Origin of the sequence: Breoghania corrubedonensis (genome assembly GCF_003053845.1) — a bacterium.
In the GTDB taxonomy this organism is placed as follows: Bacteria; Pseudomonadota; Alphaproteobacteria; order Rhizobiales; family Stappiaceae; genus Breoghania; species Breoghania corrubedonensis.
In genome coordinates this window covers 173015-230685 of record NZ_QAYG01000007.1, presented here as the reverse complement: position 1 = coordinate 230685, position 57671 = coordinate 173015, and the positions used below count along the sequence as shown (strand labels likewise).

Sequence of the window (57671 nt, the reverse complement as noted above, 5' to 3'; positions counted from 1 at the left end):
TGCCCCGGCCAGCAGTGCTGCGAAAAAGGCCGCCCCGCCCGTCGGCAGCAAACGGACCGCGACCGTGAGCCCCGGCCGTGTGACAAGCGCATCCTCGCCGCCATCCGCGCGCACCGGCTCTGACAGCGGTTCAGGAGAACGATTCGCACGGAAGATCGAGACGACACGATAGCGCGAACGCACGAGTCGCGTCGCCGGATGCGGGTCGAAGCGGAGCGTCATCAGGGCATCCGGCGCGACCCGGCCGAGCGCGTCGGGCGGCAGCGCGGTTGAATCGGCGGCATGATAGGCCTGTGACCACGCCCGTTCCAGCCGTGCCACATCGCCAAGCCAGGGGTAATGGTCAAGCGGGGGAAAAGCGTCGAGAAAGTCGGGAAACCCGTCGCCATAGTCCAGCAGAACCGGCGAGCGCGGAGGATGGGCGCGCACGAATTCGCCGACCAGCGCGCGGAAATACGCCTCCCCCAAAAGCCGCAGAATGGCCGGAAAGGCGACCATGAGCACCTCGACAAGCGAAACGACGACATTGTTGCGATGAACGCGAAAGCGCCGTGTCGCATCGCCGCCGTCGGCGGTGAAGAGCCCGCCGGGCGCCCTGTCCGCCTGTTCCGGATCTGTCGTCAGCAGCGCCGCGGCGAAAGCGGCCTCCGCGTCGTCGTCAACCGGCCACGGCACGGCAAACCTCCGCATGCCGGGCGAGAATCGCATCGGCCTTTTCCGCCTCTGCCAGCAAGACCGGCCATTCCGGCACCTCGTTGTCCCACTCGATCAGGGTGGGCAGCGGCCCCGCTCGTTCGATCACCTGCGCGTACAGCACCCACACCACGTCGGCCACCGCGCGGTCGTGAGCATCGATCAGCAAGGTCTGCCCGGTTCCGTTCCCCTTCCCGTCGTCGTCGCACACATGACCGGCCAGATGGATCTCCCCCGCCCGCTCCAGTGGAAAGCGGTCCAGATAATCGCGCGCCGACCAGCCGTGATTGATCGCCGATATGTAGACGTTGTTGATGTCGAGCAGCAGCCCGCAGCCGGAACGCGCCGAAACCTCGGTGAGGAAATCCAGTTCGTCCATGGTGCTGCGCGCCAGCGAGACGTAGGTGGACGGGTTTTCCAGGAACATCTGACGGCCGAGCACCTCCTGCACCTCATCGATATGCGCCACCACGCGATCAAGCGTCGGCTGATCATAGGCTACGGGCAGGAGGTCGTTGAAATAAGTCCCCTCATGGCTCGACCAGGCGAGATGTTCGGAAAAGAGCGCCGGCCGGTAACGCTCATCAAGTGCCTTCAGCCGCGCCAGATGGGCGCGGTCGAGCGGCGCCTCCCCGCCAATGGAAAGCCCCACTCCATGCAGCGACAGCGCATAGCGCTCGCGAATCGCATGAAGCTGGGCGTGCGGCGGCCCGCCTGCCCCCATGTAGTTCTCGGCATGAACCTCGAAGAAGCCGATATCGGGCATCTGCGACAGGATATCGGCCACATGGGCAGCTTTCAGCCCCGCTCCTGCGCGCCTCGGCATGGGCGCGCAGGAGAAAGGATGCGACACCTCGGTGCGATGAACCTTGTCGGGCATCACTGCCTCCAGCTTCGTCGTTTTTTTTCGGGGGCCGGACGATCCACGCCGCAACACACGATCAGGCGCGCAAGCGACCGGCACGGCGGATCATCAGCCCTCGGGCACGTCCCGCTCCAGCGCGACCAGCGATCCTTCGCGCCCGTCGGGCAGTTCCACCTGGCGGCAGGTCCCCTTCGGCACCAGCTTCCAGGCATTGCCCTGATAGTCGACCCTCGACGTTCCCGCACAGGTCGTGCCCGGCCCAGCCTTGCAGTCGTTCTGACCGGCAGGGGCGATGCCGTAGCATTTTTCCTGCTCCTGGGCGGAGGCAGGGACGACCAGCGTCCCCATTGCCGCGGCGACTGCGGCCGCGAGTGCAGCCGTGGAGACGGCGCGCGCCGCCCCGGTTGCGTTTTCATTCTTCATGACCCGTTTTCCTCGATATCCACCAAGCGGCGGCGGCGGGTTCGGTGCCTTGCGCAGACTTCTGCGACCCGTTGCCCTCCTGCCGTAACGGCCCAAATGTGCGAAGACAGCCGTTCAATGGGAAATCAAAGCACCGTGACGCTGGCGCGAGGCAGCGAATTGCCGCATCGCTCCAACCCTGGGGTGTGGCCCTAGACTTGCGATTCTCCCCGAAGGGAAGCCAGCCGACCGGGCGATGAGAGGCGACGGACACTGTTTCGGCAACAAAATTGCTTAGCGAGGGGCAAAGTTATTTTTTGCTGACGATTGCGTCCTTCGAGAGGAAACAAACATAATGCTCCGGTCCGTAAAGCTGCTTGCCGAACCAGCTGAAATCTGGCATGTTGCACCCTCGAATAGGACAGGAGTGCTGTCCAATTATTCGCTCCTTCCGGTAACTTTTCATCCGGGCCACATGGCGCGCGACGAAGGCGACTGGAGGGGGATGTCGAAGGATGGCCGCCCGGCGTCTGCGGATGACCACCCGGTGCGGAACCGTTCTGGCGCGACGACCGCCCATGGGATATTCGGGACCGGTCACGCGGCAAGTGAGGTCGTTGTTTCCGTGATATCATCGGAGACGACAGTTTCCTCCGGGGCGGTGCGCCCGTCGCGTTCGACCCGGGACGGTTCAGCCGTCGCATTTGGCAATGGGGCGCAAACCCCGCTCAAAACAGAACGGCCCGAGCATGGACGGCCGTTCACACTCGACAGAGCCGCGGCATTGGCCGGTCTCGTCGCTCGAGCCGTACCCCGATGTGGTATGACCCGAGAGAGGAAGGCTGACCCGATGTCGGGCCGACGCGCGTAAGGCGTAATGCCTGACGCCCGATACGCGCCCTGGCGGATCGGGTCTCACGAAAGGGAGAACGGCCACTCCGCACGCGCGGCAGCGGCCGAATATGGGGCAAGGAACGGTATGAGCAGATTGAATATCGCAGACTGGGAACGGCAGGAACTTTCCGTCGAGGTGGAGGGGCGCACGACCGCTGCCGCCAATACGGCCGCCAAACGTCCCACGACGCGACAAACGTCTGCCAAAAAACGAGCCTATGGCCTGCCCGACGCGCGCGGTCTTTATGACCCGCGCAACGAGCGTGACGCCTGCGGCGTCGGCTTCATCGCCCACATGAAGGGCGTCAAGTCGCATCAGACCGTCAAGGACGGCCTGCGCATGCTGGTCAACCTCACCCATCGCGGCGCCGTCGGTGCCGATCCCCTGATGGGCGACGGCGCGGGCCTTCTGCTGCAGATCCCAGACAAGCTCTTCCGCCGCGAGGCGCCCGCCCTCGGCTTCGAACTGCCGAAGGCCGGCCATTATGCCATCGGCCAGATCTTCATGCCGCGCGAGGACGACGTTCGCGAGGATTGCGAGAACACGGTGCGCAGTGCCGCCGAAGAGAACGGTCTCACCGTTCTCGGCTGGCGCACCGTGCCGACCGACAATTCGTCGCTGTCGAAGGACCCCGAGATCGCGGCCACCGAGCCCGTTCACCGGCAGGTTTTCTTCGCCCGGCCCGAAGGGCTCGACGACGACACCTACGAGCGCAAGCTCTATCTGGTGCGCAAGATCATCTCCAACGCAATCTTCGCCCAGACCGAGGGCCGCGACAACGGCTTCTACATCGTCTCCATGTCGAGCCGGACCATCGTCTACAAGGGCATGTTCCTGGCCGAACAGGTCGGCGCCTACTACAAGGACCTGGTCGACCCCGACTTCGAGACCGCGCTCGCCCTCGTTCACCAGCGCTTCTCGACAAACACCTTCCCCTCGTGGAAGCTGGCGCACCCTTACCGGATGGTGGCGCATAACGGCGAGATCAACACATTGCGCGGCAACGTCAACTGGATGGCCGCGCGCCAGGCCTCCGTCGCCTCGCCGCTGTTCGGCGATGACATCTCCAAGCTCTGGCCGATCTCCTATGAGGGCCAGTCCGACACGGCCTGCTTCGACAACGCGCTCGAATTCCTCGTCATGGGCGGGTATTCGATGGCGCACGCCGCGATGATGCTGATCCCGGAAGCCTGGGCCGGCAATCCGCTGATGAGCGAAGAGCGCGCCGCCTTCTACGAATATCACGCGGCCCTGATGGAGCCGTGGGACGGCCCCGCCGCCGTGGCGTTCACCGACGGCCGCCAGATCGGCGCGACGCTGGACCGCAACGGCCTCAGGCCAGCCCGCTACATCGTCACCGACGACGATTACGTGATCATGTCGTCGGAAGTCGGCGTGCTGCCGGTGCCGGAGGAGAAGATCGTCAGGAAGTGGCGCCTGCAGCCGGGCCTGATGCTGCTGATCGACCTGGAAGAAGGCCGCATCATCGCCGATGAGGAGGTCAAGCATCAGCTCGCCTCCGCCAACCCCTATGGCGAATGGCTCAAGCGCAGCCAGATCGTGCTGGAGGACATGCCCCCGGTTTCCGGCCGCACGCCGGTTTCCTCCGAGAGCCTTCTCGATCTCCAGCAGGCCTTCGGCTACACCCAGGAAGACATCAAGCTGCTGATGTCGCCGATGGCGACAGTCGGTCAGGAAGCCATCGGCTCAATGGGCACGGACACCCCGATTTCCGCGCTCTCCGACAAGCCGAAGCTGCTCTACACCTACTTCAAGCAGAACTTCGCCCAGGTCACCAATCCGCCGATCGATCCGATCCGCGAGGAACTGGTGATGAGCCTGGTCTCCTTCATCGGCCCGCGCCCGAACCTGTTCGACCTTGAAGGCCTGTCCGACAGCAAGCGGCTGGAAGTGCGCCAGCCGATCCTGAGCAACGCAGACCTGGAGAAGATCCGCGCGATCGGCGACATCGCCGACAACCAGTTCCACACCACCACGCTCGACACCACCTACGCGGTGGAAAAGGGCGCGAACGGCATGGTGGATGCGCTCGACGCCTTGTGCGCACGGGCGGAAAAGGCCGTTCACAACGGCTACAACATCATCATCCTGTCCGATCGGCTGGTTTCGCGCTCGCGCATTCCGATCCCCGCGCTTCTGGCGACCGCGGCCGTTCACCATCACCTGATCCGCAAGGGACTTCGCACCTCCGTCGGGCTGGTGGTGGAAACCGGCGAGCCGCGCGAAGTGCATCACTTCTGCGTGCTGGCCGGCTATGGCGCGGAGGCGATCAACCCCTATCTCGCCTTCGAGACCCTGATGCAGATGCACGAGCGCCTCGACTTCCCCGAGGAAGTCGACGCCTACGAGGTCGTCAAGCGCTACATCAAGTCGATCGACAAGGGCATCCTCAAGGTCATGTCCAAGATGGGCATCTCGACCTACCAGTCCTATTGCGGCGCCCAGATCTTCGATGCGATCGGCCTTGCCTCATCGTTCGTCGATGAGTTCTTCTTCGGCACGGCGACCAAGATCGAAGGCATCGGTCTGGCCGAGGTCGCCGAGGAGACCGTGCGCCGTCATGCCGCCGCCTTCTCCGACATGCCCGTGCTGCGCACCTCGCTCGATGTCGGCGGCGAATACGCCTTCCGCACGCGCGGCGAGAACCACATGTGGACGCCTGACGCGATCGCCAGCCTGCAGCATGCCGTGCGCGGCCAGTTGCCCGAGCAGTACCGCGAATTCTCCCGCGTGATGAACCAGGAGAACGGCCGCTTCACCATCCGCGGCCACTTCCGCATCAAGGACGCGGCGGAATTCGGCAACACGCCCGTGCCGCTCGACGAGGTGGAAACGGCCACCGATATCGTCCGGCGGTTCTCCACCGGCGCCATGTCTTTCGGCTCGATCTCCCGCGAGGCGCACACCACGCTGGCGGTTGCGATGAACCGTATCGGCGGCAAGTCGAACACCGGTGAAGGCGGAGAGGAGCCCGAACGCTTCCATCCCCTGCCCGACGGCTCGGCCAATCCCGAGCGCTCAGCGATCAAGCAGGTCGCCTCGGGACGCTTCGGCGTGACGACGGAATACCTCGTCAATGCCGACATGATCCAGATCAAGGTGGCCCAGGGTGCCAAGCCCGGCGAGGGCGGCCAGCTTCCCGGTCACAAGGTCGACGCGGTCATCGCCAAGACCCGGCACTCGACGCCGGGCGTCGGCCTGATCTCGCCGCCGCCGCACCACGACATCTACTCGATCGAGGATCTGGCGCAGCTCATCTACGACCTGAAGAACGTCAACCCGGCGGCCGACATCTCGGTCAAGCTCGTCTCGGAAGTGGGCGTGGGAACGGTTGCGGCGGGCGTCGCCAAGGCGCGGGCCGACCACATCACCATCTCCGGCTACGACGGCGGCACCGGCGCCTCGCCGCTGACCTCGCTCAAGCATGCCGGCAGCCCGTGGGAAATCGGCCTTGCCGAGACACACCAGACTCTGGTGCTGAACAAGCTTCGCTCGCGCATCGCGTTGCAGGTCGATGGCGGTCTCAGGACCGGTCGTGACGTGCTGATCGGCGCGCTGCTGGGTGCCGACGAGTTCGGCTTCTCTACCGCGCCGCTGATCGCGGCCGGCTGCCTGATGATGCGCAAGTGCCATCTGAACACCTGTCCCGTGGGCATCGCCACGCAGGATCCGGTGCTGCGCAAGCGCTTCAAGGGCACGCCCGAGCACGTCATCAACTACTTCTTCTACGTCGCCGAAGAGCTGCGCGAGCTGATGGCTTCGCTCGGCTTCCGCACGATCGACGAAATCATCGGCCGCTCCGACATTCTCGACAAGCAGCCGATGATCGAACACTGGAAGGGTGCCGGTCTCGACTTCACCGGCCTGTTCTTCAAGCCCGATGCGCCGGCCGAAGCCTGCCGCCACACCGAGCTGCAGCAGCATCCGATCGACGACATTCTCGATCGCAAGCTGATCGCCGAGGCAGCCCCCGCGCTCGATAACCGCGATCCTGTCCGCATCGAAACCCGCATCAACAATGTCGACCGCTCCGCCGGCGCGATGCTGTCGGGCGAGGTCGCGAAACGCTACGGCCACAAAGGCCTTGCCCACGACACGATCACCGTTTCGCTGAAGGGCACCGCCGGCCAGGCCTTCGGCGCCTTCCTGGCTCGCGGCGTCACCTTCGATCTGCAAGGCGATGCGAACGACTATGTCGGCAAGGGCCTTTCGGGCGGCAAGATCGTCATCCGGCCCAATCCGAAAAGCGCCGCCGATCCGGATCACTCGATCATCGCCGGCAACACGGTGCTCTACGGGGCGATCGAGGGCGAGTGCTACATCCGCGGCATCGCCGGCGAGCGCTTCGCCGTTCGCAACTCGGGCGCGCTGGCGGTGGTCGAGGGCATCGGTGACCACGGCTGCGAGTACATGACCGGCGGTGTCGTCGTTGTGCTCGGCTGGACGGGCCGCAACTTCGCGGCCGGTATGTCCGGCGGTGTCGCCTACGTGCTCGACGAGGACGGTTCGTTCCGCAAGCGCTGCAACCTCGCCATGGTGGATATCGAGCCGGTCGCCGAAGAGGACGACCTGCTGGAGAAGCTGCACCACCACGGCGGCGACATCGAGCACAAGGGACGCGTCGATCTGACGGCCGATATGAGCCGCCACGACGACGAACGCCTGCGCCAGATCCTGGCCAAGCACATCCACCACACCGGATCGGCCTGGGCTCAGGAGATCCTCGATAACTGGAACGAGTTCAGACCGAAGTTCGTCAAGGTAATGCCGGTCGAATACTCACGCGCCCTGCGCGAAATGGAAGAGCGGCGCCTCGGCGCACAGGCAGCCGCCGAGTAGGAGACGCAAGAGCAATGGGTAAGGTAACCGGCTTTCTCGAGATCGACCGGCAGGACCAGAAGTATCAGCCTGCCTCCGATCGCATCCGCCACTTCCGCGAATTCACGCTTCCGCTCTCCGAGCCGGAAGTGGTGCGCCAGGCCGCGCGCTGCATGGATTGCGGCATTCCGTTCTGTCACGGGCCGAACGGCTGTCCGGTGGACAACCAGATCCCGGACTGGAACAACCTGGTCTACGAAGAGGATTGGGAGGAAGCGACCCGCAACCTCCATTCCACCAACAATTTCCCCGAGTTCACCGGCCGCGTCTGCCCCGCCCCGTGCGAGGAGGCCTGCACGCTGAACCTCGAGGACATCCCGGTCAACATCAAGACAGTCGAACAGTCGATCGCCGACAAGGCGTGGGCGAACGGCTGGATCACGCCGGAACCGCCGGAAAAGAAGACCGGCAAGAGCGTCGGCGTCGTCGGCTCCGGTCCCGCCGGTCTCGCCGCCGCGCAGCAGCTCGCGCGTGCCGGACACGATGTGGTTGTCTACGAGCGCGAGCCCTTTGCCGGCGGCCTGCTGCGCTACGGCATTCCCGACTTCAAGATGGAAAAGTACCACATCCAGCGCCGCGTCCAGCAGATGGAAGCGGAAGGCGTGGTCTTCGAATATGGCGTGAATGTCGGCGTCACCACGAGCGTTGCCGAGCTTCGCGGCCGCCACGACGCTCTGCTGTTCGCCACGGGTGCGGAACGTCCGCGCGACCCCGGCGTCCCGGGCATGGAGCTAGCCGGCTGCCATTGGGCCATGCCCTTCCTCGTCCAGCAGAACCGCCGCATCAATGGCGAGGATGTCTCGCACGAGGAACCGTTGTGGGCCGGCGGCAAGCATGTCGTCGTGATCGGCGGCGGCGACACGGCATCGGACTGCGTCGGCACATCGTTCCGTCAGGGAGCGGTGTCCGTCACCCAGCTCGACATCCGTCCGATCCCGCCGCTGAAGGAAGACAAGCTGTCGGTCTGGCCCTACTGGCCGACCAAGTTCCGCACCTCGTCCTCGCAGGCCGAGGGCGCGGAGCGCGAGTTCTCCGCAGCAACCCTCGGGATCGTCGGCGAGGACGGCCATGTCACGGGCGTCAAATGCGTCCGCGTGGACGAGCGCCGCGTGCCGATCGAGGGCACGGAGTTCATTCTGCGCGCCGGACTGGTACTGGCCGCGATCGGGTTCTCCGGTCCCGAGCTTGGAACCTACATCAAGGAACTGGGCGACGAGCTGGAGCTTGATCAGCGCACCAACATCAAGGCCAACACGGACGATTATCGCACGACCGTTTCCGGCGTCTACGCCTGCGGCGACGTGCGGCGCGGCCAGTCTCTGGTGGTCTGGGCGATCCGCGAAGGCCGCCAGGCGGCCCGCTCCATCGATCTCGACCTGATGGGCATGACCGAACTGCCGCGCTGAAGCGGGTCGGGCCTGGTCGAACGATCCGGTGAACAGGGCGCAGTCTTCGGACCGCGCCCTTTTTCTTGCGCGGACGCGGGTGTCAAGAGGTTGCCCGGAGAGGTTCGCAACCAGCCGTAGACGCCGCCTCCGCCCGCCATACGGCGGGCCCGCGCCCGACGCGAGCGCCCTACGCCGCGCGGATACTCTGGAGGAACTGGGCGACCTGGGATTGCAGCTTGCCGGAAAGCCCGCTGAGTTCGCCCGCCGCCTCGCGCATTTCGGCCGAGGCCTCCTTGCTGGTCGTCGTCGCCTGACTGAGCCGCTCCACGTTGGAGCCGACGCGCTCGGCACTGCCATTGGCATGCCGAACCGAGCGGGTGATCTCCTCCGTCGCGCTCGTCTGCTCATTGACCGCCCCGAGGATCTGCCCCGAGATCTCGCTGATCCGGGTGATCGTCTCGGCAATGGTGCGGATCGCGTGAACCGCCTGATCGGCGACCGACTGCACGGAGGCGACCTGCGCGGAGATTTCCTCCGTCGCCTTCGATGTCTGCCCGGCGAGTGCCTTGACCTCGTTGGCGACCACGGCGAACCCTCGGCCCGCCTCGCCCGCACGCGCCGCTTCGATGGTGGCATTGAGGGCAAGGAGATTGGTCTGGTCGGCGATCTGGTTGATCAGCTCCACCACCTCGCCGATAGCCTTGCCGCTCTCCGCCAGCCGACCGACGATGGCGTCGGTCTTGAGCGCCTCGTCCACCGCCTCCTGTGCGATGGAGGCCGCCTGGGTCATGTCGCGGCCGATGCCGTTGATGGCTTCCGACAGCTTTTCCGCCGACACCGAGACCGCGTCCACCGCGTCGCTGGCATCGCCAAAGGCGCCGGAGACGTCCGTCACCGCCTCGCTGGAGGCATCCACCGCCTCGCGCAGGTGATCCGTGTTGAGACCAACCCTGCCCGACGCGCTCGTCAGGGCTTCGACGACGCTGATCACCGAGCGTTCGAAATCCTCCGCCACATCCATCATTAACTGGTGGCGCTCCTCGTCGGCACGGCGCTGGTCTTCGGCCTGACGTTCCGCCTCCATCCTCGCCCGTTCGGACAGCCTGGCACGGAAGTCGATCACCGAACGCGCGATCTCTCCGATCTCGTCGGTCCGGGTCTCACCGTCGATCTGCACGTCGAAGTCGCCGTGCGACATATGGTCCAGGCCGCTTTGCAACCGTTTCAGCGGCTTCGCCACACCGAGCGCGAGAACAATGGCCATGGCGAGAAAAAGGGCGCCGATCGGCACGCAGACAAGCACGATCTTCAGCATCTGGTCCAGGATCAGTCCATCCACACGGGCCGTGACGTTCTGGCCGACAAAGGCCTGGGCGAGATCCGGATTGCCGAGGGTGGAGGTCAGAGCCTCTCGGAAAACATAAAACGCATAAGCCGTGCCGGCGACCATGATGACGGCGGCGCTGCCGACAAGCAGCATGAAGCGGCCCAGAATGGTGAGCCGGAAAAAGGAGGGGGAACCCGCAGACATTGTTACCTCGGCCGTTCATGACCATGCGGCGGGAGAAGCGCGAAACACTGACACATGGCCTCCCGAACCGAACGCATCTCGTTCCGGGATCGTCTGCTCCATGGGTAAAAATATCGTAGCCTGATCAAGAATTATTATCGTTTTATCGGGGGATACGATAATTATCGGCCCGCCCCTCCACCTGAGGTAGCGGGCGTCCCTCTACGATGAGCCGGTGTTGTAGCGATCCTTCGGAAGGAATCGCTGGAGCGATTTCTTCGCCCGCCAGCGTTTCCTCGTGCGAGGCGCCTCCGCTCAGCAGGATCATGTTCGCATCACCGCCGGGAAAGGCGAGTTCCAGCGCCGGTCCCTCGCCCAATATCCGGGCGATGCGCTGCTGCACGAAGAAGGCGACCTTCCGGTATCCCGGCCATGTGAAATAGAGGCCGTCCTCCGTCCTCAGCCGCTGGCGCTTGCCGTCGACGTCGGCGCCATAGGAGGTGTACTTGCCCTCCTCGGACATGAACGCTTCCCAGATATCGACGAAGACGCCGTCGGCGGTCTCCACCTTCTCCTTGTAGAAGTCGTTCAGATAGCTGAAATCGGAGCGCCGGTCGGGACCGCTGACCGGCGGCAGGCCGACCCAGATCAGCGGCTTGCGCGCATCACGCACGGCCGAGACCGACCGCTGAACGAGAACGCGATAGACCTCTTCCCAGGCGGGATCGCGGAAATCGGCGCGCTGGCCGTCCAGCGTCACACGGCGGCGATCATCGGTGCCGAGCATGACGACGACAAGGTTCACGTCCCCGCGTTTCAGCCGGTTCGTGATGCGGGTCGGCCAGTCCGGGTCGGCTTCGCGGATGAGACCCGAAGAACGCGAGATCTCGCTGTCCACCTTGATGGTCGGCGTCTGCGCATAGGCCGCTTCCAACCCGCGTGCCAGGCCTTGCGCCATGGCGTCGCCGACAACGAGAACAGTGCGCGCATCCGCGCTCTTGGGCTCCACCTCGACCTTCGGCGGCTGAGGCACAACCCGGCGAATGGTGCGCTTCGGCTTTTCCGGTTCCTGCAACTTGCGTGGCGGCGCGGCGCGGCGCCCGCCACGAAACAGCCTGAGCAGCGGCGAAAGCGGATGCCAACCGCCGCCATCCTGCGCGAGGACGATAGGCGCCCGCGTTCGCGCAACCGCGCCGGCGCCGCCCGCTATCGCTTGGCCGGGCATGACGAGCTTTGTCCGGCCGGCCGTCTCAAATCTCGCGCTTCCGGTCGTATCCGGCATGGTGATGTCGGGTGCGGCCGCGACCGGCAGCGCCAGGCAAAAGGCCGCCAGCATCGCCACAGCGCAACCGAATCTCCGAAACCCCGTCAGCCGCATCTCGTTCCGCATCCCTTGCCGCGTGCCGGCCGGCACCGCATTTGCGCGCCGCACGCCCTTCGGGCCCGCACCATATACGCGCCCGTCCCGCACGCAAGCAGCCTTCTCAGCTGCCTTGCAGCATCTCCAGCAGGCTGAGGCTGGCGAAGCCGTCCGGCGCCATGCCGGTGTTGCGCTGATAGGCGCGGATGGCGGCCCGCGTCCGGTCGCCGATCTTGCCGTCAACCGTGCCCGCCTCGTGGCCGCGACGGTTCAACAGCGCCTGCATTCGCTTCGTTTCCGCATCGCTCAACGGCCGGTCGCCATCCGGCCACTCGCGCACGAACTCATCGCCGCCGCGCAGTCTGTCGGCGAGATGACCCACGGCGAGCGCATAGGAGTCGGCGTTGTTGTAGCGCTTGATGACGTTGAAGTTCTTCAGCATCAGGAAAGCCGGCCCCTTGGCCCCCGCCGGTGCCAGCAGGAAGGCCTCGTCGGAAGGGCGCGGGAAGCTGCGGCCCTCGGTCCGCTTGACGCCGAGCTTCGCCCATTGTTCCAGCGTGCGCTTCTTGCGCGTATCGCCCAGCGCGTAGTTGAACCCCTTGGGCAGCTTCACCTCGTAGCCCCAGGTCTTGCCGGGCACCCAGCCGGAGGAGTTGAGATAGGCTGCGGTGGAGGCCAGCGCATCGGGAATGGAGCCCCAGATGTCGCGCTTGCCGTCGCCGTCGAAATCCACCGCGTAGGCGTTGTAGGTGGTGGGAATGAACTGGGTGTGCCCCATCGCTCCGGCCCACGATCCCATCATGTGGCGCGCGTCGACGTCGCCCTTTTGCAGGATCTTCAACGCCGCGATGAGCTGCTTGCGGCCGAAACGCTTGTAACGTCCGCCGTCATAGGCGAGCGAGGCGAGCGAACGCACCACCGGCTTCATGATCTTGTGATTGTCGAGAACCGCGCCATAGGCCGATTCCATGCCCCATATCGCGACGACCACGTGTCGGTCGACACCGAAGGACTTTTCGATCTGGTACAGGACCGGAGCGTATTCGCGCAGCTTCTCACGCCCGTTCTCGATCCTGTTGTCGGAAACCACGCGCTCCAGATAGTCCCAGACAGGCCGGACGAACTCCGCCTGATTATCTGTCTTGGCGATCACCTCGCGGTCGAGTGTCACGCCGCGCATGGCGCGATCATAGGTCGTGCGGGAGATGCCGGCGGCGTGGGCCTCGCGCCAGAAGCTGCGCTTCCAGCCATCGAAGCTCGCCTGCGCGGTGGCCGGCGTCAGCAGCATCAAGGCGATCAGGCCGGCCGCGGCGATCCCGCCGCTTCTCCAGCCGGCAAACATGCCGGCAAGACGGATCGCGAGGGATCGAACCAGGGAAATCGTGTTGAAGGACATCTTCAGCTCCGGTATCCGAATCTTGAGGTTCAAATGTCGATCGAATCCGGCAATCCCGGCACGGACATGACGCAGGGTAACATACCTTGCATCAGCGCCGGAACCGGACACCGGCTTCGATCGTGTGGCTGTCGTAGTCCTGACCGGAAAGCGAGCTGTCGACCCGTTCGTAGCTGTATTGCGCCTGCAACGCCGCCGTATCGGATATGGCGTAGGTCGCCGTCGCGCCGCCCGTGTAGGTCAGCTCGGTGAGATCGATGCCCTGGTAGGAGCGGTAGGACGCTCCCCCCGACACCGCCACGGCAACATCTGTGGTCAGCGAATGCGCCACGGAAATCTCGCCGCTGTGAATGAGCGATCCGGAGGCGCCGGTCAGGGATGAGGCCTCGAAGGCCGTCGATGCGCTCAGGCGTACCGAAGTCAATCGACTCGGCGACCATGTCAGATCGCCGTCGACAAGAACACCTTGCAGATTCTTGTATTGATCTCCGTCGAGATCCTCGCTGCGCCAGCCGACGCCGATCTCACCGGAGAGTTTGGGTCCGCCATTGAAGACGACACCCGAGCGCACGGCATAGCCCTTGGCGTTGCGCTCCGTTCCGTCCTGGTAGAACCGGCCGAGAACGGTCGCTTCCGCGAAAGGCGAAACCGTGGCGCGCAGATTGTAGGCAAGGCGCAAGGTGCCGGAGGCCACCATGTTGTCGCGGTTGCCCACCTCGTCGCCGCCCGTGTAGATCGTCCCGTCAATGCCGCCGCGCAACGTGACCGCGACAAGTCCGGCATCGCGCGTCACGCCAAGCGAGCCGGTCAACCCGTGCTGGTAGGTCCGGTCGGATCCGCCGGTGCTTTCCGCGTTCGAGCGCGACTCGGGCGTGAGCGCGTAGCCGCCGTTGACCTCCACCGTGGTCACCTCGCCCGCTTCAAGACGCAACAGGCCGGACGCCGTACCCGACACGTCGTTGCCGTCGCTGCCGGCGGGGGCGTCCGGATAGCCGGTGAAACTGCCGCGCAGGTTCACTTCCAGTGCATGCCGGTCCCAGTCGCTGGTGACCCTGAGCGAGGGGGCCAGACGCACGAGCCCGCCGGACTCGCCTCCCGCCGCACCGCTCACATTCGTCGTCGCCCCGGCACGCACCGTCAGTTCCGGATAGAGCAGAACATTTCCCAGCCGGATACCGCGCGGCGCGTCACGTTCCGTATCGCCGGCAAGAGTGGCCCCGTCATTTCGCTTGCGCGGGACGGAGCCAGTCGTCAGCGGTTCGGCCGGAGCCAGCGGCTGGACCGGACGAACCCGCCCGACGGGTATCCGTTGCTCGGACGTCACCGCCGCGACCGGCCGGCCCCGCGGAACCGCGACCTGTGATGTCGTGCCCTGCGCGCCGTCGGCGGGGTCGTCCAGCGAAAGATCGTCGGAAAGGTCATCGCCCGCCGAGCTTGCCCCCGTACGCGCACTCGCAGAGCGGCTATCGTCGCCCGCCGCGGCCAGCGAACCGCGCAGCACGTTCGAATCGCTCGTCCTCGAGTCGCGCGTCTGGGCGGCGGCGGCCGTTGCGCTGGCCAGCACGCAAAGAACAAGTGCGGTGCGTATCATCTGCCTGATCGGCCTGGTTCAAAAGGACGCGCCGGTTTGTCGCGCGCTCATGCTCATACTTTCCGAAGTCTGAAAAATTTTGGTTAATTTTATCTTGTGATCGCGCGAAATCGCACCGAAGAGGACACGGAGCCGCGCCGCGGCCTCCGCCGCCTCGCGATCACGATGGCGCCCCTTTCTCCGCGCCGTCTCGGTATTGCCGCAAACATTTGATGTTGAGTTCAAAGGATGCGAAACAGAACCTGGCCGGGATGGTCAGGCGCGCAAGGTCAGCCGCGGTGTTTCGATAGGCCACGGCACATGGGGTAGTCAGTGTTGAATCCGGAAAATGAGCCCGGTGCGGACGTCGCGTCCGCACCCGATGAACGCGTTCTTGGGTGGATAGCATCGGCCGAGCACACGCTCGATACCGAAATCGCGGCGATACAGGCGCTGCGCGCCGCGCTCGGCAACGGGCTTTCGGCGACCTTTACCAAGGCCGTCGACCTGATCGGCAAGCTCACCGAAGGCAGGCTGATCGTCACCGGCGTGGGCAAGAGCGGCCATATCGGCACCAAGATGGCGGCGACCTTCGCCTCCACCGGAACACCTGCCTTCTTCGTTCATTCCAGCGAGGCGAGCCACGGCGATCTGGGCATGATCACCGAGCGCGACGCGGTGATCGCGATTTCCTGGTCGGGTGAAACGCAGGAACTGGCCCCCACCATCGCCTATACGCGCCGCTTCAACGTGCCGCTCATCGCCATCACCTCGCGCAAGGACAGCGCGCTGGGGCGTGCCGCCGACATCGTTCTCGCCCTGCCCCGGGTGGACGAGGCCTGTCCGCTCGGTCTGGCACCGACATCGTCCACCATCATCCAGATGGCGATCGGCGATGCGCTGGCCATCGCGCTGCTGGAATCGCGCGGCTTCACCGCTCGAGACTTCTCCATCTTCCATCCCGGTGGCCGGCTCGGCGCCAGCCTGCGGCTCGTGCGCGAGATCATGCATACCGGCGAAGCGCTGCCGCTTGCCCCGCTCGGCACCCCGATGCGCAAGGCGATCGTCCTGATGACGCAGAAGGGCTTCGGCTGCCTGGGCGTCGTCGACGAACTTCACAAGCTCGTCGGCATCATCACCGACGGCGACCTGCGTCGTCACATCGACAGCAATTTCCTCGATCGCAACGTCGAGGACATCATGACGCATGCCCCCAAGATGGTGGCGCCGGACCTGCTCGTCGCCTCCGCGCTGGAGCAGCTCAATACCTCCTCCATCACCGCGCTCTTCGTGGTGGAGGACGCCCGTCCGCTGGGCATCGTCCATCTGCACGACCTGTTGCGCGTCGGCGCCGCCTGAGACCGCCGCGCGTCAGCGCTGCCCACAAGCGGGTGGCGCACGGCCGAGCCTCCAGTCTGCCGCCGCCGACAAGCCTTCGTGCCGGTCCGACGTCGCCCGACTGACTACGCCATCCGTCTTGCCGGCCTTCCAATGGCCGGCGGGCGTGAAATGTCCTCGTCGTTTTCCCTTTGTAAACCATAACCGTGGCGAAGTGCGGCATAGCCCCGTTCTGGCGCGCGATTAGCAATTGCTTAGCGACAATGCGGCTAGGGTACGCTTCGAAATCGGGGCTCGAACGGGACTGGGGGCAAGCACGGGCAGGTCATGCCTCTGCCTTCCATGCCTCGGACAACTAACGTAAACGAGGTCGTCTCACGTCGCCGCGAAATGGTGGCGTCCGGACGCCTGGGGAGCGGCATTCGGCAATGGATCTGGCGAGTATCATCGGTGTCGTGGGAGCCTTGGGGGTCGTCCTGGCGGCGATCTTCGTAGGTGGCAGTTTCAGCCAGTTCGTCGACGTGCCCTCCATCCTGATCGTCATCGGCGGCGGGTTTGCCGCAACGCTGATCCGCTTTCCGCTGGCCGGGATCGGCAGCGCCATGGTGCTGGGCTCGAAGGTCGCCTTCTCGCACAAGAAGGTGGAGCCGCGCGAGCTGGTCGAAAAGATCACCGAGCTGGCCGACATCGCGCGCAAGTCCGGCCCGCTGGGCCTCGAAAACGTCGAGGTCTCCGAGCCGACGCTGGCGCGCGGCGTGCAATACATCGCCGATGGTTATGACGGGGATTTCATCCGCGGCTCGATGGAGCGCGAACGCGACCTGTTCCTGGAACGCCTGTCGGAAGGAAAGCGCGTCTTCAAGGCCCTGGGCGACAGCGCGCCCGCCTTCGGCATGATCGGAACGCTCGTCGGTCTGGTGCAGATGCTCGCCAACATGGACGATCCCTCCACCATCGGTCCCTCGATGGCGGTCGCCCTGCTCACGACGCTCTACGGCGCGCTGATATCCAACGCCGCCTGCCTGCCGCTTGTCGACAAGCTGGACAGCAAGTTCGATATCGAGGAACTCAACCAGACGCTGATCATCGACGGCGTGATGCAGATCCGCGAGTCCAAGAGCCCCGCCATCATCCGCGAAATGTTGATCGCATACCTGCCCGAAAAGAGCCGGGCCGACTTCCAGGACGCGGCTTGAGCCAGGGGATCTGAGCGATGGCGAAGAAAAAGCAAGCAGGCGGCGGCGCACCGGAGTGGCTGGTCACCTTTGCCGACCTGATGTCGCTTCTGGTCTGCTTCTTCGTGCTCATCATCTCCTTTTCCATCCAGGACAAGGAAAAGCTCCAGGTCGTCGCCGGCTCCATGAAGGACGCCTTCGGCGTCAAGGAAAACTCGCGGCGCAGCGGCGTCATCGAGGTCAAGGGCATCCCGATCCGCGACTACATGAAGGACGTCTCGCAGCGCCCGACGGAAAAGGATTCCGACTTCGCCACCGAGCAGCACGAGCAGCGATCGAAACAGGGGCCTGAGGCCAATACCCACGATGTGGAGAAGGCCAATATCGAGCGTCCCCGTCAGTTCGCCACTGCCGCCGCCTCCATCCGTCAGGCCTGGCAGGAAATGCCGGAAATCACGGAATTCCAGTCGAACCTGATCATCGAGGAGAACGAGGAGGGGCTGAACATCATGCTGGTCGACCAGGACGGCCGCTCGATGTTCCCCGAAGGCTCCAAATACCCTTATGAGACGACCCGCAAGCTGCTGGCCAAGATGGCACCGGTGCTGATGGAGATGCCCAACCGCATCAAGATCACCGGACACACCATGTCAGGCAGCGGCGTCCAGGGCTCGGGTTACACCAACTGGGAGCTTTCCGCCGACCGGGCGAATGCCGCGCGCCAGATCCTGTCGGAATACGGTGTCAAGGACGACCGCTTCTTCGCCGTGGTCGGAAAGGCCGATACCGATCCGCTTTTTCCGCACGACCCGTATCTGGCCGCCAACCGGCGCATTTCCATCCTCCTGATGGACGAAAGCCCGCCGCTGCCGGTCGACTACCGGCCGTAATCAACTCTTTTTTTTCCGAAAATGCGGAAGCCGGGGACCGATCCCGCGTCCATCATCACCCGGCGAAGTCCGGGTGACCCGGCGCTCTGCGCCCGTGCTGCAAGCGACAGCAGATAGCCCGGGCTGCGCCGAGCAATGACGGTGGAGAGATCGGACGAGGTGGCGCGTGCCGCGTTCGGTTCGCGCAGGCCCGCATTCGACCTGCGCCCAGTGGCCGCCGGTCTCAAGCATCTCCATCCATGGCCGTAATCAACTGTGTTTTTTTGAAAATGCGGAAACCGGGGGCCGATCCCTCGTCCGTCATCACCCGGCGAAGTCCGGGTGATCCAGCGCTCTGCGCCCATGCTGCGCGCGACAGTGGATTGCCCGGACTGCGCCGGGCAATGACAGTGGAAAGATCCAAAAATGAATCGGGATCGCGAACCGCACGGCAGTGGCTTTTGTCCGCGATGACATCGACGGTCGCGGCGGTTTTCTTCCCGGGCTCCGGTGCGCCCGGGACGCAACCTTCCCGCAGACATCCCGCAATGAAGGCCGCGACAACGCCCCCTCCCGCTTCGGCATTTGAGATAGATCATGACAATCGCAAAAATTGACTGTATGTACAGTCAGGACTGAAACTGTACGTACGTACAATCAGTTCGTGCAGTGCGATCTGCCTGCAACGTGAAGCTTCGACAGGCAGAGCCACAGCTATGGAGGACAACGTGGCGAATTCCCAAAAATACCGGGTACTGGGGGGCAGTTTTGCTGCCTACACCTTCGATGCCTTTGACCTGCTTCTGCTTGCAATGGCGTTTCAGCCGATCATGAACGACCTGAGCCTGACCCGCTCCGAAGCCGGCATGCTGGCGACGGCAACTCTTGTCGGTGTGGGTTTTTCCAGCGTTCTGATGGGCTGGTATTCCGACAATTACGGCCGCCGCAAGGCGATGCTGTGGTCGCTGATCTCCTTCAGCCTTCTCACCATGCTGATCGCCGTGGCCCAGACCTGGACCCAGATCCTCATCCTGCGCTTCCTCGCCGGCCTCGGGCTCGGCGGCCTGTGGGGCGTCATCGCCGCCTATATCGCGGAGACCTTCCCGCCCAAGCAGCGCGGCCGCGCGGCCGCCTTCGTCATGAGTTCATTCCCCGTGGGCGTCGGTCTCGCCTCGTTCCTCGCCGGCAAGATCATCCCGGCGTTCGGCTGGCGCGCCCTGTTCCTGACCGCCGGCGCCGCCCTCATTGTGGCGGCCTATGTCTTCCTGTTCGTGAAGGAATCCGAAGTCTGGAAGGAACAACGCGAGGCCCGCAGAACGGGAACCCACACCGCCCCCGAAAAGGTCTCTGTGGGTGAGATCTTCAGGGATGGCATGGCCCGCAACACCATCATCGCGACCGCCATTTCCGCCCTGGCGCTCTTCGCCTACTGGGGCACCACGTCCTGGCTGCCGACCTATCTGGTCAAGGAGCGCGGCCTGTCGGTCGCCGATATGGGCATGTTCATGACCATCCTCTCGGTTGGCATGTTCTTCGGCTACAACCTGTTCGGCTGGCTCGCCGACATCATCGGCAAGCGCAATGCGCTGGCGCTGTCGCTCTGCGGCTCGGGCGTCATGCTCGCCATCTACGCCATGACCGAAAACCCCACCATGCTGATGTGGATGGGACCGGCCTATGCCTTCTTCATGGCCTTCGTCGGCCTGATGGGCTCGTACTACGGCGAGCTTTACCCAGTACGCGTGCGCACCACCGGTTCAGGCTTCTGCTTCAACGTCGGTCGAGGCGTCTCCGCCTTCGCGCCGCTGGTTCTTGGCGGCCTCGCCACGACCTTCTCGCTCCAGACCCTGATCCTGCTCTGCTCGATCCCCTTCCTGGCCGCCGGTCTGCTGACACTTCTTCTGCCGCCCTCGGAAAACCTGCGCAGGGAAGAGACCGGGCCCAAAAAACAGCCGGTTCCCGTCCGCTGATCCGCAAATCAGGAGATTCATGACATGCGCAAGATCGTTGACCTGTCGATCTTCTTCGAAAACGGCACCCTGGCGGATCCGCCCGCCTACGAACCAAAGATCCACTACCGCACCCACAAGGAAACCGCCGACGAGCTGCTGCCGTTCTTCCCGGGTCTGAAGAAGGAAGACCTGCCCGACGGCGAGGCCTGGGCGATCGAGTGGGTCGAGATCACCACCCACAACGGCACCCATCTCGATGCGCCCTACCACTTCCACTCGACCATGAACAACGGCGAGCGGGCCTGGACCATCGACGAAGTGCCGCTGGAGTGGTGCTACCAGCCCGGCGTGAAGCTCGACTTCCGGCATATGGACGACGGCTATGTCGCGACCGCCGCCGATGTCGAGGCGGAACTGAAGCGCATCGGCCACGAGCTGCAGCCGCTGGAGATCGTCGTCGTCAACACCCGCGCCGGCGAGGCCTATGGCAAGGAAGGCTATGTCGCCGCCGGTTGCGGCATGGGACGCGCGGCGACGCTCTACCTGCTGGAGCGCGGCGTCCGCGTGACGGGCACCGACGCCTGGAGCTGGGACGCCCCGTTCGTTCACACCGCAAAGCGCTACGCGGAAACGGGCGACGCCTCGCTCATCTGGGAAGGCCACAAGGCCGGCCGCGACATCGGCTACTGCCACATCGAGAAGCTGCACAATCTCGAGGAGTTGCCGTCCGACGGTTTCGAAATCGCGTGCTTCCCCTGCAAGGTGAAGGGCGGGTCCGCCGGCTGGACCCGCGCTGTCGCCATCCTTCCCTGATGCCTCTTTCGCAACCTTTCCCGGCCGCGGCTTCCCCGCGGCCGGCCCATGAACGCAGGCACGGCCTGAGACAGATGGATCGAGACACATGGCAAAAACGATCATAACCGTTGCCACCACCGGCGCCTGGCCGACAAAGGAAAACAACCCGGCCATTCCGCTGACCCCGAAGGAAATCGCCGAGGACGTCTTCGAATGCTGGCAGGCGGGCGCCGCGATCGCGCACCTGCACATGCGCGACGCCGAAGGCAAGGGCACGATGAGCGCCGACCTGTTCGAGGAAACCGTCGGGCTGATCCGCGCGCGGTGCGACATCGCGCTGAACCTGACGACGTCGGGCGACCTCAACGCCACCGACGACACCCGCATCGAGCATCTCGTCCGCCTGCGCCCGGAGCTTGCCTCCTACGACGCCGGCACCATGAACTGGATGCACGAGACGCTTTTCATCAATCACCCGAAGTTTCTCGAACGGCTCGGCCGCACGATGACCGAACTCGACATCCTGCCCGAGATCGAGATCTTCGACGGCGGGATGATCTACAACGCGTTGCACTACATCAAGCAGGGCGTGCTCAAGGCGCCGGGCTACTACCAGCTCGTGCTCGGGGCCGCCGGCGGCATGGCGGCGACGGTGGAAAACCTGGTGTTCCTGAAAAGCCTGCTGCCCGCCGACGCCAACTGGTCGGCGCTGGGCATAGGTTCGCGCCACCTGCCGATCCTGTTTGCGACGATCGCGCTGGGCGGCAACGTGCGGGTCGGGCTTGAGGACAACGTCTACTACACCAAGGGCCGCCTGGCGAAATCGAATGCCGAGATGGTCGAACGTGCGGTTCGCCTCGTACGCGAAGCCGATCGCGAGAACGCCACGCCCGACGACGCGCGCGAGATACTGGGTCTGCGCCATCCCTGACGGGCACCGCCCCATCGGCCACCACAGGTGACCTGCCCCCCGTCGGGGCTGCGACCACGCATGCCGTCCTCCACTGCCCTCGAACGGAGGCCGGCATGCGGGTCGCAGGATACCGCACACCACAGCAAGCTATAGCGTCCCGGCCTTTATTCCCCACACACGTCGTCCATTGCCGAAGGCTCTCATGGGCCTCTCCCGACCCGATATTCTTGTGAGTAACCTCTATCGAGCCACAGCCCGCGGCCGGCCGCGTTGCGCGACCTCTGACGCTTGCAACGCCGCGCGCCTGCTCCAAACACCGACGCTCGCGGCGACCACATGCAGCCCCCGGCCCGCCGCATTCATTGACATCGCGAGAAGGCGGCTGCTATCTCAAGCGCTTATGGTTCCAGGACGGATTCAGGAACCACTATTCATTGGCGACGAATGGCCAGATCCAGAAAATCATCATCGTCCGGCGCGGACGCGGAAGAACACGGCGCGCCGACGCGCCGGCAACGCATCGTGCTGGAAGCCGGACGCCTGTTCGCGGAAAAAGGCTATCACGGCGTCTCCATGCGCGAGATCGCCAGTGCGGCCGATGTCCAGCTTTCCCTGATCGTCTATCACTTCTCCACCAAGGAAAACCTCTACCGCTCCGTCTTCGACCACTTCCACACCATCTTCGAGGAACGGCTGGAACTGCTCGACCGGGTCGAGGCCTCCTCCGCGCCGGATGCCTTGAGGCGGATCATCGAGGCCTTCGTTCTTCCGGTGCAGAAGGCGAGGGAGACCGAGGAAGGCCGGATCTATTCCCAGTTGATCCTGCGCGAGGCGTCGGATCCGGAGCAGGAAACGCGCGGCATCGTGCGCGACTACTACGATCCCATGGCCACCCGCTTCATCGCAGCCCTGAAGCTGGCGCTCCCCGAAAAGGACGTCGACGGGCTCGCCTGGGGCTATCTCTTCTCGGTGAGCGCGCTGGTCATGAGCCACTTCGACGCCCGCATGCAGCGCCTGTCGAACAGCGACATGGGCGAGGCGCACGAAAAAGAGAAGAACGAATTCCTCATCCGCTTCATCTGCGGTGGCCTGAAAGGCATCTGAACGGGCGGGGGAGAGCGCCCGTGCTTTCTCTCGAACCGCCCGCACTGTCCGCACAAGGGTGAGGCCCGGCCGGAGCAGATCCCCTCTCCCATTGGGAGAGGGCTAGGGGCTCCGCAACACGAAACAGCCACCAGCGTCAGCCTTCGGCGGCCACCACCTTCAGCACAGAGCCGTCCACTTCGACGACCCTCACCTTGGCGCCCGCCGGCAGGTCGGGACCCGTCACCCGCCACACGCTGTCGTCGACGTTCAGCCGGCCCGTCCCCTGCGCGATCGGTTCGCCCAGCACGAATTCGCGTCCCACGTAGCGCGAGCCGCGACGGTTGAGGGTGGGGTCGCCCTCCCCTTCGCTTGCGGCGCTCTTGCGGTTCATCAGACGACGACCGGCGATCAGGCTGGCAAAGGCGATCACCAGGAAGATGATCAGCTCGGCCTGCCAGCCGATATCGACGAATAGCGCAAGGGTTCCCACAAGCAGCGCGGAGATGCCGAACCAGAGAAAGAAGGTGCCTGGCGCCAGGATCTCCAGACCGAGCAGCAGCAGCCCCAGAACGTGCCAGCTCCAGGGACCGAGTTCGCGAATGAGAGTGCCGAAGAGGCTCACGGCTGTCTGTCCTCGTTGCCGCCGGTCGCAGGCACCCGCCCACCCGGACGTCGGCCAGCGGGCGCGTCACCCTTGAAGGCTTCCCGCGCGATCTCGCCGATACCGCCAAGCGCTCCGAGGATCGACGTCGCCTCGATCGGAAGCAGCAAGGTCTTCTGGTTGGGCGACTTCGCCATCGCCTCCAGCGCCTCGACATACCGGGTGGCGACGAAGTAGTTGATCGCCTGAACATCGCCGGCGGCAATGGCCTCGCTCACCATCGTCGTTGCCTTGGCCTCCGCTTCCGCCTCACGCTCGCGCGCCTCGGAATCGCGATAGGCGGCTTCGCGCCGGCCCTCCGCCTCCAGAATCAGCGACTGCTTCTGACCTTCCGCTTTCAGGATCTCCGATTGCCGCTTGCCCTCGGCTTCCAGGATCGAGGCGCGCTTTTCGCGTTCCGCCTTCATCTGACGGCCCATCGCATCGACCAGATCCCGCGGCGGATTGATGTCCTTGATCTCGATACGGGTGATCTTGATGCCCCATGGCTCGACCGCAGCGTCGACGACGCGCAGGAGCTGGGAATTGATCTCGTCGCGGTTGGACAGCAGCTGGTCGAGGTCCATCGACCCCATGACCGTGCGGATGTTGGTCATGGTGAGGTTGAGAATGGCATTCTCGAGCCCCATCACCTCGTAAGAGGCCCGCGCGGCGTTCAGCACCTGATAGAAGGTCACGCCGTCGACCGTCACCGTGGCGTTGTCACGGGTGATGACTTCCTGCGAGGGAACGTCAAGCACCTGTTCCATCATGTTCATCTTGGCGCCGATGCGGTCGATGAACGGCACGATCAGGTTGAGGCCCGGCGAAAGCGTGCGCGTGTATTTGCCGAAGCGCTCGATGGTGTAATTGTAGCCTTGGCTCACCGTCTTCACGCCGGCAACGAAGACCAGGACGACCAGCAGCAACAAGACGATGACGGCAATATCGAAGCCGGTAACGAATTCCATCAAGAGTCTCCGCGGTTGGAGGGCGGCGTCAGGCCCCCATGGCCCACGCCGCGAATCGAGCCCGCCCAGCGGCGCGACTATGCAGAACTATATACCGCGCCGCCAGATCGCCCGCAGCGGAAACCGCACGGCCCGCCTACAGCCAACCCGAAAGCTCCCGCCGCACCACCGCCTCGATCACCCGCATCCCGTCATCGCTGTCGTTCAGACACGGGATATGGGAAAATTTCTCGCCGCCGTTTTCGTGGAAGATCTCGGCATTCTCGCCGGCGATCTCCTCCAGCGTCTCGAGGCAGTCGGTGACGAAGCCGGGATTGATGATGGCGATCCGTTTCACGCCCTCCTTCGCCAGCGCCTCCACCGTCTTGTCGGTGTAGGGCTGCAGCCATTCCTCGGGCCCGAAGCGCGACTGGAACGTGATCCTGAGCCGTTTCTCGTCCCATCCCAGCCGCTCGCGCAGAAGCCTGGTCGTCTTCTGGCAGTGACAATGATAGGGGTCGCCCTTCTTGAAATAGGACTGCGGGATGCCGTGAAACGAGGTCAGCACCACCTCCGGCTCGAAATCGAGCGAGGCGAGGTGCGTCTCGATGGAATGCGCCAGCGCCTCGATATAGACCGGCTCGTCGTGATAGGGTGGCACGGTTCGCAAGGCGGGCTGCCAGCGCATCTTCTGCAGCGCCTCGAACACCTTGTCGTTCACCGTCGCCGTGGTGGAAGCGGAATATTGCGGATAGAGGGGAAAGGCCAGGATACGTTCGCACCCGGCCGCCGTCAGCGCATCGAGGCGCTCCGCGATCGACGGATTGCCATAGCGCATCGCCCAGTCCACCACGACCTGCGGCTCGCCGGCGAAGGCGGCTGCAAGCTTTTCACCCTGCGCGCGCGTGACGGTGCGCAGCGGGCTTTCATCGCGCTCCCTGTTCCAGATCGAGGCATAGGCCGCGCCCGATTTGCTCGGGCGGCGGGTCAGCACGATGCCGTGCAGGATCGGATACCAAAGCCAGCGCGGCCATTCGATGACACGCTTGTCGGAGAGGAATTCACGCAGGTAGCGCCGCATCGGCCAGTAGTCGGTGCCATCGGGCGTGCCGAGATTGACCAGAAGCACCCCGATCTTTCCCATGGCGAGCGGCGGGTGTCCGCCCGGCAGATGGGGGGTGGCCGCGGACGGAGCGGCGACGGATTTGGAAGGGCGGGTGGCGGCCTGTGTCTTCTCGTCGATCATCGTCTGGCAAGTCGCTCCTGAATGGTGAGGCCCGTGCGCAGCAGGGCCGGCATGCCATGCTTTCGCACGGCACAGGGCCGATGGCTTAAGCCGCACTGCGCCCGAACATCGGCACGGCGGCGGCCTGCGCATATATGGGGCATGCGCAAACTTATGGAATAGCCGGTTTTCCCGCTTTCGTCACGCGCGGACGCCCCTGAGCGCGACATGCCTCCAAAGCGCCTCCAAAGGGCCTGCGAAGTGCCTTCGAAGTGCCATCAAACGGGTCTTTGGTGCGTTGTCGGGGTACGGGACATCCGTGCGTTCGCCTCACCCAAGGGCCATTCGGACAATGCCTTAAGGATTAGTGAATAGCCCTTTCTTCAGCCTATTTTCAGACTTGTAGCCGTTTATTCAGAGCCAAACACGCGGGCCCACCGCGGCAGTGACAGGATAGACGCAATGGCGTTGAGCGACCCGTTCGAAGACGGCGGCCTGGGTGAGGTCCTGATCATCGACCCGCAGGATTTCGGCTCCCGGCTGATGAAGGTCATGGTCGAAGACCTCGGCTGCCCGAGCGCGATGACGGCGGATACCGTCGCCGACGCGCTCGCCTCTCTCGTCGCCTCGGATATCGATCTGGTGATTGTCGACCGCCGCTTCGGCATGTCGTCCATCGCCCGCCTGCTCAAGGCCCTGCGTCAGGCATCCGACCCCCGCTTCCAGAACATCACGGTACTTTTGAGCACCGACGCCGCCGACCGCGCCTTCGTCGATGCCATCGGCCTTATCGGCGTGGACGGAATCGTGGTCACGCCCTGCTCCGCCAGGATCCTGGGCGAGCGCATTGGTGCGGCGCGCGGCATCTGGCACCGTCATTTCGCATCTCCGCCGCGCCCGCGGGCAGCTTACGGCAAGCTGGCGCCGGAACGCGAAATCACGCCGACACGGCCCACGCCGCTGCCTTCACGCTGAAAAAACAGGGAAAAAACGAACCTGCGGAGCGCGGGCAAGGGCATTGTCCACACGCAAGACCGTGCCGGTTTCGGTCCAGGTACCGGTTTCAGTCCAGATAATAGCGCCGCGCCGTGGAAAACCAGAACTCGACGATCGTGTTCAAGATCGCGCTCATGCCTTCCAGCGTGTCGACCTTGGAGACCACCGCGTTGGCCCCGCTTTCATAGGCGCGACGGATGGTTTCCTCGTCCGTCGCCGTCGTCAACACGCAGACCGGCACCGAATGCAGCCGGCCATGGGCGCGCAGCTTGTGCAGGAACGTGGTCCCGTCGACCACCGGCATGTTGAGATCGAGAATGATCAGGTCGGGCGGCGCATTTTCGTCCGCCGCTCCCTGCTCGAGAAAGTCGAACGCCTCCCGGCCGTCCTCGCAGACCTTCAGTTCCAGCCGGATCGGCGCGTCCCGAAGCGATCGTCTGATAACCAGAATGTCGTCGGGATCGTCCTCAACCAGCAATACCCGGGCATCAACAATCGGATCGGTGTTTTCTTTCTTGTCCGATGCGGTGCCCATGGCAAACAAACCCCAACGTTATTTTTCACGAGATGCATGGGAAAGACTGGGTCCCCCCGACATCACATTGACTGTTTTCCACTTCCCGTTGAAATACTATAGTCTCTTCAGGTCAGGTTCCACAATAGAATCACCATAAGCTGGCTGAGGACAAAAGGGCGTTAATCATTGCAAAATCGTCCCGGGGACGAAGTGTCCATGGTCAGGCCGCCTGTTAGCTTTGATCTGAATTCGCTGTCGTCGCCGGCGCTTCGCTTGCGCCCGGACACCGGGATCTCCTTCGCCAACCGCCAATACTGTACGGCCTTTCGAGACGGCGAACCTGTTGATTTTGATCGAAATTTACTCGAATTCGTCCCATCGCCAAGTCACAACAGAATTCTCAATACCATCGCAGCAATGACACCGGAGGCACCCGCCGCCTCGATCGAATTTCCGATCACGACGGCGAGCGGACGGAACAGGTGGGCGCAATGGTCGCTGAAGGCGCGGTACGACGCGAACCGCGTGCTGCTCCATCTGACCGCGATCGCGCGAATCATTTCCGAGGAACTTCGCTACCGCAATGCGCTGGAAGACCTGATACGCATATCCAACAATTCGGGCAAAAGCTACGAGGAGCGCGCCCGGATGATCCTGTCTGTGGGCGTGAAATATTTCGATGCCGATCTGTCGGGCATCTCGCGTCTGGAGGGAGACCAGACCGTTCCGGTATTCCTCAACTACCGGCTGGATCATATCCAGGAAAACGTCCCCTTCCCCCGGGAATGCTCGTATATTGATCTGGTGCTGCGGAGCGGACCGGTCGTCGCCATCCATGACATGCGCAAGACCGAATTCACGGACACGCCCTTCTACAAGTATATGCCTCTTCAGAGCATCATGGCCTCGGAGATCTACCTTGGCAGCCGCTTCTACGGCATCATCAACTTCGCGACGCTGAGGCCGCGCAGCGAACCCTTCAGCGACAAGCAGATCCAGTTCTGCCGCCTCATCGCGCAGTGGCTCGGCTATACGCTGGAACAGAGCGATTTTTATATAGACCTGCAGAAAAGCGCCAACCGCTATCAGCGTCTCTACGAGCATGCGCCGATCATGATGGCGGTGGTCGATGTCGACGGCAAGCTGCTCGACGTCAACCGGACGTGGCTCGAAAAGCTCGGCTACGATGCCTGGGAGGTGATCGGTCATGATCTTGCGGACTTTCTCACCCCGCAATGCCGCAAGGCGGAAGGGGTCGAGAACGAGAACCGGTTGCCGCTGACGACCACCACCTGCAACCAGAACTTTCTTGCCAAGAGCGGCACTGTGCTGAGCACCCAGCTCTCCTCTCTCGCGGTCGCAGCGGAGGATCTGCCGCTCCTGTGCGTGTGGGTGGACATGAGCGAGCGGAACCGTTTGCGCGAGGAGATGAACGCCACCAACCGCGCGATCAGCCGCGCAAACGAGGATCTGAAGCGCTTCAACACCGTTGCCGCGCACGACCTTCAGGAACCGCTGCGCAAGATCCGGCTATACGGCGACCAACTCGGCAAGCATCTGGGCGAGAACGACACCGAGGAGACGCGTCATGCCTTGCAGGTGGTGACGCAGGCAGCCGAACGGCTGTCACGGCTTGTGCGTGACCTGCTCGCGTTCTCGCGCGAAAGCGAACGCGGCTACGCCCGCGACCCTGTCGACCTGGCTCCCCTGATCGCCGAAGTGATCGGAGATCTGGCGGTATTGATCGAGGAGACGGGCGCCACCGTGACCGTCGAAGATCTGCCACGGCTCCAGGGCGACGCGGTTCCCATTCAAAGGCTCTTTTACAACCTCGTCCTCAACGCGCTGAAGTACCACCGTCCCGAGGTCCCACCTGACATCGTGATCTTCGCGCGGCGAACCGACGATGGACCGACCGAGATCGTCGTGCGCGATAACGGGAGTGGGCTGCCCGCCGGAATGGAGGAAGAGATCTTCGAGCCCTTCGTGCGCCTGCACGCGATTCAGACATCGGGTTCGGGCATCGGTCTGGCGTTGGTCAGGTCGATCGCCGCGGGACACGGCTGGACGATCCGCGCGCAACGGCGTGATTCTGCCGGAACCGATTTCGTCATATGCACCGGCGACACCAGTTTCACACCGATCAACGGCAACGCACCCTAGACGACCTCGCGCCGGCCGTCGGAGACGAAAAGAAAAAGGCACTCCGGCACTCTCTTCGTCGGAAGCACCGTAGCTAGTGGATAGACCGAGGCGGAAGGCTCCCTTCCGCATCGATAATCCTATCCATGGATTCAATGCGTTAGTGGTACGATCCAGCCGGATGGTTCCCATCCGGCTGGATCGTACCACTAGAGGAAAGCAGGGCGGCCCTGCACATTGAAAACGAGGACCTTGTGGTGGATCACGACAGGAACGGTCCATTCCCGCACGACGATGCGTCACACCTGGATTCGCTTGAGGACCTGCCCCTTCCGGCTGCGCTGATGGCGGCGGACGGCCTTCTGCTGGATGTGAACATCCCCTATTGCGAGGCATTCGGACTCAACCGCGCCCAGGTCATGGGCACGTCCGTCTACGATCGCGTCGACAAGGAACTGGGGAAGGACATCCGCCGTGGTTTCGCAGCGTTGAAACCCTCCTGCGCGCACTGGACCTCCCCCGCCCTGCTTCAGACCCTGCATGGACGGGAGCGGCGGCGCATCTGGCAGAGCACGGGACATTTCAACGCCGATGGCGAACTCGAGACCGTTCTGCTGGTGTTCTGGGATGTGACCGAAGAATACCGCTACAACGAGACGCTTGAGGAATTGATCCGCGTCACCAACGACCGTTCGCTCGACACGGACGAGATCATCGAGAACATCCTGCGGATCGGCTACGCCTATTTTTCCATGTCGACCGGCACCATCAGCCGCTACGCGGAAGAAGGCGTCTACCCCGAGATCCGGGTTCACAACGATTTTTCCGAAAAAGGCAGCCTGATTCCCCACAAGCTTGCCTACACCTCGATAACCCACTCCAGAGGCAACATCGTCGCCATCGAGGACCTCGACAAGACCCCGCACGCGGATGCGCCGTTTCGAAAGCGCATCCCCGTAAGGAGCTTTCTGAGCGCCGAGATCTATGTGGACGGATCGCTGTACGGTGCGCTGAGCTTCGCCTCGCCGGAGGCACGCGAGGACCGGTTCACCAACGAAGACATCCAGCTCATCCGCATTCTGGCACAATGGCTGTCTTACACGCTGCTGCGCCGGCGCAAGATCGAAGAACTGAAGGCGAGCGAAGAGAAGTACCGCTTCATCTACCAGAACTCACCGATCATGATGCATACGATCGATTCCGACCTGAAGATCACCGATGTCAACCGGATGTGGTTGAAGACGCTTGGCTATACGCGCGAAGAGGCGATCGGCCAGCAGCTCTTCACCTTCTTCACCGAAGCCGATCGCGAGAAGATGCGCGGTATCGTCGAGGGGCGTACATCGCTGCCGCTGGTCAATGCGCCGCGCACAATGGTCCGCGCCGACGGAACTTTGGTGGAGGTCGAAGCCTCCACTCTTTCCGAGCCGGAGGCCGGACCGTTCGCCGGGCTTACCGTCCTCAACAACGTGACGGACCGCAATCGTGCGCAGCGTTCGCTCGCTCGCCTCAACGAAGGCCTGAGGCGTACCAACGAGGGGCTGAAGCGCTTCAACGCCATCGCTGCCCACGATCTGCAGGAACCGCTGCGCAAGATCCGCCTCTTCAGCGACGTGCTCGAGGAATCCCTGGGCGACAACGACGATCCGCTTGTGCAGGAACCGCTGGCTGTCATCCGCCGGTCCTCCAGCCGGCTCTCCAAGCTCGTCAGCGACCTGCAAACCTACACGCGCGAGACCCAGCGCAGTTTCCTGCGGCTGCCGATCGACCTGAACCAGCTGCTTCACGAGGTTCTTCAAACGCTCGCCCCGTCGGAAGGGGCGCAGGTTTCGATCGATCCGCTGCCGCAGGTCACAGGCGATCCGAATGCGCTGAACAAGCTCTTCATCAATCTGCTGACGCAGACGTTGCCCGAACACAGCGCGGCCCATCCCGCCACCGTCCGCATCCTGGCGGAGGCGAAAGCCGATGGCGGCGCCCGCCTGACGATCCCTGCCAACGGTATCGTCCTGCCGCCAGGCAAGGAGGAAAGGATCTTCGAGGCCTTCGCGGCACCCCAGCGCCACGCAGGGCCGGACACGAGCCTGAATCTGGCCATCGCCAAATCGATCGTCGAGGGACACGGATGGGAGATCCGGGCCGAACCGGCGTCACAGGGCACGGGCACGGATTTCATCATCGACATTCCGGCCCATCAGATCATCCGCCGGCACCTGCCCGATCAGGCGTAGTCGCGCGCATCCTCGATCACCTTGCCGTCGTTGGGCAGGCTGCCGGGGGCGACAGGCTCGACCCGCCCGCCGAGCTTAGTCACCTCGCGCAAGCTGCCGGCGACGGCATCCGCGAGACCGGCCGGCGCGCCACCTCCTTGATCCACTTCAATTTTCAGGCTCAGCACATCCTGCTCACCGGCGCGCGCGACGATCAGACGGGCCCGGCCGATCTCGCTATGCCTGCGCACGATGGCGGCCACCTGCTCGGGATCGACGAACATGCCCTTGACCTTGGTCCGCTGGTCCGCGCGGCCCATCCAACCGGCGATGAGCGTATTGGTACGCCCACATGGAGAGCGCTCGTCGAGCACCTTGGAAAGGTCTCCCGTGCCAAAGCGCACCAGCGGATAGGAGGCGTTGAAGCTGGTGACCACGATCTCGCCGACCTCGCCTGGCGCCACCGGATCGCCGGTTCCCGGACGGACGATTTCCAGAATGAAATCTTCATTGAGAACAACGCCCTTGCCGGCTTCCGTCTCGTAGGCGACGACACCGAGATCAGCGGTCGCGTAGCATTGTGTGACGGCGATGCCGCGGGCCGTGTATTCGTCGCGCAACGAGGGAAACAGCGCGCCGCCGGAAACCTGCGCCACTTTCACCGACGAACAGTCGAGCCCGAGCTCGACCGCCTTGTCGAGGATCACCTTGAGAAAGTCCGGCGTGCCGCACCAGCCACGCGGACGCAAGACGGCCATTGCCTCCGCCTGGGTCTCGCTGTTGCCGGTGCCGGCGGGAAAAATCGTGCAGCCCAGCGCCCGGGCGCCCAGATCCAGAATGAAGCCGCCGGGCGTCATGTGATAGGCGAAGGAATTGTGGACCACGTCGCCCGGCCGGAAACCGGCGGCAAACAGCGCGCGGGCGGCGCCCCAGGGATCGGCGCCGGCGCTTTGCGGCTCGAAGACCGGACCCGGTGACAGGAAGACGCGTTCCGGCGCCCGGCCCATCGCGACGAAGCCGCCGAAGGGCGGATTGGCCTTCTGCGCCGCCATCAGTTGCGACTTCCTCAGAACGGGAAGTCTCGCCAGTCCCGCGCGCGAGGTGACCGTGGCCGGATCCACGCCATCGAGATGGGACGCAAGACCCGGCGCGGCGGAGATCGCCTTCGCCAGATGGCCCGGAAGACGGCGGAAAAGCTCGGCTTCGCGTTCGTCTGGATCGCGCGTCTCGCGCGTGTCGAACATGTCGGTCATGACGTTGTATCGGTCCTCCGGCACCATTTTGAATGCTTTAACATTTTTATCGAATTTCCCTCGAATCCGCTTCGCATTTCCCGAAAATGCAAATCCGGTTCAAAAGTCTCCGGCCTCCCCGCCACTCTTCTTCCGGTTCGACCGGGAAGCAGGTTATCCCCACGCCACTGCGGGACCTGTCCCCATCCCCGGGGACCGCTCCCCGTCAAAAGCCGGCAGGGTCGACCAGCCCGCCATCGCAGTCGCTTGCCGAGGCCGGGAGCGGATGCGCGGCGTGGATAAGATCGGCAAGCGCCTCTTTCGTGGCATCGCCGCGAAGCGCGATCCGCAATTCGCCGAGGAGCGCGCCGGAGCAATGGAGGGCGACCCGCGTGCCGGCCCCTTCGCCGAAGGCATCGTCGAAGGCGTTGCGGATCGCAGAAGCCGAAACCCGCTTGCCGATATTGGCGGCCAGCAGGTCGCGCACCGACGAGGCGTTCAGCGCCTCCACCAGGACGAGCGAAATCCGGAAATAGCTGTCCTGATCCGAATTGGCGAAGCAGCTTCCGTGCTTGGTCCATTCGTGGCGCTGCAACAGGGACTGCATGCCGGGCATGGCACGCGCCAGCGCCGCGCGGGTTGCGGCGGAGAGATCGAGCGCGGTCAGCTCCTTGTACCGCTTGGCTTCGTCGAGCGCCTTCTGGTCGGCCGGAACGCCGCAATAGAAGTTGCCGATGGGCTGCGGCCACAGGCCGTGCAGCGACAGGTGGGTGGCATCGAAGCGATCCGCCGTCTGGCTTTCGCATTCGGGCTTGCTCTGATGCGTCTGGCAGAAGGCAGGTTCCCAGCTCACCGCCAGCAGGCTCTCGAGCTGATCCTGAGGCGGAGGCGCGACATTGCCGGTATCGGCCTGTGTCCCGGCACTATCGGTGCCGGCAGCGCTGTCGGTGCCGGCGGCGCTGTCGGGCGGCATCACATGATCGCCGCACGCGACCGCAACCCACCGCCGGACCGGCTCCGGCCCCTTGGTGACGATCCAGAAATGCGTCGCCTTCTCCCGGTTCTTGGCAAGGATCGGATAGGCCCGGTCGACCTCGGTCATCACCTTGCCGGGATTGTCGCCGGCCTTGATGTTCTGCGTCGCCGGGCAGACCTGACGGGCAATGAAGCTGCCCTCAAGCGGGATCTCGGCGCGGGCGGAAAACGGCAAGGCCAGCAGCGCGGCCGCAAGGATTGCGAAAATGCGGATCGTCATGAAACCTCCCTCGGCCACCCCCGGAACGGTAAAAGCATACTACGGGACGCCGCATTGCAGGAGCATGTCGGGAAGAAAGAGGAATGGAGCGGCTTTGCCGCGCTCGCTCGCGCTGGATTCCGGGTCTGGCCATGCAGCTTCGCTGCAGACCGCCCGGAATGAGGAGCGAGGGGCTGAGTTGAAGCCGGTACCACATACTCCCTCATTCCGGACAAGGGAGGCGAAGCCGACCGCTGATCCGGGATCCAGCGCAGGCAAGCGCGGCAAAGCCGCTCCGTTTCTCTTTCTTCCGGCCCCTCACGCAAGCCAGCGCTTGCGCCGCTTGTAGTGCTTGACCGATTTGAACGACCGCCGCCCCTCGCCCGCGACGCCGAGGTAGAATTCCTTCACGTCCTCGTTCTCGCGCAGCGCCGAGGCCGCGCCGTCCAGCACGATGCGGCCGGCCTCCAGAATGTAGCCGTAGGTGGCGTATTTCAGTGCCACGTTGGTGTTCTGTTCGGCCAGCAGGAACGACACGCCCTGCTGCGAATTCAGTTCCTTGACGATCTCGAAGATCTCTTCCACGAGCTGCGGCGCCAACCCCATGGACGGCTCGTCCAGCAGGATCATGTCGGGCTTAGACATCAGCGCCCGGCCGATGGCGCACATCTGCTGTTCGCCGCCCGACGTGTAGCCCGCCTGGCTGGAGCGTCGTTCACGCAATCTCGGAAAATAGGAATAGACCATCTCGAGATTGGTGCGGATGGCACCCGCCCCGTCCTTGCGCGTATAGGCGCCGGTGAGGAGGTTCTCTTCAATTGTCAGATGGCCAAAGCAGTGCCGCCCCTCCATCACCTGGATGCAGCCGCGCCGGACCAGTTCGTTGGGCGAAAGCGCCTGCACCTCCTTGCCGTGGAAGCGGATATTGCCCTTGGTGACGTCGCCGCGCTCGGCGCGCAGAAGATTGGAGATGGCTTTCAGCGTCGTCGTCTTGCCGGCACCATTGGCGCCAAGCAGCGCCACGATACCGCCCTTCGGCACGGTGAGCGACACGCCCTTCAGCACCAGGATCACCCGGTCGTAGATCACCTCGATATTGTTGAGCGCGAGGATGGTCTCGGCCGGGGCTTCAGCGTGGGCTTCGCGGTGCGCCTGTATCGTCTGGCTGGTCATCTGTGCCGATCCTGTCGTGGCCTTCAGGCCTTTCCCATTCGTGTCGCGGGTGAGCCGCCGGCGCGGTGCGTGTCACCGCCCCTAGCCCCTCCCCTCAAGGGGGAGGGGGACGCATCGTGTTTGCCGCCAGGTCTGCGGCCACCACGCCTTTACTTGGCGCAGGGAACGTCGCGCTCCGGCCAGGGGGCATTGGACTTGACGTACTCGTCGGCCGCAGCCTCAAGCAACGGCTGGACGACGTCCGTCATCGGCTCGAACCATTCGCCCGACTTCTGCCAGTCCTTGCCGTCCCACTCCACGATGTAGAGCGGGCCGTGGCCGTTGTGGTCCTCACAGCTCATCTTCAGCGGGGCCATGAAATCCTTCATGCCCATGTCCGCGATGCGCTTCTCGTCCAGGTTCATGACCTCGAGCCCGTTGCGCACGTCCTCGGCCGTGACGACCTTCTTGCCGGAATGCTCTTGCGCGGAGCGGATGCCCTCGGCGATCAGCATCGCGTTGTAGACGCCGCGGTTGTAGAGATTGTCGGCGAATTTCGCCGGCTCCACCTGGCTCTTGCCAGCATCGACGACATATTTCTTGATGTCCTGGATGACCGGATAGTCCTTGCCCACGCCGTTGAAGTTGAGGGTGCGGAAGCCCTTGGCGGCCATGCCGCCGGCGGCCGCATCGTCGTTGCCGCCCGACCACCACACGCCATAGAACTTGTCCATGGAATAGCGGATCTTGGTCGCTTCCTTCACCGCCGTCGGGTTCATCGCGCCCCAGCCCCACATGATCATGTAGTCCGGCCGGTCCCGGCGCACGTTCAGCCATTGCGAGGACTGGTTCTGCATCTCCTTGCCGGCGACGGGATATTGCGTCATCTCGAAGCCGTATTTCTTGGCGAGATCCTCCAGCAGCGGGATCGGTTCGCGGCCGTAGCCGGCATCGAGGAAGATGTAGCCGATCTTCTTGCCCTTCAGCCCGTCCAGGCCACCCTCGCGCCGGGCGATGTCCTTGATGATCGCCGAGGCGCCGTCCCAGTAGGTGTCGGGCGCATTGAAGATCCACGGGAAGGTCTTGCCGATGGCGGCGGCCGAAAGGCCGTAGGCCATGGAAAGCACCGGAATGCGGTCGACCGAGGCCTTCGGGATCACCTGCAGCGTGATGCCGGTGGAATACGGCGTGATGACCACGGGGTTCTTGGCTTTCACGCTTTCGTAGCACTCGACGCCCTTCTGCGTGTTGTAGCCCGTCTCGCACTCGTCGTAGTCGATCTTCACGCCGCCGATGCCGCCGTCGCGCTCGTTCAGCATGGCGAAATAGTCTTCCATGCCGTTGGCGATCGGAATGCCGGAGCCGGCATAGGGGCCGGTTCGGTAGGTGAAGAGCGGCACGTAGATGCTGTCTTCGGCTTGCGCCGGGGCGACGGCGAAGCTGCCGGCGATGACCGCCGTGGCCAGACCTGTGGCCAATAGTGTGGTTTTCATTGTTTCCTCCCTGTACTCCGGAACGGTCCGGAAATGGAACCTGTCAGCGTTGCCATCTGGCTTGATCACCGGGCCGGTTCCCCGCCCGGGCTGCATGTTCGAAATTCAGGCCTTGCGGCCGCTCCTCTCAGCCATAGGGGCCATCCCTCAGCCATAGGGGAACGGCCAGACCTTCAGCTTTTCCTTGGTGAGCTGCCACAGCCGGGCAAGGCCGTGCGGCTCGGTGATGAGAAAGAAGATGATCAGCGCGCCGACGATCATGGAGGTCAGGTGCTGGACCGTCTCCGCCGCCACGTCGAAGCCGAGCGACGGCAGCACGACGCGAAGCGCCACCGGCAGGATCCAGATGAAGGCCGCCCCCATGTAGGAGCCGATCAGGCTGCCCAGCCCCCCCAGGATCGTCATGAACAGCACCTGGAACGACAGCGAGATGGCGAAGGCCGAGGGCTCGGCCGCGCCCAGCCAGAAGAACACCATCATCGCGCCTGCCACGCCGCACAGATAGGACGAGACGGCGAAGGCCGAGAGCTTGGCGGTGAGCGGACGCACGCCGATCAGCTCGGCGGCGATGTCCATGTCGCGGATCATCATCCACTGCCGGCCGATGCGCCCGCGGATGAGGTTGGAGACGAACCAGGTGAGCCCGACGGTGACGCAGAGCACGATGAAATATTGCGTCAGCGGCGCAGCCGCCGGCCCGGTGACGACGATGCCGGCCATTTCGCGCTGCGAGATCTCGATCGCGCCCGAGGCGTTGTAGTTGTAGAGCCACGGAATGCGGATGAAACACCATTCCAGAAAGAACTGCGCGGCCAAGGTGGTCACCGCCAGATAGAGCCCCTTGATACGCAGGGACGGCAGCCCGAAGGCGACGCCTATCGCGGCGGAAAAGAACCCGGAAGCCAGCAGCACCACGATGATGTTGGCATCGGGGAAGATCGAGGTGAGCTTGTAGGCGGAATAGGCACCCACCCCCATGAAGGCGCCGGTGCCGAGCGACAATTGCCCGGCATAGCCCGTCAGCACGTTGAGCCCGATGGCGGCCAGCGCGAAGATCAGGAACGGCGTCATGATCGAGGTGAGGAAGAAGTCGGTCGCCGTGAGCGGCACGACGACAAAGGCCAGCGCAGCGATGACGGCGATGCCGATGCGGTCTTGCCTGAGCGGGAAGATCGCCTGATCGGCCTCGTAGGTCGTCTTGAACTGGCCGGCTTCGCGGTAAAGCATGGACTACACCCTCTCGATGATGCGTTCGCCGAACATGCCTTGCGGGCGGAACAGCAGGAAGATGAGCGCGATGATGTAGGCGAGCCAGCTCTCGATGCCGCCGCCCACCAGCGGGCCCCAGTAGATTTCGCCGATCTTCTCGCCGAACCCGATGACGAGCCCGCCGACGATGGCGCCGGGGATGGAGGTGAAGCCGCCGAGGATGAGAACGGGGAGCGCCTTGAAGGCGATGATCTCCAGCGCGAAGGACACGTCCGAGCGCGCGCCCCACATGATGCCGGTTGCCAGCGCCACGATGCCGGCGGCGAACCACACGATCGCCCAGATCTGGTTGAGCGAGATGCCGACCGACAGCGCCGCCTGGTGATCGTCGGCGACCGCCCGGAGCGCCCGCCCGATACGGGTCTTGTTGAAGAAGATGCCAAGCCCCGCCACCATGATGATCGCGATCACCGCCGCCGCGATGTCGATGTGCTGCAGGATCAACAGGCCACGCTCGCCGATCTGGAAGGCGGTGGAGCCGGTCGGCAGTCCCAGCTCCTCGGTGATCATCGATTTCGGTTCTCCACCGAAGACGAATTCGCCGAAACCAACGAGGAAATAGGTCATGCCGATGGTCGCCATCAGGAGGATGATCTCCGGCTGATTGACCAGAGGTCGCATGACGACGCGCTCCACCGTATAGGCGAGAAGCCCCATGACGGCGATGGCGAGGATCAGCGCCAGATAGGCGGGGACGCCGTGTTCGTGCAGGCCGACCAGCGTCAGCGCCGCGAACACCACCATGATGCCTTGCGCGAAGTTGAAGACGCCCGACGCCTTGAAGATGAGCACGAAGCCGAGCGCGATAAGCGCATAGAGGATACCGGCGACAAAGCCTTCCCACAGCACCTGCAGCAGAAAATCAGGCTGCGCGGCCATCTGCACGAAGGGATCGACGAAGATGTCATAGAGCATGGGGTGCGTTCTCTTTGGCGCGGGCGGATGTATTGGCGCGGACGGTGGGATGGATCTGGGCCGGCCGGCGAGTGCGCGAGCGCCTGCCACGGGCGCCCGTCTCCCCCCTGGCGGGGGAGATGTCGCGCTCCGCGCGACAGAGGGGGGCGGGCGGCAAATGCCGAGCCTGCCGCTCACCCCCCTCTGCCCCTGCGGGGCATCTCCCCCACAAGGGGGGAGAGAGGAGCAAGTCGCCCGCACCTTGAGCAATCGGCAGAACGATGTCGTACATCTCCCCGCCCCTCAATGCGCCACACCCAGATAGGCGTCGATAACGTCCTGATTGGACTTCACCTCGTCCGGCGCGCCGTCGGCGATCTTCTTGCCGTAATCGAGCACCACGACGCGGTCGGAGAGATCCATCACCACGCCCATATCGTGCTCGATCAGCGCGATCGTCGTGCCGAACTGCTCGTTCACGTCGACGATGAAACGGCTCATGTCCTCTTTTTCTTCCAGGTTCATGCCGGCCATCGGTTCGTCGAGCAGCAGTAGCTCCGGCTCCATGGCAAGCGCCCGGCCAAGCTCCACCCGCTTCTGCAGGCCGTAGGGCAGCCGGCCGACGGGCGTCTTGCGGATATGCTCTATCTCCAGAAAGTCGATGATCTCCTCCACCCGGCGGCGATGAGCGATCTCTTCCTCCAGCGCCGGGCCGAAGCGAATGAGCTGCCAGAGGAAATTCCTGCGCATGGCCAGCGTGCGGCCCGACATGATGTTGTCAAGCGTCGTCATGCCCTTGAACAGCGCCACGTTCTGGAAAGTGCGGGCGATGCCCTGGCTTGCCGCCTCGAACGGCTTCATCTTGCGCCGCACCTCGCCGCGCCAGGTGATGGTGCCGACCTGCGGATGGTAGAAACCGTTGATGACGTTGAGCATCGACGTCTTGCCCGCGCCGTTCGGCCCGATGATGGCGCGGATCTCGCCCTTCATGATGTCAAACGAGATATTGGTGATCGCCTTCACGCCGCCGAAATAGAGCGAGACGTTGTCGATCTTCAAAAGCACCTCACCCTTGGAGCGGGTCGGTGCGGGGGCGGCCGTATCCACATGAACGTTCATTCCGCCGCCTCCCTGATGCCTTCGCCGCGGGCGGGGTAGATCGTCATGTCGCGGATCTCGACATCCGCCTCGATCGCTCCCTTGCGGCCGTCCTCGAAGGTGACCTCGGTCACCACATGCTTGCGGGTCGAGCCGTCATACAGCGCCTCGATCAGCGGTCCGTAGCGCTCCGAGATGAACGAACGGCGGACCTTCTGCGTACGCGTCAGCTCGCCGTCGTCGGCATCGAGTTCCTTGTGCAGGATGAGGAAACGGTGGATCTGGGCGCCCGCCATCAGCGGCTCGCCGGCGAGATCGCGGTTCACCTGGTCCACATGCGACTCGATCATCTCGTAGACCTGCGGATGAGCGGCCAGTTCCTGATAGCTCGCATAGTTGACGTTATTGCGCTCCGCCCAGCTGCCCACCGACGTCAGATCGATGTTGATGAACACGCAGGCCATGTCGCGGCCATCGCCAAACGCCACGGCTTCCTTGATGTTGGGGAAGAACTTGAGCTTGTTTTCCAGATATTTGGGCGCAAACAGCGCACCGTCGGAGAGCCGGCCCACGTCCTTGGCACGGTCGATGATCTTGATGTGACCGTCCTCAGTGAAGAAACCGGCATCGCCCGCATGAACCCAGCCGTCCTCCGTCTTGGTGCCCGCCGTGGCCGCCTCGTCCTTGTAGTAGCCGAGGAAGGTGCCGGGGCCGCGATAGAGGATCTCACCGCTGTCGGCGATCTTGATCTCGACCTGCGGCGCGGGCTTGCCGACGGTGTCGCCGTAGATCTCGCCGTCGGGCTGCATGGCGATATAGACGCTCGCCTCCGTCTGCCCGTAGAGCTGCTTCAGGTTGACCCCGAGCGCACGGTAGAAGCGGAAGATCTCCGGTCCGATCGCCTCGCCGGCGGTGTAGCCGACCTTGAGACGGGAAAAGCCCATGCGGTTCTTCATCGGCCCGTAGATCAGGAATTCGCCGAGCCGGTAGAGCAGCCGATCCTTGAAGGAGGCCGGTTCGCCGTTGAGGATCGCCTCGCCGGAGCGCCGCGCCACCTCCATGAAGAAGTCGAACATCTTCTTCTTGGTCCGCCCGGCATCCTCCATGCGCACCATGATGAGGGTCAGAAGACCTTCAAAGACGCGCGGAGGGGCGAAGAAATAGGTCGGCCCGATCTCGCGCCGGTCATCGAGCACCGTCTCCGTGCTTTCGGGACAGTTGACGCAATAGCCCGCCGTATAGGACTGCGCGATGGAGAAGACATAGTCGCCGATCCATGCCAGCGGCAGGTAGGCGAGCGTCTCTTCCGTCTCGTCCAGATGGTCGAAGGCATTGGCGTTTTCGGACGAGATGATCAGGTTGTCGTAGGAGAGCATCACCCCCTTCGGCCGGCCGGTCGTGCCGGAGGTGTAGAGGATGACGGCAAGATCGCAGCCCTGGCCCTTGCCGAGCCGCGCCATCCAGTCAGCTTCCGCATTCGCGTTGGCGAAGCGGTGATCGCGGCCGGCGGCCGACACCGTCTCGAAGGCATGCAGACGGGAATGGTCGTAGTCGCGCAAGCCCCGCGCCTCGTCGTAGACGATCTCTTCAAGCAGGGGAACCTGATCCGCTATGGACAGCAGCTTGTCGACCTGCTCCTGGTCCTCCACCATCGCGAAACGGACTTCGGCGTGCTCGAGAACGAAGGCCATTTCCTCCGCCACCGAGTCCGCATAGACCGGCACCGGAACCCCGCCCAGCGACTGGGCGGCGACCATGGCCCAGTAGAGCCGCGGCCGGTTGGCGCCGACGATGGCGAGCTTGTCTCCGGGCGCAAAGCCCAGTTCCATCAACCCGAGTGAAAAGTCGCGAATTTCGTCGCGCACGTCCTCCCAGGTCCAGGTCTGCCAGATGCCGAGATCTTTCTTGCGTACGGCAGGACGCAGCCCGCGAAGGCGTGCATTGCGCAGCAGCAGCTTCGGGAATGTGTCGTCTCCCGAAACGCTGGAGCCGGGCACGTGCCGTTCCGAACCCCCGTCTTTCGGAACGCCAGTCCTCCCGGCCGCGGCCGTGACCGCTTCCGTCATGCGTTTCCTCACATTGTTTCCCGCGGAAGGTGATTTTCAAGTGCGGGTTATTTGTCTTGTTTGTGAGGGAATAAAATCGGAGACGATGCGGAATATCAAGCCCTTTTACCTAGATAGATGTTAATTAATACAGATGCATAACGTTTGGGCATGATCGATTGTCTTGTTGCAGTGCAATAAATTTATGCACTGCAACATCAGACTATGCTTTGGTAAGTATGGCTTACCTTTTATCTATACTGGTCACAGTACGGATATACGGATGCCGCGCATACCGGAGGGAGGCAAGATGCGAGGGAAAGAGCAGGAGAAGGAGCGGCTGCGCCCCGCGTTTTGCGCTGGATTCCGGGTCTGGCCATGCAGCTTCGCCGCAGACCGCCCGGAATGAGGGGGTATGTGGTTGGCTTGAAGCTTTCCACACCCTCCCTCATTCCGGACAAGCGAGGCGAAGCCGAGCGCCGATCCGGAATCCAGCGCAAGACGTGCGGCGAAGCCGCTCCGTTTCCCGTCCCCTTGCGCCCTATTCCGCCGCGACCTTCACCGGCTCGTTCGCCCTAAACGCCTGAACGAGCGCATCGCGCCTGGGCTGAGCCTGCCCGATCGCCTCGCGGCGGATGTGGCCGTAGCCGCGGATTGTGTCGGGCCAGGCGGCAAGCTCGATGGCGGCACCATGATTGCCGGCCTCGAGCGCGCCGGTGATCTCGTCGATCACCATCATGTAGTCGTCGCGCAGAGCCCGTTCCTGTCTGCGGTCGGCAAGCCGGGCGAACGGATCAACCACCGTGCCGCGAATGCGGCGGATGCGGGCGAGCAGACGGAAGACCGGCATCATCCATGGCCCGAACGTGTGCTTCGCCGCCTCGCCGGTCTTCGGGTCCTCGCCACCGAAGATCGGCGGAGCGAGATGGAAGTGGAGCTTCTTCCAATTCGAGAACTGCGCCTCCATCTGGCGCTGGAAGCTGCCGTCCGTATAGAGCCGGGCGACCTCGTATTCGTCCTTGATCGCCATCACCTTGAAGAGATTGCGCGCAACCGTTTCGGCAAGCGCGGTGGAGCCGGGAACGGCGCGCTCTTCCGCCTGGCGGAGCCTCGAAAGCCGGTCGGCAAACTCTTGCGCATAGGCCGCGTCATGATAGTCGACCAGGAAGCGCGTGCGCCGTTTGATCATCTCTTCCAGGCTTTCCGACAACCGACGATGCCCCCTGGCCTCGGCCGGGCGGGCGGTCAGCGCCTCGATTTTTGCCGGATCGTCCGCCGCAAGCCGCCCCCAGCGGAAGGCATCGCGGTTCATGGCAACCGCCACACCGTTCATCTCGATCGCCTTCTCGATGGCTTCGAGCGACAGCGGCACGGCGCCCATCTGGAAGGCGTAACCCAGCATGAACATGTTGGCGGCGATCGCATCGCCCATCAGCGCCGTGGCGATGCGCGTCGCCTCCACGAAGCCCGAGCGCCCCGGCCGCGCCCGTTCCGCGATCGCCTGAACGAGCCGGCGCGAGGGCAGCGTGAAATCCGCATCGTGGGTAAACGTGCCGGGATAGGTGAGCTGCGTGTTGACGACGATGGTGGAGCGCGCGGGATCGGCGGCGGTGAGCACCTTGGCCGAGCCCGCCACCACCATGTCGCAACCGATGACGAGATCGGCGGCGCCCGCGCCCACGCGGATGGAATGAATATCGGCGGGGCCAGGCGCGATACGGATGTGGCTGGTGACCGCCCCGCCCTTCTGCGCAAGCCCCGCCATGTCGATGATGCCGATGCCCTTGCCTTCCAGATGCGCGGCCATGCCGAGAACCGCGCCGACGGTGACGACACCCGTGCCGCCGACACCGGTGAGCAGGATGCCGTAAACGCCGTCGAGTTCCGGAAGCTCGGGCGCCTTGAGCTGCGAGACGTCAGGCCCGCCCGCCGCCTCCTGAGCGCCAAGAACCGGGGCAGGCTTCTTGCGCAGCTCCGCGCCTTCGACGGTGACGAAGCTCGGGCAGAAGCCCTTCACGCACGAGAAATCCTTGTTGCAGCTCGACTGGTCGATCTGCCGCTTGCGGCCGAATTCGGTTTCAAGCGGCTGGATGGCGACGCAGTTCGACTTCACCCCGCAATCGCCGCAGCCCTCGCAGACAAGCTCGTTGATGACGACGCGGCGGTCTGGATCGGGGAAGGTGCCGCGCTTGCGGCGGCGGCGCTTTTCGGCGGCGCATGTCTGGTCGTAGATGAGCAGCGACAGCCCCGCAACGTCCGAAAGCTCGCGCTCCACGTCGAGAAGCTCGTCGCGGTGATGGATCGTCGTGCCCATCGGCCAGCCGGTCGCGGGGGGATACTTGCCGGGCTCGTCGGTGACGATGGCGATGCGCCTCGCGCCTTCCGCCGCCACTTGCGCCGCGATCTGGGGCACGCTCAGCCCGCCGTCGTGCGGCTGGCCGCCGGTCATGGCGACGGCGTCGTTGTAGAGGATCTTGTAGGTGACGTTGACTTTTGCTGCCGCCGCCGCGCGGATCGCCAGATAGCCGGAATGGTTGTAGGTGCCGTCGCCAAGGTTCTGGAAGACATGGCCCCGCGTGGAGAACGGCGCCTCGCCTACCCAGTTGGCGCCCTCGCCGCCCATCTGGGTGTAGCCTTCCGTGTTGCGGTCCATCCACTGCACCATGAAATGGCAACCGATGCCGGCATAGGCGCGCGCGCCTTCGGGCACATGGGTGGAGGAGTTGTGCGGACAACCGGCGCAGAAATAAGGCGTGCGGGTGGCGACGTCCTCGGTGCGTTTCAGCGCGGCCTGCGCGTCCGCCAGCCGGCGCGTGCGCCCGACAAGCGCCTCGTTCGGCGCGAATTTCGCAATCCGCGCGCCGAGCGCGACCGCGATGTCGTTGGCCTCCAGCGCGGCCTTGGCCGGGAAGAGCCAGTCGCCCGCCTCGTCGCGTTTTCCCACGATGACGGGCGCATTAACGCGGCCATAGAGGATCTCGCGCATCTGGCTCTCGATCAGGCCGCGCTTTTCCTCAACGACGACGATATTCTCAAGCCCTTGCGCGAAGCGGCGAATGCCATCGGGCTCCAGCGGCCACGAACAGCCGACCTTGTAGAGCCGGACGCCGAAATCGGCGCATCTCACCTCGTCGAGACCGAGACTGTCGAGCGCCTGAAGCACATCGAGCCAGCTCTTGCCGGTGGAGACGATGCCGATGCGGGGGCTGCGGCCGCCGGAATGGACGATCCGGTCGAGCCCGTTTGCCGCCAGATAGGCGAGGCTTGCGGGCAGCTTCACCTCATGCAGCCGCGCCTCCTGGTCGAGCGGCGGATCGCCGATGCGGATATGCGGACCGCCCTGGGGAAAGTCGAAATCGGGCAGGTTGGGCGCGAGGCGGGCGAGCGAGGCATCGATCGACGCGGTCGATTCCACGTTGTCCTTGACGCATTTCATGCCGGCCCACACGCCGGCGAACCGCGACAGCGCAAAGCCGTGCAGGCCGAAATCCAGCATCTCCTGCACGCCGGCCGGGTTGAGGATCGGGATCATCGCATCGACGAAAGCGTATTCCGACTGATGCGCGGTGGTGGAGCTTTCGCAGGTGTGGTCGTCGCCCATCAGCGCCAGCACGCCGCCATGGGGCGAAGTGCCCGCAAGGTTGGCATGTCGGAAGGCATCGCCGGAGCGGTCGACCCCCGGCCCCTTGCCGTACCAGATGCCGAAGACGCCCTGAACGCGGCCCTCGCCGCGCATGGCGACCTGCTGCGTGCCCCACAGGGCGGTGGCGGCCAGATCCTCGTTGATGGCGGGCTGGAAATGGATGTCGCGCGGCGCCAGAACCTTCTTGGCGCGGGCAAACTGCTGGTCGAGGCCACCGAGCGGCGAGCCGCGATAGCCGGTTATGTAGCCCCCGGTGGTGAGCCCCGCCGCCTCGTCCCGCGCTCTCTGCATCAACGCGAGCCTGACGAGTGCCTGGGTTCCGGAGACGAAGACCCGGTCGACACCGAGATCGTATTTGTCATCGAGGCGAACCGGCTTCAGGCTCATGTCGTCTCCCATATCGATTTCAAGCATGTCGCGTCGCGGGGCATGCGCGCCTTGAGGCTGCGCGTGCAGGCGTTGAGGCCGCCTGCCCTGCTCCCGCGCACCGGCCGGCGCGGATGCGCGACCATACGTAGGTGCCGATAACTTGGCCGAGAGACCGCCGGCGCGTCAAACGGTTTGTGGGGCACCATCATCGCGGAACTTGAAATCGAACCAAATGGCCGTCCGGGCGTTTCCTCGACAGGCTGTAGAAGCCGCACAGTTTTCGCAGCCACCGGCCAGCGGAAGCCGCTACGTCGTCACGCGACAAACAAGGGGCAATTTCATGCGACGAATCTCCGTTCACGCACCGAGCCAGACGATCTTCATCGTTTCACTTATTTTCGTGGTCATCGGCGTGCTTGACGCTGTGACCACCATCTTCATGCTGCCCATCGCACCGCTATGGATAGTGACCATCGGCTACGTGATCCTGGCGCTCGGGTGCTGGGTGCGGGGGATCTAGGGGGAGGCGTTCCCGGCCCGTCCGGTTTTCGCGATCTTTCCAGTGTCATCCCGGACGCGATGCGGTGCGAAGTACCGCTTCGCAGATCCGGGATCTGCACCCGGTGTATGCCGCGCGAGATCCCGGTTCTGCGCAGCAACGTTTCACGTTGCAGCGCGCCCGGGATGACACTGGAGAAATCGGAGTTCCGACGGCAGACGCATGGATAGGCTTCGACCCCCTCCCTACCCGTAAATGACCGTCGGCAGCCACGTCGCGACCTCAGGTGCGAACCAGATCAGCGCGAGCGCCGCGACCTGCAGCAGCACATAAGGAATGATGCCCTTGTAGATGGCGGAGGTGCGCACGCTGTCGGGCGCCACGCCGCGCAGGTAGAACAGCGCGAAGCCGAAGGGCGGGGTGAGGAACGAGGTCTGCAGGTTGACCGCCATCATCACCGCGAGCCACACCGGGCTCATCGGCTCGCCGCCGGGCATCTCCATCTTCAGCAGAACAGGCGCCACCAACGGCACGACGACGAAGACGATCTCCAGGAAATCCAGGAAGAAACCGAGCACGAACATCACCGCCATCACCGCGATGACGGCGCCGAGCGTGCCGCCGGGCAGATCGGACAACACCGACTTGACGAGTTCCTCGCCGCCGAGATCGCGGAAGACCAGCGAGAAGAAACTCGCGCCGATGACGATGGCGAAGACCATCGACGTGATCCGCGCGCTCTGGCGCGAGACATCGCCCAATATGCCGGCGCGCACCAGCCGGACCAACACCAGCGCGAAACTCGCGGCGAAGGCCGCCGACAGACAGATGGCCAGCACGATGCCGACCATGTCGTAGGCCGGGATCTCGTCGCGCATGGGCCTGAGATCCATGAACGCGGTCAGAACCAGCAGGCCGATGAGCGAGACGAAGGCGATCTGCACCGCGCGGCTCGCCCCCGTGGTGAGCCGGTTGCCGGCCAGCAGCAGCGCACCCGCCGCCCCGACACCGGCGGCTTCCGTCGGCGTGGCGATGCCGGCGAGGATCGAGCCCAGCACGGCGACGATGAGGATGACCGGCGGCATCAATGCGGAGAGGATCTCGCCCTTCGGCATCGCCTCGCCCGCTTCCATCATCGCCGGCGCGGCCCTGGGGCGAATGAGCGCCACCACCATCTGCCAGCCGATATAGAGGCCGACCAGCATCAGCCCCGGCAGCAGCGCGCCGGCGAAAAGATCGCCGACGGAAACGGTGTCGGGCGCGAAATTGCCCATCTCCATCTGCGCCTTCTGGTAGGCGGTGGAAAGCTGGTCGCCGAGGATGACGAGCACGATGGAGGGCGGGATGATCTGGCCGAGCGTGCCGGCCGCCGCGATGCCACCGCACGCGAGCGCGGGCGAATAGCCGTTCCTCAGCATGGTCGGCAGCGACATCAGCCCCATGGTGACCACCGTCGCCCCGACGATGCCGGTCGAAGCCGCCAGCAGAGCGCCGACCAGCGTGACGGCGAGCGCCAGCCCGCCGTTCATCCGCCCGAACAGCCGGCCCATCGATTCCAGCAGGTCCTCGGCGACCCGCGATCTCTCCAGCACCACGCCCATGAAGATGAACAGCGGCACCGCGACCAGCACCTCGTTGGTCATCTGCCCGAAGATGCGCGAGGGAAGGGCCGCCAGCGACAGCGAGGCGCCGGCGAAATGGCCGAGCAGCGCGAAGACAAGCGCGACGCCGGCCAGCGTGAAGGCGACCGGATAGCCCATCATCAAAAGGACGCAGGCAACGGCGAACATGGTGATGTCGAGCGAATGGAGCAGGTCGGCGGGATTGAAGAACGAGAACATCATGCGGTTCTCTCCCCATCCGCACCCGCTTCACGAGTGAAGCGGCGAAGCGCGGCCGGCTGGCCGGCAAGCGCGCTCACGCCCTTGATGATGATGCCGACACCCTGCAGCGCCATCAGCCCGGCAAAGACGAGGATCAGCGTCTTCAACAGGTAGATGCCCTGAATGCCGGAGGTCTCGCGCGAGCCTTCCAGGATCGACCAGGATCGCGCGACGTAAGGCGTCGAGACCCAAAGGATGACCGCGCACATCGGCAGCAGGAAAAACAGCGTGCCGAACGTGTCGACAGCCGCACGAACCCGGGGACGCGCCTCGCGATAGAAGATGTCGACACGCACATGGGCATCGACCGCAAGCGTATAGGCGCCGGCCAGCAGAAAGGTCGCGGCATGCAGGTATACAATCGATTCCTGCATCCAGATGGAGCCGATGCCAAAGACGTAGCGCATAAGGACGACCGCGACCTGGATCACCACCATCGCCGGCATCGCCCACGAGATGGCGCGCCCGATGGCGCAGTTGAAGCGATCGATGGCGGAGGCAACGGCGAGCATAAGGAAAACCCCGGATGAACGTCGCGTTCGCATAGCACCGCCGGGGCGAAATGGAAACCGGAAGGCATCGCGGAAACGGTGAGGCGGGTAAGGGCTGTCCGCGCCAGGTTCGGCGTGCCCCCTTTTCCGCCATTGGAGAAAAGGGGGCACGCCGTGGGTATTTCTCGAAACGAACGCGCCGTCTCGTGGCTGACGGGGCGAGCCCGTACCGCGAGAAATCGCTCCAGACAGCTTGCTGGATCCTATTCCTGTCGACCGGATCGATTCGATCCGGTCGCAATAGGCTCTAGAAGCTCAGCGACACGTCGCGGTGGCCCGAGGAACAGGCGGCTACGAAGAGTGCCTGATCACGCGGCAGACGCGGCTGGCCGCGAAGCCCGATCGTATCGCGGATCGCCGCCTCATAGGTCTCCAGTTTCGGCAGCAGCGTCTGTTCCGCCTGCCGCCGCCACGCAAGCCCCGCCTCAAACGTCTGCATCGTTTTCGCGATCGCAGCGCGCGCGGCCTCCTTGTCCGGCGTCCTCGACCGCATCGCCTTGCGCACGGCGTTGACATCGGAGCGGACATCCGAGGCCCCCTCCACGTCACCAACGTGCGAGCGAACCTGCTCGACGTAGTCGACATAGGCCGCGGGCTCCAGCTCGTCGAGCTTGGGTTCCAGCGACTTGAGATCGTCGGCAAGCGCGGCGTAGGCGTCCGTGTCGCGCAGCACCTTCAGGATTTCCTGCAAGGGCTCGTAGGCCTGATCGGTCGTGCGGCGGAAGGTCAGCCGGGTAATATTCTCCTGGCGCTGGATCTTGGAGAAGGCGGTGTGCTTGTCCTTCCATTCGGCCGGGATCTGCGCATTCAGCTCGGCGCGCTGAGCCTTGAAGTCCTCGATCTTTTGCGCGGCGCGTTCGCCGGCAGCCTGCGAATAGATACCCGTGGGACCGGACCGGCGCACGATCAGTTCCTGAGCGTCGATCTTCTTGTCGAGACGGCGGATATCACGCTCGATCTCGCGCACCCGGTCATGCAACGGCCGATAGTCGACGGCCGCGGTTTTGGTGGTGGCTTGCGCGGCCACGATGGCATCCATCGCCGGCATCGCCTCGCCCGCCTTGCCGATCGCCTGCGAAAGGTCGCCGCGCAGGTCCTCCGGCAACACGGAGAGATCAAGCCCCTTCGCCGTCGCGATCGCCGCGCGGATGGTATCGCCGTTGTCGGCGAACTGCGTGCGGTCCCACTCCTCCATGCAGTATTGCAGGCGCGGGTTCTTCGGCGGCGGCGCCGTTTCCGACATCAGCGAAACGCGGTTCGGCAGATAGTTCACCAGCGCCGGGTAGAAGCCGACCACGCACAACGCCAAAATCTGCAACCCGATGAAGGCGATGACGCCCTTGTAGATGGAGATCGTGCGCACCGTGGGCGGGGCGACGCCGCGCAGGTAGAACAGCGCAAAGCCGAAGGGCGGGGTGAGGAACGACGTCTGGATGTTGAGCCCGATCATCACGCCCAGCCACACGGCGGTGACGTTTGCACCGGGATCGGCCAGCAGGATCGGAGCCACGATGGGGACGACGACCACGGCGATCTCGATGAAATCGAGAAAGAAGCCGAGGATGAAGATCACCAGCATGACGATGAAGAACTGCATCCAGAAGCCGCCGGGCAGCCCCTGCAGGAACGTGCGAACCAGTTCCTCGCCGCCGAACGCGCGAAAGGCGGCCGTCAGCATGGCCGCGCCGATCAGGATGATGAAGACCAGCGACGAGGTCTTCGCCGTCTCGATCATCACGCCCCTGAGCGTGTCTTCGAACTTGATGGTGCGCCAGCCGCTCCACAAAAGCGAGATCAGCAGCAGCGACACCGCGATGCCGGCCACCACCAGCGCCAGCATGTCCGCGCTGGTCTGGATGTTCTTGACGTTGACCGAATGGAAGCCGACCACGATCGCGATCGCGATCAGCGCGATGACCATGATCGTCGCCGGCCGGTAGGCCCCCTTCTCGCCGTCGCGCAGCCGGTAGCCGGCCATCACCATGGCACCCGCCGCGCCGATGGCGCCGGCCTGGTTGACGGTGGCGACGCCCGCGATGATCGAGCCCAGCACCAGAAAGATCAGCGCCAGCGGCGGGATCAGCGTCATCGCCACCTTGGCCAGAAAGGCGCCCGTGATCTTCTCGCCGGTATGGACCGACGGCGCCAGATGCGGCTTGGCGATGGCAAAACCAAGGATGAACAGCATGTAGAGCCCGACCAGCAGCAGGCCGGGGATGAAGGCGCCGAGGAACATCTCGCCGGCCGATGTGGAGACCACGCCGAAATCGGACGGCATGGAGATCTCGCCGGTCGAGGCCTTGTAGAGCTGCTGGCGCAGCGTGCCGGCCTGATCGACCGCGCTGGCGAGCTGGTCGGCAAGGATGATGAGCACGATTGAGGGAGGGATGATCTGGCCGAGCGTGCCCGAGGCCGCGATGGTGCCGGTTGCAAGCGGCACGGAATAGTTGGAGCGCAGCATCGCAGGCAGCGAGATCAGCCCCATCGCCACCACCGTGGCGCCGACGATGCCCGTGGTCGCCGCCAACAACGCGCCGACGAAGACGACGGAGATGCCAAGCCCCCCCGGCACCGGGCCGAACAGCGTCGCCATGGTGACCAGCAGGTCCTCAGCGATCTTGGAGCGCTGCAGCATGATGCCCATGAAGACGAAGAGCGGAATGGCGATCAGCGTGTCGCGCTCCGCCTCCCAGTAGACGCCCCGGAAATTCGTGACGCCGGCCGAGAGCCACTGGCTTGGGCCGCCAAGGGCGAAATAGGCGTCCGTCGTGCCGGCGAACAGCCAGCCGGAGGCAGCGGCGATGGCGATGGTGACGATCGCCGAGCCCGGCAGCGCGAAGGCCACGGGAAATCCCGAGCCGAGTGCCGTCGCCATCAACAGGACGAGAAGGATTAGAAAGAAGAGTTCCATGAATGTCTCTCTGGAGAATCTCGCTGGCTCGGCTACTGGATGGCGTGGACGTTGTGGTCCCGCCCCCCGGGCTCGCCGCGGATATCGGCGACGGCATCAAGGAAATAGCTGACGAACTGGATCATCATCGATACGGCGAAGACGGCAAGGAAGCCCGCCATGAGGTACTTGACGTAAAGGCCGAAGCCGGCCTGCGTCGTCTCGAAGGAGAGAAGCGGCGAGTTGATGATGTTCGACTTGCCGCCCATGCCCACCACCAGGATGACCCAGCACAGCGCAATGCCGAACACGACCGAACCGATGGCGTTGACGTAGCCTTTCGTGCGCGGCGAGAAGTTCGTGTAGAAGACATCGACGCGCACATGCCCCTCCTCCTTCAGCGTGTAGGCGCTGGCGAACAGGAACAGCGCCGCGTACCAGAAGCGCACCAGATCGGCCATGAAGGCCTGCTCGTAGGAGAAGATGAAGCGGAAGAGCACGATCATCAGCTCCGCCGCCACCACCAGCAGCGCCAGCCAGGGAAAGCCGAGCGTGCGGGTGAAAATGGCGAGCACGATGGAAAACGCGATCAACGGCATGTGGACATAGGGCCCGCGCCACTGCGAGCGGCCGAGATCGCCGGCGATCTGATGCCCGACGAGCCCCTCCAGCAACCCTTCCACCCGCAGAAACGAGATCACCATGTCGGCAAGACCGACGGTCAGCACCGTCCAGAAGGCGGCGCGGATGATGAAGGCGTTGATATCGGAGATCCGCCGGGAATCGACGCGCAACGGCGTGTCGCGATGCGTCTGCACGTAGCCCGCCGCCAGCGCGATCGCCACCACGTAGAGCCCCGCCTGCAACACGGCGAGAGGATCCCCGGAGACATAGGCCTCCGGACCCGGCATCCCCTGCCAATAGGTCAGGTAGTTGTTGAGGAGATAGGCGGCGAGGACGGCAAGAACCGACCAGCCGAAGAGGCGGAATATCATTGCACTCTCATTCGACCTTGCGGCCAGCCGAAGCCCCGTGCCGCTCATTGATCGTTGTCCCGCATCGCCGTGATCTCTGCCTCGTGCGAGCGGGATTGTTGTCCCGGTTCACCGGGAGCGATGTCCCGGATGTTCCCTGCGGCGCGATGTTATCGCCTCCGCCGTCGGGTTTCCAAGCCCGGATGACGCAGCGTCGCGAGGACGCGCATTCCGGATGCATTGAGGAAGACGATACGGAAACGGGCGGGCCCAGAAGGCCCGCCCGGCACCTGACCCGACGATCACACGGTGATGCCGAGAACGCGGTTGCGCTGCTCGGTGTAGCCGGTATCGGCCAGAAGCATCCAGCGGCCGAGATCGGAGCGCGCCTTGGCGAAGCTCTCATGCGTGCGCTTGGCGAGATCGGAATGCTCCACCGTCTGGGCGAACACCTCCTCGGAGGCCTCGCCGAAGGCGTCGTAGATCTCGTTGGAGAACTTCCTCAGCTTCACGCCATGCTCGTTGATCAGCTTGTCGAGATAGATGCCGTTGTTCTGGTTCGTCTCGGCGGCCTGCATGGCGTTTTCCTCCATGCATGCGGCCTTGATGATCTGCTGGTCGGCCTTCGACAGGCCGGAGTACCAGGACTTGTTGGTGCCCAGCGCCAGTTGCAGCCCCGGCTCGTGCATGCCGGGATAGTAATAGTATTTCGCCGCCTCGTAGAGCTTCAGGAAGTAGTCGTTCCACGGGCCGACCCACTCGGTCGCATCAAGGGCGCCGGAGACGAGGTTTTCGTAGATCTGGCCGCCGGGCAGAGAGACCGGAGACGCGCCGAGCTTGGCCATGACGTCGCCGCCAAGCCCGGGAATGCGCATTTTCAGGCCCTTCAGGTCGTCGGCCGTCTCGATTTCCTTGTTGAACCAGCCGCCCATCTGCACGCCGGTGTTGCCGGCGGAAAACGCCTGCACGCCGAAGCCGTCGGAAAGCTCGTCCCACAGCTCCTGGCCGCCGCCGAACTTCATCCAGGCATCCATCTCGGGATAGGTGAGGCCGAAGGGAACGGAAGCGAAATAGGCAAAGGCGGGATGCTTGCCCTTCCAGTAGTATTCGGCGCCGATATAGGCCTGGGCATTGCCGGACGCCACTTCATCGAAGCTGTCGAAGGCCCCCACGCGCTCGCCGGCGGCGAAATATTCCACGTTCAGACGCCCCTCGGAGAGTTCCCCGATACGCGCGGCGAGACGCTGCGCGGAGGTGCCCAGGCCCGGGAAATCCCGAGGCCAGGTGGAGACGATGACCATGTCGGTGACATTCTGCGCGTGCACGGCGGGTGCGGCGAGCGTGGTGGCCGCAGCGGCGCCCGCGCCAAGCCCGGCATTCTTCAAAAATGAGCGACGATTCATGAAAAACCTCCCAAACTGAATGTGCGCGTCCGGCGAGCCGCGCATTCAACGGCGCCTCCTCCGGTCTCCCCTCCCGGTTTGAAGCGCGCCAATCCCCGTATAACGGGTCCTGGCTCTGATATAAAGCGCATGTCCTGGCGGTATACAAGGAAAAGTCCCGCAAACAGCCACGACTTATAAATTCGATATTATATGGCGCGTTTTTGTGCAGACGAATACGAAGATCCGGACCACGATGAATTCATCTTTGCTTTCCGCCACCGCCTTTTGCGGTGTCCGGACAGCACTGCACCGAGATCCCCGAACGCGGGAAACCCGGCCTCCGCCCGGCGATTCCCGCCGGAAGGACAGGTATCCTTACGAAGCAGTCTCGAAAAAGGCAAGCAGTGCTGACGTAATTGCCGCCACGATCAACGACACCAGAATGGCCCCGGCCCGGCTCCTGTCCGCAACCGGGCGCATGGGTCCGTCCGACCTTGGCGGCGGGTTGCGTTCGCCCCGCCGCCGCCGATCGGATCGTCCGTTGCGACGCCGCTATTAGCCGTCGTCACCGCGTTGTCACACGGTGATGCCGAGCACCCGGTTGCGCTGTTCGGTGTAGCCGGTATCAGCCAGCAGCATCCAGCGCCCCAGATCGGCCCGCGCCTTGACGAAGCTCTCGTGGATGCGCCGCGTCAGATCGGAATGCTCGACGGTGGTCTGGAACACCGCTTCGGCGGCCACGCCCATCTCGTCCAGCACCTCGTCGGGGAAGCGGCGCAGCTTCACCCCGTGCTCGTTGACCAGCTTGTCGAGATAAATGCCGCTATTGTGGTTGAACTCGGCCGTCATCATGGCGTTCTCCACCATGCAGGAGGCCTGGATGATCTCCTGATCGACCTTCGACAGGCTGGTCAGCCAGGACTTGTTGACGCCCATGGAAAGCTGCGAGGCGGCCTCGTGCAGGCCCGGATAATAGTAGTACTTCGCCACCTCGTAGTACTTCAGGAAGTAGTCGTTCCACGGCCCGATCCATTCCGCGGCATCGATGGTGCCGGCGACCAGCGCCTCGTAGCTCTGGCTGGCGGGCAGCGAGACGGGGGCGACGCCGAGCTTCGACATGATGTCACCGCCGAGCCCGGGAATGCGCATCTTGAGGCCGCGCAGATCGTCGACGGAATTGATCTCCTTGTTGTACCAGCCCGCCATCTGCGTGGCGGTGTTGCCGGCCGCGAAGGGTTGCAGGCCATATTCGTCGCCAAGCTCGTCCCACAGCTGCTGGCCGCCGCCGAACTTCATCCACGCGTCCATCTCGGCATAGGTGAGGCCGAAGGGAACGGAGGTGAAATAGGAAAAGCCGGGGTTCTTGCCCTTGAAGTAGTAGTCGGCCGAGCAATAGGCCTGGGCATTGCCCGACGCCACTTCATCGAACACGTCGAAGGCGCCCACGCGCTCGCCCGCGGCGAAATACTGAACGTTGATACGGCCTTCGGTGAGATCGGAAATACGCTTGGCGAGCCGCTGACTACCGGTGCCGGGGCCCGGAAAATCCCGGGGCCAGGTGGCGACGATCACCATGTCGGTGGTGGTCTGAGCCCTGACCGCCGGTGCCGCGAGCACGGCAGTGGCGGTGGCCGCGGTTCCGACGCCGGCATTCTTCAAAAATGAGCGACGATCCATAATCGTATCCTCCCAATAGGTGCGCAAGCTTATGACGCAGCGCTTGTGTCACGCGCCTCTGCGATAAGAGGCGACCAGAACCCCGCGAAGGGCCCGGAATTCGCTATATTGCGCAGGTGCCGGCCTCGCACAAGAAAAAGTCACGTAGAGCCCTTCGATCGGAATATCTGCCGCACCCGAATTGCCGCAACGGCAATTTATTTCGCTAAACATGCCAATTGCGCATCCCTGTCTCTCCACCCCAGGCAAACCGGCGCGAAAGCGGACATGAAAAAGGGCGATACGGTCTCCCGCATCGCCCTCGTTTCGTCGCCGTTCCCGCCGTTCAGGCGGTCCCGCCCGACAGCAAGCGCCGTAGGGTCACGGCACTACACGCTGATGCCCAGCACGCGGTTGCGCTGCTCGGTGTAGCCGGTATCGGCCAGAAGCATCCACCGGCCCAGCTCGGAGCGCGCCTTGACGAAGCTCTCGTGCGTGCGCCTGGTGAGATCGGAGTGTTCCACCGTCTCGGCGAACACCTCCTCGGAGGCCTCGCCGAACGCGTCGTAGATCTCGTCGGAGAACCGCTCCAGCTTCACGCCGTGTTCCTTGATCAGCTTGTCGAGATAGATGCCGTTATTGTGGTTCGTCTCGGCCATCTGTACGGCGTTCTCTTCCATGCAGGCGGCCTTGATGATCTGCTGGTCGATCTTCGGCAGGCTGGTGTACCACGACTTGTTGGTGCCCAGCGCAAGCTGCGAACCCGGCTCGTGCATGCCGGGATAGTAGTAGTATTTCGCCGCCTCGTAGAGTTTCAGGTAGTAGTCGTTCCAGGGGCCGACCCATTCGGTGCCGTCGATGGCGCCGGAGACGAGGTTTTCGTAGATCTGGCCGCCGGGCAGCGAAACCGGCGAGACGCCGAGCTTGGCCAGCACGTCGCCGCCGAGGCCCGGCATGCGGAATTTCAGGCCCTTCAGGTCGTCGGCCGTCTCGACCTTCTTGTTGAACCAGCCGCCCATCTGCACGCCGGTATTGCCGGCGGCGAAATTCTGCAGGCCGTAGCTGTCGGCCAGTTCGTCCCACAGCTCCTGGCCGCCGCCGAACTTGATCCACGCATCCATCTCGGCATAGGTGAGACCAAAGGGAACCGAAGTGAAATAGGCCCAGGCCGGATGCTTGCCCTTCCAGTAATAATCGGCGCCGATATAGGCCTGCGCGTTGCCGGACGCCACTTCATCGAAGCTGTCGAAGGCCCCCACGCGCTCGCCGGCGGCGTAGTACTGCACGTTGATGCGACCTTCCGTCAGTTCGCCGATGCGCGCGGCAAGGCGCTGGGCGGAGGTGCCGAGACCGGGGAAATCCCGCGGCCAGGTGGAGACGATGACCATGTCGGTGGTGGTCTGTGCCCTGACCGCGGGCGCAGCCAGGGTGGTGGCCGCGGCGGCGGTCGCACCGATGCTGGCGTTCTTCAAGAACGAACGACGATCCATAATGTATTCCTCCCGAGTAAAACGTGCGCGACACGCGTTGCCGCGCTCACGACGGCGCCCCGCCCCGGGTCCCGACCGGGGTGCGGCGCCTGGCCCCGCCAAGGCGGAATCCGTCTACAGGATATAAA

40 protein-coding genes (1 of these 40 cut by a window edge) are annotated in these 57671 nt (G+C 64.1%); 13 read left to right on the top strand and 27 right to left on the bottom strand.

Features of this window, described 5'->3' with window-relative positions; all coding sequences use genetic code 11:
* The 3 genes from C8N35_RS17500 to C8N35_RS17490 all read right to left on the bottom strand — a co-directional run.
* A protein-coding gene (locus tag C8N35_RS17500; RefSeq protein WP_245926837.1) for an HvfC/BufC N-terminal domain-containing protein crosses the window boundary here: on the bottom strand, window positions 1-675 show its 5' portion. 171 nt of this gene lie to the left of the window's left edge; only the first 675 of its 846 coding nucleotides appear in the window; the start codon lies at window positions 673-675; its stop codon lies beyond the left edge, outside the window.
* Complete coding sequence (gene bufB, locus C8N35_RS17495; RefSeq protein ID WP_107990992.1) at window positions 659-1573, bottom strand: MNIO family bufferin maturase; 915 nt, start codon at window positions 1571-1573, stop codon at window positions 659-661. The genes C8N35_RS17500 and bufB overlap by 17 nt, the downstream gene beginning before the upstream one ends.
* 93 nt (window positions 1574-1666) lie before the next feature.
* The gene (locus C8N35_RS17490) at window positions 1667-1981 is read right to left on the bottom strand and encodes a BufA1 family periplasmic bufferin-type metallophore (protein ID WP_107990991.1); all 315 of its coding nucleotides are present in this window, start codon (window positions 1979-1981) and stop codon (window positions 1667-1669) included.
* A 958-nt stretch (window positions 1982-2939) separates the two neighbouring features.
* Between C8N35_RS17490 and gltB the strand changes: the two genes are divergently transcribed.
* Together gltB and C8N35_RS17480 are read left to right on the top strand one after the other, a co-directional pair.
* Window positions 2940-7715, top strand: coding sequence for a glutamate synthase large subunit (gene gltB, locus C8N35_RS17485; protein ID WP_107990990.1), 4776 nt, complete (start codon window positions 2940-2942; stop codon window positions 7713-7715).
* Between the two features lie 14 nt (window positions 7716-7729).
* Window positions 7730-9160 carry a glutamate synthase subunit beta gene (locus C8N35_RS17480; protein ID WP_107990989.1) on the top strand — a complete coding sequence of 477 codons (1431 nt, stop codon included), beginning with the start codon at window positions 7730-7732 and terminating at the stop codon, window positions 9158-9160.
* A gap of 169 nt (window positions 9161-9329) precedes the next feature.
* Here C8N35_RS17480 and C8N35_RS17475 read toward each other — a convergent pair whose 3' ends face one another.
* From C8N35_RS17475 to C8N35_RS17460, 4 genes are all read right to left on the bottom strand, one after another.
* Window positions 9330-10673 (bottom strand): methyl-accepting chemotaxis protein, encoded by a 1344-nt coding sequence (locus tag C8N35_RS17475; RefSeq protein ID WP_107990988.1) that lies wholly within the window; start codon window positions 10671-10673, stop codon window positions 9330-9332.
* Window positions 10674-10815: 142 nt separating this feature from the next.
* Entirely contained in the window at window positions 10816-11988 is a 1173-nt protein-coding gene (locus C8N35_RS17470; protein WP_245926841.1) for an SGNH/GDSL hydrolase family protein, read from the bottom strand.
* Between the two features lie 148 nt (window positions 11989-12136).
* Window positions 12137-13441: a lytic murein transglycosylase gene (locus C8N35_RS17465; RefSeq protein WP_245926836.1), complete on the bottom strand. Its 1305-nt coding sequence runs from the start codon at window positions 13439-13441 to the stop codon at window positions 12137-12139.
* A 58-nt stretch (window positions 13442-13499) separates the two neighbouring features.
* Window positions 13500-14999: an outer membrane beta-barrel protein gene (locus tag C8N35_RS17460; RefSeq protein WP_107990986.1), complete on the bottom strand. Its 1500-nt coding sequence runs from the start codon at window positions 14997-14999 to the stop codon at window positions 13500-13502.
* A 381-nt stretch (window positions 15000-15380) separates the two neighbouring features.
* On the opposite strand from C8N35_RS17460, the gene C8N35_RS17455 reads away from it, so the two are divergent.
* From C8N35_RS17455 to C8N35_RS17425, 7 genes are all read left to right on the top strand, one after another.
* Window positions 15381-16337, top strand: coding sequence for a KpsF/GutQ family sugar-phosphate isomerase (locus C8N35_RS17455; protein WP_245926840.1), 957 nt, complete (start codon window positions 15381-15383; stop codon window positions 16335-16337).
* Window positions 16338-16744: 407 nt separating this feature from the next.
* On the top strand, window positions 16745-17512 hold the full coding sequence (locus C8N35_RS17450; RefSeq protein ID WP_107990984.1) for a motility protein A: 768 nt from the start codon (window positions 16745-16747) through the stop codon (window positions 17510-17512).
* 17 nt (window positions 17513-17529) lie between these two features.
* A complete protein-coding gene (locus tag C8N35_RS17445; RefSeq protein WP_107990983.1) occupies window positions 17530-18381 on the top strand; it encodes an OmpA/MotB family protein in 852 nt (283 codons plus the stop codon).
* A gap of 707 nt (window positions 18382-19088) precedes the next feature.
* A complete protein-coding gene (locus C8N35_RS17440; RefSeq protein WP_107991037.1) occupies window positions 19089-20330 on the top strand; it encodes an MFS transporter in 1242 nt (413 codons plus the stop codon).
* Window positions 20331-20354: 24 nt separating this feature from the next.
* Window positions 20355-21125 carry a cyclase family protein gene (locus tag C8N35_RS17435; RefSeq protein WP_107990982.1) on the top strand — a complete coding sequence of 257 codons (771 nt, stop codon included), beginning with the start codon at window positions 20355-20357 and terminating at the stop codon, window positions 21123-21125.
* 88 nt (window positions 21126-21213) lie between these two features.
* Window positions 21214-22038: a beta-keto acid cleavage family enzyme gene (locus C8N35_RS17430; protein ID WP_107990981.1), complete on the top strand. Its 825-nt coding sequence runs from the start codon at window positions 21214-21216 to the stop codon at window positions 22036-22038.
* Window positions 22039-22464: 426 nt separating this feature from the next.
* A complete protein-coding gene (locus tag C8N35_RS17425) occupies window positions 22465-23124 on the top strand; it encodes a TetR/AcrR family transcriptional regulator (protein ID WP_107990980.1) in 660 nt (219 codons plus the stop codon).
* 136 nt (window positions 23125-23260) lie between these two features.
* Here C8N35_RS17425 and C8N35_RS17420 read toward each other — a convergent pair whose 3' ends face one another.
* The 3 genes from C8N35_RS17420 to hemH all read right to left on the bottom strand — a co-directional run bounded on the left by C8N35_RS17420 (window position 23261) and on the right by hemH (window position 25840).
* Complete coding sequence (locus tag C8N35_RS17420) at window positions 23261-23728, bottom strand: NfeD family protein (protein ID WP_107990979.1); 468 nt, start codon at window positions 23726-23728, stop codon at window positions 23261-23263.
* Window positions 23725-24717, bottom strand: coding sequence for an SPFH domain-containing protein (locus C8N35_RS17415; RefSeq protein ID WP_107990978.1), 993 nt, complete (start codon window positions 24715-24717; stop codon window positions 23725-23727). Before C8N35_RS17415 ends, C8N35_RS17420 begins: the two co-directional genes overlap by 4 nt.
* A gap of 136 nt (window positions 24718-24853) precedes the next feature.
* Window positions 24854-25840, bottom strand: coding sequence for a ferrochelatase (gene hemH / locus C8N35_RS17410; RefSeq protein WP_107991036.1), 987 nt, complete (start codon window positions 25838-25840; stop codon window positions 24854-24856).
* Window positions 25841-26383: 543 nt separating this feature from the next.
* On the opposite strand from hemH, the gene C8N35_RS17405 reads away from it, so the two are divergent.
* Window positions 26384-26896 (top strand): response regulator, encoded by a 513-nt coding sequence (locus C8N35_RS17405; RefSeq protein ID WP_107990977.1) that lies wholly within the window; start codon window positions 26384-26386, stop codon window positions 26894-26896.
* A gap of 88 nt (window positions 26897-26984) precedes the next feature.
* Here the strand turns inward: C8N35_RS17405 and C8N35_RS17400 are convergent, their stop codons facing one another.
* Window positions 26985-27452, bottom strand: coding sequence for a response regulator (locus C8N35_RS17400; RefSeq protein WP_107990976.1), 468 nt, complete (start codon window positions 27450-27452; stop codon window positions 26985-26987).
* Window positions 27453-27851: 399 nt separating this feature from the next.
* On the opposite strand from C8N35_RS17400, the gene C8N35_RS17395 reads away from it, so the two are divergent.
* Together C8N35_RS17395 and C8N35_RS17390 are read left to right on the top strand one after the other, a co-directional pair.
* Window positions 27852-29597 (top strand): GAF domain-containing sensor histidine kinase, encoded by a 1746-nt coding sequence (locus tag C8N35_RS17395; RefSeq protein WP_170122145.1) that lies wholly within the window; start codon window positions 27852-27854, stop codon window positions 29595-29597.
* 236 nt (window positions 29598-29833) lie between these two features.
* Window positions 29834-31807 carry a PAS domain-containing sensor histidine kinase gene (locus C8N35_RS17390; RefSeq protein ID WP_146177426.1) on the top strand — a complete coding sequence of 658 codons (1974 nt, stop codon included), beginning with the start codon at window positions 29834-29836 and terminating at the stop codon, window positions 31805-31807.
* Here the strand turns inward: C8N35_RS17390 and C8N35_RS17385 are convergent.
* The 9 genes from C8N35_RS17385 to C8N35_RS17345 form a co-directional block, all read right to left on the bottom strand.
* Entirely contained in the window at window positions 31798-33039 is a 1242-nt protein-coding gene (locus C8N35_RS17385; RefSeq protein WP_107991035.1) for a phenylacetate--CoA ligase family protein, read from the bottom strand. The two genes, C8N35_RS17390 and C8N35_RS17385, sit on opposite strands and share 10 nt — an antisense overlap.
* Window positions 33040-33244: 205 nt before the next feature.
* Window positions 33245-34273, bottom strand: coding sequence for a ribonuclease T2 family protein (locus tag C8N35_RS17380; RefSeq protein WP_107990973.1), 1029 nt, complete (start codon window positions 34271-34273; stop codon window positions 33245-33247).
* Between the two features lie 297 nt (window positions 34274-34570).
* Window positions 34571-35425 carry an ABC transporter ATP-binding protein gene (locus C8N35_RS17375; protein WP_107990972.1) on the bottom strand — a complete coding sequence of 285 codons (855 nt, stop codon included), beginning with the start codon at window positions 35423-35425 and terminating at the stop codon, window positions 34571-34573.
* Window positions 35426-35574: 149 nt separating this feature from the next.
* Window positions 35575-36897 carry an ABC transporter substrate-binding protein gene (locus C8N35_RS17370; protein ID WP_107990971.1) on the bottom strand — a complete coding sequence of 441 codons (1323 nt, stop codon included), beginning with the start codon at window positions 36895-36897 and terminating at the stop codon, window positions 35575-35577.
* Window positions 36898-37044: 147 nt separating this feature from the next.
* Window positions 37045-38124 carry a branched-chain amino acid ABC transporter permease gene (locus C8N35_RS17365; protein WP_107990970.1) on the bottom strand — a complete coding sequence of 360 codons (1080 nt, stop codon included), beginning with the start codon at window positions 38122-38124 and terminating at the stop codon, window positions 37045-37047.
* Between the two features lie 3 nt (window positions 38125-38127).
* Window positions 38128-39081, bottom strand: coding sequence for a branched-chain amino acid ABC transporter permease (locus tag C8N35_RS17360; protein WP_107990969.1), 954 nt, complete (start codon window positions 39079-39081; stop codon window positions 38128-38130).
* A gap of 282 nt (window positions 39082-39363) precedes the next feature.
* Complete coding sequence (locus C8N35_RS17355) at window positions 39364-40179, bottom strand: ABC transporter ATP-binding protein (RefSeq protein WP_107990968.1); 816 nt, start codon at window positions 40177-40179, stop codon at window positions 39364-39366.
* The gene (locus C8N35_RS17350; protein WP_245926835.1) at window positions 40176-42155 is read right to left on the bottom strand and encodes an AMP-dependent synthetase/ligase; all 1980 of its coding nucleotides are present in this window, start codon (window positions 42153-42155) and stop codon (window positions 40176-40178) included. The genes C8N35_RS17355 and C8N35_RS17350 overlap by 4 nt, the downstream gene beginning before the upstream one ends.
* Before the next feature lie 589 nt (window positions 42156-42744).
* Window positions 42745-46233, bottom strand: a complete 3489-nt coding sequence (locus C8N35_RS17345) for an indolepyruvate ferredoxin oxidoreductase family protein (protein ID WP_107991034.1) — start codon at window positions 46231-46233, stop codon at window positions 42745-42747.
* 322 nt (window positions 46234-46555) lie between these two features.
* On the opposite strand from C8N35_RS17345, the gene C8N35_RS23715 reads away from it, so the two are divergent.
* Entirely contained in the window at window positions 46556-46735 is a 180-nt protein-coding gene (locus C8N35_RS23715; protein WP_146177425.1) for a hypothetical protein, read from the top strand.
* Window positions 46736-46959: 224 nt separating this feature from the next.
* Here C8N35_RS23715 and C8N35_RS17335 read toward each other — a convergent pair whose 3' ends face one another.
* The 7 genes from C8N35_RS17335 to C8N35_RS17305 form a co-directional block, all read right to left on the bottom strand.
* A complete protein-coding gene (locus C8N35_RS17335; protein ID WP_245926834.1) occupies window positions 46960-48558 on the bottom strand; it encodes a TRAP transporter large permease in 1599 nt (532 codons plus the stop codon).
* A complete protein-coding gene (locus C8N35_RS17330) occupies window positions 48555-49109 on the bottom strand; it encodes a TRAP transporter small permease subunit (RefSeq protein WP_107990965.1) in 555 nt (184 codons plus the stop codon). Before C8N35_RS17330 ends, C8N35_RS17335 begins: the two co-directional genes overlap by 4 nt.
* Window positions 49110-49395: 286 nt before the next feature.
* Window positions 49396-52059, bottom strand: a complete 2664-nt coding sequence (locus C8N35_RS17325) for a TRAP transporter large permease (protein ID WP_107990964.1) — start codon at window positions 52057-52059, stop codon at window positions 49396-49398.
* A 32-nt stretch (window positions 52060-52091) separates the two neighbouring features.
* Window positions 52092-53033: a TRAP transporter small permease subunit gene (locus tag C8N35_RS17320; protein ID WP_210203576.1), complete on the bottom strand. Its 942-nt coding sequence runs from the start codon at window positions 53031-53033 to the stop codon at window positions 52092-52094.
* 281 nt (window positions 53034-53314) lie between these two features.
* Entirely contained in the window at window positions 53315-54415 is a 1101-nt protein-coding gene (locus tag C8N35_RS17315; protein ID WP_107991032.1) for a TRAP transporter substrate-binding protein, read from the bottom strand.
* Window positions 54416-54973: 558 nt separating this feature from the next.
* Window positions 54974-56074, bottom strand: coding sequence for a TRAP transporter substrate-binding protein (locus C8N35_RS17310; protein WP_107990962.1), 1101 nt, complete (start codon window positions 56072-56074; stop codon window positions 54974-54976).
* 368 nt (window positions 56075-56442) lie between these two features.
* On the bottom strand, window positions 56443-57543 hold the full coding sequence (locus tag C8N35_RS17305; RefSeq protein ID WP_107990961.1) for a TRAP transporter substrate-binding protein: 1101 nt from the start codon (window positions 57541-57543) through the stop codon (window positions 56443-56445).
* Window positions 57544-57671: the final 128 nt, after the last annotated feature.

Excerpts from the sequence above, each read along its gene's own strand:
- C8N35_RS23715 (WP_146177425.1), top strand. The coding sequence starts at position 46,556 with ATGCGACGAATCTCCGTTCACGCACCGAGCCAGACGATCTTCATCGTT.
- C8N35_RS17370 (WP_107990971.1), bottom strand. The coding sequence starts at position 36,897 with ATGAAAACCACACTATTGGCCACAGGTCTGGCCACGGCGGTCATCGCC.
- C8N35_RS17315 (WP_107991032.1), bottom strand. The coding sequence starts at position 54,415 with ATGAATCGTCGCTCATTTTTGAAGAATGCCGGGCTTGGCGCGGGCGCC.
- C8N35_RS17325 (WP_107990964.1), bottom strand. The coding sequence starts at position 52,059 with ATGGAACTCTTCTTTCTAATCCTTCTCGTCCTGTTGATGGCGACGGCA.
- C8N35_RS17305 (WP_107990961.1), bottom strand. The coding sequence starts at position 57,543 with ATGGATCGTCGTTCGTTCTTGAAGAACGCCAGCATCGGTGCGACCGCC.
- gltB (WP_107990990.1), top strand. The coding sequence starts at position 2,940 with ATGAGCAGATTGAATATCGCAGACTGGGAACGGCAGGAACTTTCCGTC.
- C8N35_RS17445 (WP_107990983.1), top strand. The coding sequence starts at position 17,530 with ATGGCGAAGAAAAAGCAAGCAGGCGGCGGCGCACCGGAGTGGCTGGTC.
- C8N35_RS17375 (WP_107990972.1), bottom strand. The coding sequence starts at position 35,425 with ATGACCAGCCAGACGATACAGGCGCACCGCGAAGCCCACGCTGAAGCC.
- C8N35_RS17395 (WP_170122145.1), top strand. The coding sequence starts at position 27,852 with ATGACACCGGAGGCACCCGCCGCCTCGATCGAATTTCCGATCACGACG.
- C8N35_RS17460 (WP_107990986.1), bottom strand. The coding sequence starts at position 14,999 with ATGATACGCACCGCACTTGTTCTTTGCGTGCTGGCCAGCGCAACGGCC.
- C8N35_RS17345 (WP_107991034.1), bottom strand. The coding sequence starts at position 46,233 with ATGAGCCTGAAGCCGGTTCGCCTCGATGACAAATACGATCTCGGTGTC.
- C8N35_RS17435 (WP_107990982.1), top strand. The coding sequence starts at position 20,355 with ATGCGCAAGATCGTTGACCTGTCGATCTTCTTCGAAAACGGCACCCTG.
- C8N35_RS17475 (WP_107990988.1), bottom strand. The coding sequence starts at position 10,673 with ATGTCTGCGGGTTCCCCCTCCTTTTTCCGGCTCACCATTCTGGGCCGC.
- C8N35_RS17470 (WP_245926841.1), bottom strand. The coding sequence starts at position 11,988 with ATGCTGGCGGCCTTTTGCCTGGCGCTGCCGGTCGCGGCCGCACCCGAC.
- C8N35_RS17450 (WP_107990984.1), top strand. The coding sequence starts at position 16,745 with ATGGATCTGGCGAGTATCATCGGTGTCGTGGGAGCCTTGGGGGTCGTC.
- C8N35_RS17405 (WP_107990977.1), top strand. The coding sequence starts at position 26,384 with ATGGCGTTGAGCGACCCGTTCGAAGACGGCGGCCTGGGTGAGGTCCTG.
- bufB (WP_107990992.1), bottom strand. The coding sequence starts at position 1,573 with ATGCCCGACAAGGTTCATCGCACCGAGGTGTCGCATCCTTTCTCCTGC.
- C8N35_RS17425 (WP_107990980.1), top strand. The coding sequence starts at position 22,465 with ATGGCCAGATCCAGAAAATCATCATCGTCCGGCGCGGACGCGGAAGAA.
- C8N35_RS17320 (WP_210203576.1), bottom strand. The coding sequence starts at position 53,033 with ATGATATTCCGCCTCTTCGGCTGGTCGGTTCTTGCCGTCCTCGCCGCC.
- C8N35_RS17360 (WP_107990969.1), bottom strand. The coding sequence starts at position 39,081 with ATGCTCTATGACATCTTCGTCGATCCCTTCGTGCAGATGGCCGCGCAG.
- hemH (WP_107991036.1), bottom strand. The coding sequence starts at position 25,840 with ATGGGAAAGATCGGGGTGCTTCTGGTCAATCTCGGCACGCCCGATGGC.
- C8N35_RS17490 (WP_107990991.1), bottom strand. The coding sequence starts at position 1,981 with ATGAAGAATGAAAACGCAACCGGGGCGGCGCGCGCCGTCTCCACGGCT.
- C8N35_RS17310 (WP_107990962.1), bottom strand. The coding sequence starts at position 56,074 with ATGGATCGTCGCTCATTTTTGAAGAATGCCGGCGTCGGAACCGCGGCC.
- C8N35_RS17400 (WP_107990976.1), bottom strand. The coding sequence starts at position 27,452 with ATGGGCACCGCATCGGACAAGAAAGAAAACACCGATCCGATTGTTGAT.
- C8N35_RS17415 (WP_107990978.1), bottom strand. The coding sequence starts at position 24,717 with ATGGAATTCGTTACCGGCTTCGATATTGCCGTCATCGTCTTGTTGCTG.
- C8N35_RS17365 (WP_107990970.1), bottom strand. The coding sequence starts at position 38,124 with ATGCTTTACCGCGAAGCCGGCCAGTTCAAGACGACCTACGAGGCCGAT.
- C8N35_RS17335 (WP_245926834.1), bottom strand. The coding sequence starts at position 48,558 with ATGATGTTCTCGTTCTTCAATCCCGCCGACCTGCTCCATTCGCTCGAC.
- C8N35_RS17380 (WP_107990973.1), bottom strand. The coding sequence starts at position 34,273 with ATGACGATCCGCATTTTCGCAATCCTTGCGGCCGCGCTGCTGGCCTTG.
- C8N35_RS17330 (WP_107990965.1), bottom strand. The coding sequence starts at position 49,109 with ATGCTCGCCGTTGCCTCCGCCATCGATCGCTTCAACTGCGCCATCGGG.
- C8N35_RS17355 (WP_107990968.1), bottom strand. The coding sequence starts at position 40,179 with ATGAACGTTCATGTGGATACGGCCGCCCCCGCACCGACCCGCTCCAAG.
- C8N35_RS17430 (WP_107990981.1), top strand. The coding sequence starts at position 21,214 with ATGGCAAAAACGATCATAACCGTTGCCACCACCGGCGCCTGGCCGACA.
- C8N35_RS17480 (WP_107990989.1), top strand. The coding sequence starts at position 7,730 with ATGGGTAAGGTAACCGGCTTTCTCGAGATCGACCGGCAGGACCAGAAG.
- C8N35_RS17385 (WP_107991035.1), bottom strand. The coding sequence starts at position 33,039 with ATGACCGACATGTTCGACACGCGCGAGACGCGCGATCCAGACGAACGC.